Annotated in this window: 58 protein-coding genes and 2 pseudogenes (1 of these 60 only partly in view); 51 read left to right on the top strand and 9 right to left on the bottom strand. The window is 48.2% G+C overall.

Features of this window, described 5'->3' with window-relative positions:
* The first annotated feature begins 70 nt into the window (after positions 1–70).
* Positions 71–1,834, top strand: a complete 1,764-nt coding sequence (locus ACRYI5_RS06080) for a hypothetical protein (protein ID WP_448224627.1) — start codon at positions 71–73, stop codon at positions 1,832–1,834.
* 111 nt (positions 1,835–1,945) lie between these two features.
* Here ACRYI5_RS06080 and ACRYI5_RS06075 read toward each other — a convergent pair whose 3' ends face one another.
* Positions 1,946–3,379, bottom strand: a complete 1,434-nt coding sequence (locus ACRYI5_RS06075; RefSeq protein WP_407878972.1) for a C69 family dipeptidase — start codon at positions 3,377–3,379, stop codon at positions 1,946–1,948.
* A 225-nt stretch (positions 3,380–3,604) separates the two neighbouring features.
* Between ACRYI5_RS06075 and ACRYI5_RS06070 the strand changes: the two genes are divergently transcribed.
* Both ACRYI5_RS06070 and ACRYI5_RS06065 read left to right on the top strand, forming a co-directional pair.
* On the top strand, positions 3,605–5,050 hold the full coding sequence (locus ACRYI5_RS06070) for a catalase (RefSeq protein ID WP_448224626.1): 1,446 nt from the start codon (positions 3,605–3,607) through the stop codon (positions 5,048–5,050).
* A gap of 165 nt (positions 5,051–5,215) precedes the next feature.
* Positions 5,216–5,671, top strand: a complete 456-nt coding sequence (locus ACRYI5_RS06065) for a nucleoside-diphosphate kinase (protein ID WP_407878976.1) — start codon at positions 5,216–5,218, stop codon at positions 5,669–5,671.
* Between the two features lie 97 nt (positions 5,672–5,768).
* Here ACRYI5_RS06065 and ACRYI5_RS06060 read toward each other — a convergent pair whose 3' ends face one another.
* Positions 5,769–6,950 carry a DUF998 domain-containing protein gene (locus ACRYI5_RS06060; protein ID WP_448224625.1) on the bottom strand — a complete coding sequence of 394 codons (1,182 nt, stop codon included), beginning with the start codon at positions 6,948–6,950 and terminating at the stop codon, positions 5,769–5,771.
* 374 nt (positions 6,951–7,324) lie between these two features.
* Between ACRYI5_RS06060 and ACRYI5_RS06055 the strand changes: the two genes are divergently transcribed.
* The 3 genes from ACRYI5_RS06055 (at position 7,325) to ACRYI5_RS06045 (ending at position 9,075) form a co-directional block, all read left to right on the top strand.
* Positions 7,325–7,618 carry a metal-sensitive transcriptional regulator gene (locus tag ACRYI5_RS06055; protein ID WP_407878979.1) on the top strand — a complete coding sequence of 98 codons (294 nt, stop codon included), beginning with the start codon at positions 7,325–7,327 and terminating at the stop codon, positions 7,616–7,618.
* Between the two features lie 154 nt (positions 7,619–7,772).
* Positions 7,773–7,898, top strand: a complete 126-nt coding sequence (locus ACRYI5_RS06050; protein ID WP_448224624.1) for a hypothetical protein — start codon at positions 7,773–7,775, stop codon at positions 7,896–7,898.
* 370 nt (positions 7,899–8,268) lie between these two features.
* Complete coding sequence (locus ACRYI5_RS06045) at positions 8,269–9,075, top strand: DUF1003 domain-containing protein (RefSeq protein WP_448224623.1); 807 nt, start codon at positions 8,269–8,271, stop codon at positions 9,073–9,075.
* Between the two features lie 49 nt (positions 9,076–9,124).
* Here the strand turns inward: ACRYI5_RS06045 and ACRYI5_RS06040 are convergent.
* A pseudogene (locus ACRYI5_RS06040) lies at positions 9,125–9,508 on the bottom strand (hypothetical protein); the annotation flags it as partial.
* 172 nt (positions 9,509–9,680) lie between these two features.
* Here ACRYI5_RS06040 and ACRYI5_RS06035 point away from each other — a divergent pair.
* From ACRYI5_RS06035 to ACRYI5_RS06005, 7 genes and pseudogenes are all read left to right on the top strand, one after another.
* The gene (locus tag ACRYI5_RS06035; RefSeq protein ID WP_407878987.1) at positions 9,681–10,124 is read left to right on the top strand and encodes a MerR family transcriptional regulator; all 444 of its coding nucleotides are present in this window, start codon (positions 9,681–9,683) and stop codon (positions 10,122–10,124) included.
* A 215-nt stretch (positions 10,125–10,339) separates the two neighbouring features.
* Entirely contained in the window at positions 10,340–10,666 is a 327-nt protein-coding gene (locus ACRYI5_RS06030) for a carboxymuconolactone decarboxylase family protein (RefSeq protein WP_448224622.1), read from the top strand.
* A 9-nt stretch (positions 10,667–10,675) separates the two neighbouring features.
* On the top strand, positions 10,676–11,074 hold the full coding sequence (locus tag ACRYI5_RS06025) for a cupin domain-containing protein (RefSeq protein ID WP_448224621.1): 399 nt from the start codon (positions 10,676–10,678) through the stop codon (positions 11,072–11,074).
* A 14-nt stretch (positions 11,075–11,088) separates the two neighbouring features.
* Positions 11,089–11,824, top strand: a pseudogene (locus ACRYI5_RS06020) (SDR family oxidoreductase).
* Positions 11,825–12,223: 399 nt separating this feature from the next.
* Complete coding sequence (locus ACRYI5_RS06015) at positions 12,224–12,556, top strand: toxin-antitoxin system HicB family antitoxin (RefSeq protein ID WP_407878994.1); 333 nt, start codon at positions 12,224–12,226, stop codon at positions 12,554–12,556.
* An 18-nt stretch (positions 12,557–12,574) separates the two neighbouring features.
* Positions 12,575–13,393 (top strand): SPFH domain-containing protein, encoded by an 819-nt coding sequence (locus ACRYI5_RS06010; RefSeq protein WP_407878996.1) that lies wholly within the window; start codon positions 12,575–12,577, stop codon positions 13,391–13,393.
* A 281-nt stretch (positions 13,394–13,674) separates the two neighbouring features.
* On the top strand, positions 13,675–15,447 hold the full coding sequence (locus ACRYI5_RS06005; RefSeq protein ID WP_448224620.1) for an ABC transporter ATP-binding protein: 1,773 nt from the start codon (positions 13,675–13,677) through the stop codon (positions 15,445–15,447).
* 288 nt (positions 15,448–15,735) lie between these two features.
* On the opposite strand, the gene ACRYI5_RS06000 is transcribed toward ACRYI5_RS06005, so the two are convergent.
* Positions 15,736–16,422 (bottom strand): hypothetical protein, encoded by a 687-nt coding sequence (locus ACRYI5_RS06000; protein WP_407879000.1) that lies wholly within the window; start codon positions 16,420–16,422, stop codon positions 15,736–15,738.
* Positions 16,423–16,783: 361 nt separating this feature from the next.
* Between ACRYI5_RS06000 and ACRYI5_RS05995 the strand changes: the two genes are divergently transcribed.
* The 3 genes from ACRYI5_RS05995 to ACRYI5_RS05985 all read left to right on the top strand — a co-directional run bounded on the left by ACRYI5_RS05995 (position 16,784) and on the right by ACRYI5_RS05985 (position 19,460).
* Positions 16,784–17,356: a sugar O-acetyltransferase gene (locus ACRYI5_RS05995; protein ID WP_407879001.1), complete on the top strand. Its 573-nt coding sequence runs from the start codon at positions 16,784–16,786 to the stop codon at positions 17,354–17,356.
* A 43-nt stretch (positions 17,357–17,399) separates the two neighbouring features.
* Positions 17,400–18,983, top strand: a complete 1,584-nt coding sequence (locus tag ACRYI5_RS05990) for a BCCT family transporter (protein ID WP_448224792.1) — start codon at positions 17,400–17,402, stop codon at positions 18,981–18,983.
* 252 nt (positions 18,984–19,235) lie between these two features.
* Positions 19,236–19,460: a hypothetical protein gene (locus ACRYI5_RS05985; RefSeq protein WP_407879003.1), complete on the top strand. Its 225-nt coding sequence runs from the start codon at positions 19,236–19,238 to the stop codon at positions 19,458–19,460.
* Between the two features lie 141 nt (positions 19,461–19,601).
* Here the strand turns inward: ACRYI5_RS05985 and ACRYI5_RS05980 are convergent, their stop codons facing one another.
* The gene (locus tag ACRYI5_RS05980; RefSeq protein WP_407879004.1) at positions 19,602–19,820 is read right to left on the bottom strand and encodes a hypothetical protein; all 219 of its coding nucleotides are present in this window, start codon (positions 19,818–19,820) and stop codon (positions 19,602–19,604) included.
* Positions 19,821–20,051: 231 nt separating this feature from the next.
* Between ACRYI5_RS05980 and ACRYI5_RS05975 the strand changes: the two genes are divergently transcribed.
* The 8 genes from ACRYI5_RS05975 to ACRYI5_RS05940 all read left to right on the top strand — a co-directional run bounded on the left by ACRYI5_RS05975 (position 20,052) and on the right by ACRYI5_RS05940 (position 28,838).
* On the top strand, positions 20,052–20,519 hold the full coding sequence (locus ACRYI5_RS05975; RefSeq protein WP_448224619.1) for a MarR family winged helix-turn-helix transcriptional regulator: 468 nt from the start codon (positions 20,052–20,054) through the stop codon (positions 20,517–20,519).
* Positions 20,519–21,241: a hypothetical protein gene (locus tag ACRYI5_RS05970; protein WP_448224618.1), complete on the top strand. Its 723-nt coding sequence runs from the start codon at positions 20,519–20,521 to the stop codon at positions 21,239–21,241. Before ACRYI5_RS05975 ends, ACRYI5_RS05970 begins: the two co-directional genes overlap by 1 nt.
* On the top strand, positions 21,238–21,732 hold the full coding sequence (locus ACRYI5_RS05965) for a hypothetical protein (protein ID WP_448224617.1): 495 nt from the start codon (positions 21,238–21,240) through the stop codon (positions 21,730–21,732). The genes ACRYI5_RS05970 and ACRYI5_RS05965 overlap by 4 nt, the downstream gene beginning before the upstream one ends.
* Positions 21,733–22,050: 318 nt before the next feature.
* Positions 22,051–23,301, top strand: coding sequence for a tyrosine--tRNA ligase (gene tyrS / locus ACRYI5_RS05960; protein ID WP_448224616.1), 1,251 nt, complete (start codon positions 22,051–22,053; stop codon positions 23,299–23,301).
* A 182-nt stretch (positions 23,302–23,483) separates the two neighbouring features.
* Complete coding sequence (locus ACRYI5_RS05955) at positions 23,484–25,013, top strand: ABC transporter permease/substrate-binding protein (protein ID WP_448224615.1); 1,530 nt, start codon at positions 23,484–23,486, stop codon at positions 25,011–25,013.
* A 1-nt stretch (position 25,014) separates the two neighbouring features.
* Positions 25,015–26,016 (top strand): ABC transporter ATP-binding protein, encoded by a 1,002-nt coding sequence (locus ACRYI5_RS05950; RefSeq protein ID WP_448224614.1) that lies wholly within the window; start codon positions 25,015–25,017, stop codon positions 26,014–26,016.
* A gap of 85 nt (positions 26,017–26,101) precedes the next feature.
* Positions 26,102–27,421 (top strand): dihydrolipoyl dehydrogenase family protein, encoded by a 1,320-nt coding sequence (locus ACRYI5_RS05945; protein WP_407879016.1) that lies wholly within the window; start codon positions 26,102–26,104, stop codon positions 27,419–27,421.
* 250 nt (positions 27,422–27,671) lie between these two features.
* Positions 27,672–28,838, top strand: a complete 1,167-nt coding sequence (locus ACRYI5_RS05940; protein ID WP_448224613.1) for a cation:proton antiporter — start codon at positions 27,672–27,674, stop codon at positions 28,836–28,838.
* A 45-nt stretch (positions 28,839–28,883) separates the two neighbouring features.
* On the opposite strand, the gene ACRYI5_RS05935 is transcribed toward ACRYI5_RS05940, so the two are convergent.
* Positions 28,884–29,354: an Rrf2 family transcriptional regulator gene (locus ACRYI5_RS05935; protein ID WP_448224612.1), complete on the bottom strand. Its 471-nt coding sequence runs from the start codon at positions 29,352–29,354 to the stop codon at positions 28,884–28,886.
* Positions 29,355–29,400: 46 nt separating this feature from the next.
* Positions 29,401–31,710, bottom strand: a complete 2,310-nt coding sequence (helD, locus tag ACRYI5_RS05930; RefSeq protein WP_448224611.1) for an RNA polymerase recycling motor HelD — start codon at positions 31,708–31,710, stop codon at positions 29,401–29,403.
* Positions 31,711–31,734: 24 nt separating this feature from the next.
* On the opposite strand from helD, the gene ACRYI5_RS05925 reads away from it, so the two are divergent.
* From ACRYI5_RS05925 to ispE, 14 genes are all read left to right on the top strand, one after another.
* Positions 31,735–31,920: a hypothetical protein gene (locus tag ACRYI5_RS05925; RefSeq protein ID WP_448224610.1), complete on the top strand. Its 186-nt coding sequence runs from the start codon at positions 31,735–31,737 to the stop codon at positions 31,918–31,920.
* A gap of 330 nt (positions 31,921–32,250) precedes the next feature.
* The gene (trpS, locus tag ACRYI5_RS05920; protein ID WP_448224609.1) at positions 32,251–33,276 is read left to right on the top strand and encodes a tryptophan--tRNA ligase; all 1,026 of its coding nucleotides are present in this window, start codon (positions 32,251–32,253) and stop codon (positions 33,274–33,276) included.
* 57 nt (positions 33,277–33,333) lie between these two features.
* Entirely contained in the window at positions 33,334–34,269 is a 936-nt protein-coding gene (locus ACRYI5_RS05915) for a Ppx/GppA phosphatase family protein (RefSeq protein ID WP_407879026.1), read from the top strand.
* Positions 34,270–34,282: 13 nt separating this feature from the next.
* Complete coding sequence (locus ACRYI5_RS05910; RefSeq protein ID WP_448224608.1) at positions 34,283–35,551, top strand: hydroxymethylglutaryl-CoA reductase, degradative; 1,269 nt, start codon at positions 34,283–34,285, stop codon at positions 35,549–35,551.
* Positions 35,552–35,599: 48 nt separating this feature from the next.
* A complete protein-coding gene (locus ACRYI5_RS05905) occupies positions 35,600–36,565 on the top strand; it encodes an IpaB/EvcA family protein (protein WP_407879030.1) in 966 nt (321 codons plus the stop codon).
* A gap of 21 nt (positions 36,566–36,586) precedes the next feature.
* Positions 36,587–37,306, top strand: a complete 720-nt coding sequence (locus tag ACRYI5_RS05900) for an NAD-dependent protein deacylase (RefSeq protein WP_448224607.1) — start codon at positions 36,587–36,589, stop codon at positions 37,304–37,306.
* Positions 37,307–37,373: 67 nt separating this feature from the next.
* On the top strand, positions 37,374–37,694 hold the full coding sequence (locus tag ACRYI5_RS05895; protein WP_407879034.1) for a hypothetical protein: 321 nt from the start codon (positions 37,374–37,376) through the stop codon (positions 37,692–37,694).
* A 170-nt stretch (positions 37,695–37,864) separates the two neighbouring features.
* Positions 37,865–38,710: a DUF72 domain-containing protein gene (locus ACRYI5_RS05890; protein WP_407879036.1), complete on the top strand. Its 846-nt coding sequence runs from the start codon at positions 37,865–37,867 to the stop codon at positions 38,708–38,710.
* 135 nt (positions 38,711–38,845) lie between these two features.
* Complete coding sequence (gene metG, locus ACRYI5_RS05885) at positions 38,846–40,882, top strand: methionine--tRNA ligase (RefSeq protein ID WP_407879038.1); 2,037 nt, start codon at positions 38,846–38,848, stop codon at positions 40,880–40,882.
* 30 nt (positions 40,883–40,912) lie between these two features.
* Positions 40,913–41,692 (top strand): TatD family hydrolase, encoded by a 780-nt coding sequence (locus ACRYI5_RS05880; protein WP_407879040.1) that lies wholly within the window; start codon positions 40,913–40,915, stop codon positions 41,690–41,692.
* Positions 41,692–42,255 carry a ribonuclease M5 gene (gene rnmV, locus ACRYI5_RS05875; protein WP_448224606.1) on the top strand — a complete coding sequence of 188 codons (564 nt, stop codon included), beginning with the start codon at positions 41,692–41,694 and terminating at the stop codon, positions 42,253–42,255. Before ACRYI5_RS05880 ends, rnmV begins: the two co-directional genes overlap by 1 nt.
* Before the next feature lie 22 nt (positions 42,256–42,277).
* Positions 42,278–43,180: a 16S rRNA (adenine(1518)-N(6)/adenine(1519)-N(6))-dimethyltransferase RsmA gene (rsmA, locus tag ACRYI5_RS05870; protein WP_407879043.1), complete on the top strand. Its 903-nt coding sequence runs from the start codon at positions 42,278–42,280 to the stop codon at positions 43,178–43,180.
* Between the two features lie 90 nt (positions 43,181–43,270).
* On the top strand, positions 43,271–43,510 hold the full coding sequence (locus ACRYI5_RS05865; protein ID WP_407879045.1) for a Veg family protein: 240 nt from the start codon (positions 43,271–43,273) through the stop codon (positions 43,508–43,510).
* Between the two features lie 163 nt (positions 43,511–43,673).
* Positions 43,674–44,582, top strand: a complete 909-nt coding sequence (gene ispE, locus ACRYI5_RS05860; RefSeq protein WP_448224791.1) for a 4-(cytidine 5'-diphospho)-2-C-methyl-D-erythritol kinase — start codon at positions 43,674–43,676, stop codon at positions 44,580–44,582.
* Positions 44,583–44,649: 67 nt separating this feature from the next.
* Here the strand turns inward: ispE and ACRYI5_RS05855 are convergent, their stop codons facing one another.
* Positions 44,650–46,122, bottom strand: a complete 1,473-nt coding sequence (locus tag ACRYI5_RS05855) for an ABC-F family ATP-binding cassette domain-containing protein (protein ID WP_448224605.1) — start codon at positions 46,120–46,122, stop codon at positions 44,650–44,652.
* A gap of 329 nt (positions 46,123–46,451) precedes the next feature.
* Complete coding sequence (locus tag ACRYI5_RS05850) at positions 46,452–46,859, bottom strand: hypothetical protein (protein WP_448224604.1); 408 nt, start codon at positions 46,857–46,859, stop codon at positions 46,452–46,454.
* Between the two features lie 108 nt (positions 46,860–46,967).
* On the opposite strand from ACRYI5_RS05850, the gene ACRYI5_RS05845 reads away from it, so the two are divergent.
* The 13 genes from ACRYI5_RS05845 to ACRYI5_RS05785 form a co-directional block, all read left to right on the top strand.
* Entirely contained in the window at positions 46,968–47,882 is a 915-nt protein-coding gene (locus tag ACRYI5_RS05845; RefSeq protein WP_448224603.1) for a metal ABC transporter solute-binding protein, Zn/Mn family, read from the top strand.
* Positions 47,872–48,582, top strand: a complete 711-nt coding sequence (locus ACRYI5_RS05840) for a metal ABC transporter ATP-binding protein (protein WP_407879053.1) — start codon at positions 47,872–47,874, stop codon at positions 48,580–48,582. The genes ACRYI5_RS05845 and ACRYI5_RS05840 overlap by 11 nt, the downstream gene beginning before the upstream one ends.
* On the top strand, positions 48,575–49,369 hold the full coding sequence (locus ACRYI5_RS05835) for a metal ABC transporter permease (RefSeq protein WP_448224602.1): 795 nt from the start codon (positions 48,575–48,577) through the stop codon (positions 49,367–49,369). Before ACRYI5_RS05840 ends, ACRYI5_RS05835 begins: the two co-directional genes overlap by 8 nt.
* Positions 49,370–49,758: 389 nt before the next feature.
* Positions 49,759–50,595, top strand: a complete 837-nt coding sequence (gene purR, locus ACRYI5_RS05830; RefSeq protein ID WP_407879055.1) for a pur operon repressor — start codon at positions 49,759–49,761, stop codon at positions 50,593–50,595.
* A 6-nt stretch (positions 50,596–50,601) separates the two neighbouring features.
* Complete coding sequence (gene glmU, locus ACRYI5_RS05825) at positions 50,602–51,984, top strand: bifunctional UDP-N-acetylglucosamine diphosphorylase/glucosamine-1-phosphate N-acetyltransferase GlmU (RefSeq protein WP_448224601.1); 1,383 nt, start codon at positions 50,602–50,604, stop codon at positions 51,982–51,984.
* A 93-nt stretch (positions 51,985–52,077) separates the two neighbouring features.
* Positions 52,078–53,064, top strand: coding sequence for a ribose-phosphate diphosphokinase (locus ACRYI5_RS05820; protein WP_407879059.1), 987 nt, complete (start codon positions 52,078–52,080; stop codon positions 53,062–53,064).
* 65 nt (positions 53,065–53,129) lie between these two features.
* Positions 53,130–53,492, top strand: a complete 363-nt coding sequence (locus ACRYI5_RS05815) for a DUF3899 domain-containing protein (protein WP_448224600.1) — start codon at positions 53,130–53,132, stop codon at positions 53,490–53,492.
* 152 nt (positions 53,493–53,644) lie between these two features.
* The gene (locus ACRYI5_RS05810) at positions 53,645–54,028 is read left to right on the top strand and encodes a MarR family winged helix-turn-helix transcriptional regulator (protein WP_448224599.1); all 384 of its coding nucleotides are present in this window, start codon (positions 53,645–53,647) and stop codon (positions 54,026–54,028) included.
* 281 nt (positions 54,029–54,309) lie between these two features.
* Positions 54,310–54,873 carry a WxL domain-containing protein gene (locus tag ACRYI5_RS05805; RefSeq protein ID WP_448224598.1) on the top strand — a complete coding sequence of 188 codons (564 nt, stop codon included), beginning with the start codon at positions 54,310–54,312 and terminating at the stop codon, positions 54,871–54,873.
* 49 nt (positions 54,874–54,922) lie between these two features.
* Positions 54,923–55,567 carry a WxL domain-containing protein gene (locus ACRYI5_RS05800; RefSeq protein ID WP_448224597.1) on the top strand — a complete coding sequence of 215 codons (645 nt, stop codon included), beginning with the start codon at positions 54,923–54,925 and terminating at the stop codon, positions 55,565–55,567.
* A 79-nt stretch (positions 55,568–55,646) separates the two neighbouring features.
* Complete coding sequence (locus ACRYI5_RS05795; protein ID WP_448224596.1) at positions 55,647–56,684, top strand: WxL protein peptidoglycan domain-containing protein; 1,038 nt, start codon at positions 55,647–55,649, stop codon at positions 56,682–56,684.
* Between the two features lie 38 nt (positions 56,685–56,722).
* The gene (locus tag ACRYI5_RS05790) at positions 56,723–57,340 is read left to right on the top strand and encodes a WxL domain-containing protein (RefSeq protein WP_407879069.1); all 618 of its coding nucleotides are present in this window, start codon (positions 56,723–56,725) and stop codon (positions 57,338–57,340) included.
* Positions 57,341–57,358: 18 nt separating this feature from the next.
* On the top strand, positions 57,359–57,671 hold the 5' portion of the coding sequence (locus tag ACRYI5_RS05785; RefSeq protein WP_448224595.1) for a WxL domain-containing protein. Its footprint extends 380 nt past the window's final position; the window shows 313 of its 693 coding nt (coding positions 1–313); the start codon lies at positions 57,359–57,361; the stop codon falls past the right edge of the window.

Genomic DNA, 57,671 nt, shown 5'->3' with positions numbered 1-57,671 from the left:
GATTTTGGCGTTAGAAACATTCATGCTATTATCAATTGAGGATTAATTTTAAAAGAAGGGGTTCACTATTTTGAAATTCTTTCAAATATGTAAACGTTCTGCTGTGATTCAATCACTTCTGGTCATACTGATTATTGCTGCGTTTCTCTATTACGCAGGGGGAAAAACGGGTTATTTATACGCAGGGGCGGATTTAAGATTTCATGTTAATCGGATGTATGAAATCCAAAAGAACTTAGAGACCGGGCATTTATTGCCGACAATTTCAACATTTTCTGCGAATCAGGTTGGGTCTTTTGTTATTCGTTTGTATCCACAAATGCCCGTGTACATTGGTGCGATATTATTAATGGTGTTTCCACCAGTTTTTGCGATGTACCTTTTTATGGGCTTACAAATCTTTCTTGGATTTTTGGTTTGTAAATACGTTGCCCGAAAGTTTTACCTTGATCAACTTAATAGTACCTTTGTAGCAATCACCTATGCATTGTGTATCCCACTGTTAAGCCGGGCCATTCAGCAATGGCTGATGGGAGAAGTTTGGGCCATTAGTTTTATGCCACTGGTTATTCTTGGCTTTGTGGGAATTGTGAGCCATTCGAATGAAACGGATGATGCGCATCAAATCGTGTCAATAACATTACGACAAAGCATTGTGGCATTGGCATTGGGAATGGGCCTCGTACTATTCTGCCATATTTTATCGTTTGTTATTTTATGTTTCTTTTTAGGAATCGGCTTTGTTATTGCGTTATGCTTAGCGAAACAAAAATGGTTATTGACTAAGTCAATGGTTGCCGCAGGAGTTTTAGGTGGCGGTTTCACAGCCTATTTTTGGTTGCCATTATTGTTGGTGTTCCATAATAATCGCATTGCAAATCCGATAATCCTTAAGGATTTACCCACGTGGGCAAGTCCTGATCTCCAACAATTTCTTGGAAACGTGATGGGGCTACACTTTTCAACAGATACAACGGGCTTAATTGTATTAATTGCTTTATTTATTTTTCTCGTAACGTATCATAAACAGACCCGATTGACTAAGTGGTTGGCCGCTACCTGTTTATTAGTTACCGTTAGTGAATCAAAAGAAGTGTGGCAGTATTTGTACTGGCCGCCACTTAGTCAAATTCAGTTTCCTAATCGAATGTTAGGCATTGTTTTCTTTCTTGGTAGTTTGTTGCTGGGGTTAAGCGTGGTTGCCACTTTTTCCAACCGCCGGCAATCACAGCATTACTTTTTATTTGTGGTAGCGCTGTTTGCGATTGGCATTAGTTTTGTTAGTGTGAAAAATGAATGGTTACCGATGATTAACCATGACCGGGTAGCGATTAAAGTGAAACCAAGTAAACATCATTTGGTTGATACGACGACACCTGATTCTTTTAAAGTAAATAATCATGAATTCCATTATTTGATGGGATACTGGACTAATTATGGTGCAACTGATTATTGGCCGAAAGCAACTAATAATGATGTTTCATTAATTGACCATGTTGTGAAACGTGATGGCAAAAAGGGAACAGCAAAATTGCATCCGCGTCCTAATGGAATGCGCTATCAAGGGCATTTTGATGCACATAGTACTGTGGTACTACCATTTGTCATGTACCATGGACGGTATCAAGTTACGGATCAACAGGGTCATCCTTTGCAATATCACGTGGACAAACATGCTCAGCTGGTGGTTAAAACAAAACAGCAAACGTCTGCGATCACTGTTTATCGGCCGGTCGAATTGAGCACATATCTAGCGTTAGCGATGAGTGTTTTGACGGCGATTTGCTTGATTGTTTTAGGCTATCAAAGACCGCGGAAATCGATGAAACATTAACGGATAAGTGAGGATACTCGTTAGTTGTTTAAAATCACTTAAAATAAACAGACCATCGGATAGCAATTGTAAGATTGCTATCCGATGGTCTGTTTTTGATTGCGGTGATTTTTACAAATTTGGATCCATTTTAAACGTCAGCTTGGATAGTTCCGCACCCTTTGTGATCAAACTGAACAGAAAATCACGGGTGGTTTGGTTATAATGAGCAGCGATTTCATGGTTTTGCTCAGTCAGATAAGCAGTCAATGCGTCGCCGCTAAGCGTGGCGGCCGCCTGGTCAACCATGGCAATTTTCCGTCGGGCCCATTCACCGAGGTCCTTTTGGTAATCAAGGTCGTCCTCAATGAAGTCGGTGTAGTGGGCTTCAACGATGGTGGCAAGGGCTTCGTACAACCAGAAGGCGTCGTTTAGGTCCATCTTTTCTGCTACGGTTCTGTAAGATTCATCAGTATCCGTTGCGTTAGTAAAGAATGGCACGTATGGACAGAAGGTTGGGACGCCCATTTCCACCCATTGAATCCCAGCATTACCGAGCCGGTCACTATCTCGCATCTGAAGAATGTGTGATTGCGCCGTTCGCGAAAGGGAAATGGACCGGTAGACTTTGCGTTCTGCTGGTGTGCCATCGCCGAGCGGGTCATACTTTGTTTCGTCAAAGTGGGACTTCAAAATGTACTGAATGTCCTCAACGGAAATTTTACGTTCTGCCTTACGAATGAACGGCATGTCGGGAGATTCAGGTGTCTGGTTTAGCGTCGTGGTTGGGTTTAAAAAGCGTTGTGCAAACCAAACGCGGGGGGTGTTGTAGTGATGGTCTTTCTTTGTGTTGGTTCCGAAAATGTGGCGGAAATCCCACCGGTTTTCGTCAGGGTTGAGGTGGTTATCGGCAACAAATTGCTGAATGCCATCCGCCCACTGATAGTTTTTCGGATCCGTAAAATCAATGTCTTCAATGGCAATTTGGTTGGCGGCAACGGCGTAGCTATCATCCGGAATCCGGACGGCGACCCACATGTGACCGGTGACGATTTCCATGTACCAGACTTCATTATGGTCATTAAACTGAATGCCGTTTCCTTCAGCAGAACCGTACTGTTTGATGAGCTTACCGAGGTATTCGACCCCTTCACGGGCACTGTGAATAAACGGAAGTACTAAGGTGGTTAATGAATCCTCAGCAAAGCCGTTTTTGACGAATGGATCGTAGGCGAGGACTTTTTCATTGGCGTACACGCTTTCTGTCGCGCTTTCACCAACGTTGGCTTCATTAAACCCATCTTCTTCATTCGGGCCATCGGTTGGATCTGCATTAGGAGTCGCGGTGTAGCGAAGTCCGTCAGCTGGCAGTGGCACGGTTAGCTGATTGTACGGTGAGACGTATGTTTCTGAACGACCGGAAACAGCAGGCTGAACGAAGAAGCGTTTGGGATGAATTGCTACCACCCGGTCCTCGTTTCGCGCAATGTAGGTGGCACCATCAAGGGATGCCTTTTTACCGACCATGATTGATGTACAGGCGGATGCTTCAAAACGATCTGTCATGTGGAACCTCCAAAATAATCTGAATTAATGACGCTAAATAACCTTCTAACCGAGTATAACGGTCCTCATGACGGAGTTCAAATGTGGCTCAGATCGGTTAAAAAGTTCAGATGACCTAACGATTAAGTGATTCATTATTTCATCCGGCCGATTGCTAGGGTTCGTGAAAGTTATCGTGGTAACGTGAACATTGCGGTAAAGCTATTTTAAGGAGGAATTGAGACGATGACGGATAAATTAACAACCAGTGCGGGACAACCATGGGCCGATAATGATCACTCACAAACGGCGGGCGAGCGGGGTCCAGTGCTACTTCAGGATTACCAACTTCTAGAGAAGTTGGCCCACTTCAACCGGGAACGCATTCCGGAACGTGTGGTTCATGCAAAAGGCGCCGGTGCAACCGGAACGTTTACGTTAACACGCAGCATGAAGCAGTACACGAAGGCGGCGGTTTTTAATGCTGTTGGGGAGGAAACGCCAATTGCACTGCGTTTTTCACAGGTTGCCGGGGAGTCGGGCTATCCAGATACATTGCGGGACGTCCGCGGTTTTGCCCTCAGGTTTTATACACAAGCAGGGAATTACGACATTGTCGGTAACAATACGCCGGTTTTTTTTGTAAACGATCCACTGAAATTTCCAGATTTCATTCATTCGCAAAAACGGGATCCGCAGACCCACTTGCGGAGTCAGCGGATGCAATGGGACTTTTGGGCCCATTCACCAGAAAGTGTTCATCAGGTGACCTATTTAATGGGTGACCGGGGAAATCCGGCTAGTTATCGAACAATGAACGGCTACGGGAGTCACACATTTAAATGGGTGAACGAGGCGGGCACCGCTTACTGGGTGAAATACCATTTTATTAGCAAGCAGGGCGTCAAGAACATGACAACGGCGGTCGCTGCACAAACGGCCAGCAAGGATCCGGATTATTTACTGCATGATTTATACGATGCAATTGAACAGAAAGATTATCCGAGCTGGGATGTTTGCGTTCAGATTTTGCCAGATGAGGCCGGGCGCGCGTATCCAGCGGATATTTTTGACGTGACAAAGGTGGTGTCGCATAAGGATTATCCACTGCAAAAGATCGGAACGTTTACGTTAACGCATAACCCGATCAACTATTTTGAAGACGTCGAAGAGCTGGCGTTTTCACCAGCAAACCTTGTCCCCGGTATTGAGGCCTCACCAGATAAGCTGCTCCAAGGGCGGCTCTTTGCATACAAGGACGCGGCCCGTTACCGCTTGGGTGCAAATTATGAGCAGCTGAAGGGAAACCGACCACTTTCGCCGGTCCACAATTATGAGCGTGATGGGTTTATGGCCCAGGGACAGGATAATCGCGTGAACTATGCACCAAATAGTGATGACGGTCCGGTTGCTGATCCAACGGCTGCGCCTAGTGCGACGCCGTTGACGGGGGAAACTGGGGCGTTTCTGCCACATGACCAAGATTATTATTCGGCGGCTGGCAAATTGTACCGGTTAATGTCAGCGCCGGAACAAGACCGGTTGATTGAAACGATTGGGCAAACGTTGGGCAGCGTGGCAGATGACGAAATTCAACGGTTAGAGACTTGGCAATTTTACCGTGCAGATCCAGAATATGGGCGGCGCGTTGCTGATGTTCTCGGGTTGACCATTGAGTTTGATCATGAGTAATTGTCATGGCGTGTTAGCAACGGCGCCGTGAACTAAATAAACAATATATGTAACAGTTATTTACTTTAGGAATTGGCCTGTTTAAGTAAGGTCTGTTGATTGGGGTTCACCATTTAAATCGATTATAATTAGATTGCGATAATGCAGATGAAAGGTGGCTTCATGATGACAGAAGAACGAACATTGATTCTCGTTAAACCAGATGGTGTGGAAGGCGGTCACGTCGGCCAGATCATTACCCGATTGGAACAGCACGAGTATGGACTAAGCGCATTAAAGGTCGTGACAAAGGCAACGGATGCACAACTCCGGCAACACTATGCGGATAAGGTTGACGAACCCTACTTTCCTGGCCTGGTTGCGTACATGCAATCTGGCCCAATTGTGGCCATGGTGGTTAGTGGAACAAACATCATCAGCGAATTTCGGCGAATGGCAGGAGCCACTAATCCAGGTGAGGCCGCTATCGGCACGATTCGGGGTGACTTTGGCCGCGAGTGGAATGATGGTGCCATCCGAAACGTGGTTCACAGTTCAGACAGTGAGGCCGCGGCTTCACGAGAGACGGCGATTTGGTTTCCTGAATTAACGGCGTCACCTGAGTCTGAGACAAGCGATTGATAACAATGACTATTGCATAAGCAAAAACGGCGCTCTTTCCAGTTTTGGAAAGGGCGCCGTTTTCGGTTGCTGTTCTTTAGTTAGCATTGAAGAATCGTCACTCAATTTTGATGACAAATATTGTTTCATCAGCCATGACCATGTGCTGTAGCGTTTGAAGTAGTAGTAACAACCAACTGAATGCCATGGTAAAGGCAATCATTTCATACGCGGTCAGCGATAAGTACTGAACCGGGTGGAACAGTAACGATGTCGCAACAAGGAGGCCCCCGATAGTGTATGAAAAGACTTTGAATTCAGTGGTCAGACGTGGCAATAAAAAGCGGATGGTTAGGATGGTGATGATCATAAAGTAGACCATCCAGCGAGCGGCCTCATCGTGCAGAATGTGCATGAGACCGTGACCATTATTAGCAAACAAGCCGACACAACCTAGGCACATGGTCGTTAGGACCAATAAGAGTCGCAGGGCAAGGAGCCGGCGACTGTTTCCAAACTGCTTGCGGAGGTTTGAAAAAATAAAGTCAAGAAGCGCAATCGTAATTAGTGCTGATACGATGAGTGTCAGGTTAAATGACCAGCTGTTAGCGGCACGATCTGTTCCAAGAAAACTGAGGTTGTGTTCCCACCAACGTTTGTTACTGTTTGTGATCATTGAAGAAAAGACACCGCCGACGATCACCGAAATGAGGAGCGTATAAATCATGTTTGCGGACAGGGATACAGCAGAGAGCATCATCAAAAAGTTGATGAGACTGCTAAAGAGAAAGAAAAGAATGGTCGAGGTGAATTGATCAAAGGTGATTCCACGGAACAACAAGCCGGCGAACCAGAAGAATCCCAACATGCACATGGTAAGAATAATGATGAATGAGAGCAAAACCGTTGGGAACGTGCGCCAGTAAAGGCTACCCGTTAGCCATTTTTGAATAATGCGGCGCTGTTGGAAGTAAAAGAAAATAAATGATAGCGACCCACTAACCAAGCCAAACATAATGGTGGTACTGGCGATGGAATTGCTACCGGCAAGTGCAAACTGTGTTTGATGTTGACTGTTGAAGTAAAAGTAAAAGGCGATACTTGAAAGAAGCGTTGGCAGCCAGAACCAACGCAGTGGGAGTGCCATGTGCTCCGAAGGTTGAGCGTGAGCCGCTTGAAGCGTAATGGTGGCATCCGTAGATGCAGGAACGGTCAGTTGAACTTCATCGCCAGCATCGATGTGTAAGTGGTCGACCACTTCAGGCGGGAGGTTCAGATGGAGCGGGTGTTCAGTTGTCATGATGATTGTCCTTATATAAGTCATGGGTCATTAGTAATCTAGTCTGTTTTTCATTTTACAGGATTTGTCAATGATTTGCAGATGATCTTGGCATGGATTGCTGAAAACGGCAGGTAATCGTCGTGAACGAGCGCGCACAGATTAGTTGCCGATACCATTGCGGGTACGGATGAGTAAATGGCATCGAACAAAGTGAAGATAGTTTTTTATAAATGTCTGTAAGACCAGTGTTTTAAAAGAGAATCAGGACCTGTTTTTACACGATATTTATGGGGGGGTTAATGAATAACATGGTTTAAAAAGTGGAAAAATAGCTTCTAAATCCCGCCTGGGGTATAATTGTTTTCATAAATAACGTACAGGGGGACTGACAGATGATTAATGTTTCGGCAAAAAACCAGCCGGTAACCGCTAGTAAACAAATCACTAACCGTCTTAAGCGATCACGCGGGCAGCTTGATGGCGTGTTACGGATGATGGACGAGGGCCGTGAATGTCAAGATGTCCTGGTTCAATTAGCAGCCGTTCGGTCAAGTGTGGATCGGGCCATGAAATTAGTTGTGGCAGAAAATATTCGTCAGACCGCCACACAGATGGGAATTGAAGCCGACAGTGAGGAAGCGTTAGCGTTGCAGGAATCACTCGACTTAATGATGAAGACGCGGTAAAGAAAGAGTAGCCGGATATTGCCCAGCCATTGGGGGAATATCCGGCTTTTCATTAGATAATGAATGTCGATGCGTGGTGAGGCGAAAGTAGTGGGCTTTCTCGGGTCAACATGGTATACTCGTTGAAAATTACTGACAAAGCGAGGGCTTGCAAATGGAAACCTTGTTAGCAATTGTACTGATGGCCGTCACGACGGTTGGTCTTGTTCTGAGCGACGTTAAAATTGCGCGCAGCACATCGACAGAAGAAGTAGAACCTGTTAATAATGATAATGCGTAACTGTGTCAACTGTTTAGGCTGACTCAAAATAAAGAAGTAAGCAGAACCGGCTGCGGTCCCAAACTTAGAAGGATCGCAGCCGGTTTTTGAATTAAATCATTAAAACGAAAAAGTTAATCAAGCCGAAAAAAAGTTTTCTTTTAGTGCAAAAAGCTTGAAAGAAACGCGACGAGCCCGGTATAATGAAGATGTAGAAATACTCAAGGACAACTAGGAAAGGCAGGTGAGTGTTATGTCAGAAGCCGATTATCATATATGTTCCACAAGCGATGACGGTCCCGCGTGTTTGCAAAGCAGATTTGTGACGAACACTCACACTGTTAACTTTGCCGCACGCTAAATTAAGCATTTACTGGAGTGAAGAAAGCTAATGCAGGAATTTAACGGCACGGTTCACTGTCTGGTTGATCAGAAAGCTTATGATCTCGTAGACGGTGTTTTCCTAGAAGATTTGGACGGTCCCTTGCAGGCGTTGATTCGTCGGGACTTTCCGAAGGCAGCAAACCATGACTTTATTTGTAGTGAACATCTGGTGCATTATCGGTTAATGAAAATGGATCAGATGATTGCAAAGGATTATCGACAAAACCGGCGTTTAAACCAAAAATTGACCCGGGTTCTGGAAGATGATAACTACCAGGTTGTCGATGTTCGGGAGCAATTGGAAAAATCACTAACATTTGGTCAACGGGTGGCGGACGCTGTTGCCCATTTCGGGGGAAGCTGGCCCTTTATAATTTCGTTTATTACAGTAATGATTCTGTGGATCATTATTAATGTATTTCATTTGTTCGGTGTCCACTTTGATCCGTACCCATTCATTTTGTTAAACCTCTTTTTGAGCATGGTTGCCGCAATTCAGGCGCCTTTGATCATGATGAGTCAGAATCGGTCGGCTGAGTATGACCGAATGCAGTCAGTTAATGATTATCGGGTTAACCAAAAGTCCGAAGAAGAAATTCGGGTGCTCCATTCAAAAATTGATCACGTGATCCAACAGGATCAGCCCAACATGTTAGAGATTCAAAAAATCCAAACTGAGATGCTTGGATCGATTGAATCGCAAGTCAATGAGCTTCGGCGGTTGCAGGCGTACTTTGATGAACATGCTGTGACAGGAACAACCCCAAAGTCAGCTGATGAGACCACAGATAACCAGCTTAATCAGGACCATTAATGCAACTCTTATGAAAAGGCCATCCTTGTCGGATGGCCTTTTCTCGTGCTTATTTATGTTTATGTTCACGAAGCGGGCGTAACCAGAGCAATGAATTAAAGGCAATGTCAGCCAGCGCGAATGGTGGGAAAAAGATGGTCACTAAAACAGCAATGACGTTGATGCCAAGCGAGGTTAATTCACGGCGGTCGGAATCCTGTGAAATGCCGTCATGGCTGTCATTATCATTGGCATGTTGAACGGCATGATTGAGCCAGATGAAAGAGAGATTAAACGGAATCATCAGTGCGGCATACAAAACACCACTTGGTTGCGCAAAAATGTCTTCACCGAACCACGCTGTGACGGCTGGTAAGAGGGACATCCAAAATAACAGATTGATGTTGGCCCACATGACCGTACCGTCGACCCGTTTAGCGGTTGCAAACATTTGATGGTGATGATAATGGCCATGACCCCGTCGGTAAAGGCTTCAATTCGTGCTTTTGACATCTCAAATCGCTCCTTAAAAGTGGCCGTGATGGGTGGACGACCGCTGATTATTAATGTTAGTGTACCATGAATAATTAATTTAATGGCGAGTGATAAGAAGGTGGATAAGTAACATGACAAACGCAATCCAGAATGGTGAACAACGCTATCGAATCGGCGACTTTGCAGAGCAAACGGGACTATCCAGCCCAACCCTCCGGTATTACGAAAAGGAGGGGTTGATCGAGCCGCACCGGACGGATAACGGACTGCGCTACTATACAGATGCAGACGCGGCGTGGATCAAATTTCTGCTGCACCTTAAGGATACGGGAATGACGATCGAACAGCTGAAGCAGTACGTTCAGTGGCGGGCTGAGGGGGATCAAACGATTGACCAACGACTTCAATTACTGAAGCGGGTGCAACGGCACTTTTTGCAACAACAGGCTGAACTGCAACACAGTTTGACGATTTTAACGGATAAAATTGATTGGTATCAAAACAAGGTGGATGGTCATATCGAGGATAATGAGGACTTTGCAAGTTATTTGAAACGACTGAAACACAAAGAATAGAGCGCGACCGCATGCGGTTAGGCCGCCTCATCTAAGCCAAACGGGCACCATGGACGGTTTATGTTCATGATGCCCGTTTGGCTTAGATGAGAAAGGGTCTGCATGTGGTCGCGCGTTTTTAAAAAAAGTTTGTTTTGGGGCTTTACTTAAAGTGCACTTTAGGTTGTTTAATATGAGTAATCAATGCAAGTTAAACGACGAGGAGGATCACAGTTATGGCAAAACAAACAGCAGGGCGTGACCAACTGGGGGCGTTTGCCCCTCAATTTTCGGCGCTAAACGATGACGTTTTATTCGGTGAGGTGTGGGACGACACGGACAGTTTATCCGCTCATGATCGGTCATTGATCACGATTGCCAGCATTCTATCGGCCGGAAACATGGAACAGTTGGCGACTCACTTGCGGATTGGGAAACAAAACGGGATCACTAAACAAGAAATCACCGCAGAAATAACCCATTTAGCCTTTTATGCAGGCTGGCCCAAGGCATGGTCGGCGTTTAATCGAGCAAAAGAAATCTGGACAGACGAAGAAAAGTAGGTAAGCGAGATGACAGAAAAAGAACCCGTATTCGGTAAGGGTGCGTTGAATACAGCGTACGCTCAGTATTTTATTGGTAATAGTTATTTGAAATCTCTAGTGGCCGACGACGCCATTAATGTGAACGTGGGCAACGTGACGTTTGAACCAGGGTGTCGCAATGATTGGCACATTCACCATGACGGCTATCAATTGTTGTTAGTTACGGATGGTGAAGGCTGGTACCAGGAAGAAGGGCAAACACCACGGCACCTAACCAGTGGCGATGTTGTCGTGATCCATGATGGCGTTAAACACTGGCACGGAGCCACCAAGGACCACTGGTTTACGCACCTTGCAATCACAACGGGAACGGCAGAATGGCTGGAACCAGTCACGGACGAAGCTTACGCTTCACTGCCAGAATAAAAGGAGCTTAATAAATGAGTATCGACGGTAAAGTTGTTGTTATCACGGGTGCTTCATCAGGAATTGGTGCGGCAACGGCTCGATTATTAGCGAGTCATGGTGCAAAAGTCGTCCTGGGTGCGCGTCGCGCTGACCGGTTGGCGACGCTGGCGGATGAGATTACGGTGGCCGGTGGAAGTGCTGTTTACCAAACGGTTGATGTGCGTGACGCGACGCAGGTTGCCGCGTTGGTAACGTTAGCAAAAACGACGTATGGTCAGGTGGATGTCATCTTTAATAATGCTGGGATCATGCCAAGTTCGGCTGTTGCACACGGATGAATGGAACGACATGATCGACATTAACATTAAAGGGGTTCTGAACGGAATTGCGGCTGTGATGCCGGACTTTGTGCGTCAACAACATGGTCACATCATTACAACGTCCTCTGTTGCTGGATTGAAAAGTTTTCCGGGGGCAGGTGTTTACGGTGCAACAAAGTTTGCCGTAAAGAACCTCATGGAAGTGATTCGGATGGAAAGTGCAACGGAAGGAACAAACATCCGAACAACAACATTGTATCCGGCGGCCATCAATACGGAATTATTAAACACGATTACGGATGAAGGTACCCGAGCTGGCATGGACCAACTGTATGATGCGGTGGGCATCTCACCGGACGCCATTGCACGGGTCGTGAACTTTGCGATTGAGCAACCGGATGATGTCAATGTTAATGAGTTTACGATCTACCCAACTAAACAAGCTTAGAGAGCGAAATAAGGGGCGATTAGGCACCCTCAGGTAACACAAATGGCCACTTATGAACGTTTTTTGTTCATGGGTGGCTATTTGTGTTAGATGAGTCGAGGCCTGCCCCCTATTTCGCGTTTTCGGGAGTCAGAATCAAAAGGATTGCGACGGGAACTTTGTCCATGAACCGCCGCTTTACGTTAGATGAGACGAGGCCTGCGCCTTATTTCGCGTTTTCGGCAGTCAGAGCCAGAAGGACTGCGACGGGGCCATCGGCAGATTTTTTGATAACTCGCTTAAAAGCGCATATTATGAGGATCCCAAGAGCAGAAAAACATTGTAAAAGTGCCTCGATAAAATTACAATATCAGTGTGATATCATTTCGATATTAAAAGTATCAATTAAGGAGGCTGACAATGGCCGACAATTCACAGGAAAAGCGGTTCTTACTGCGATTAGATCAGTCGCTGTATGACAAAATCGCTTCGGCAGCGCAACGCGAAAATCGGAGTGTCAACGCCCACATTGTGACACTACTTGCGGCGAGCGTTGACCAATCGACGTTTGAAGGCCGGCAAATTATTGGTCAAACAATTAGTGGTACAGCATTAAATGCTCAAAACGGGTTGGTGGCACTATCCGGAATCTATTATCGGTATTTGATTGATAATAATGATCCAATCGATGCGACGGCCCGATACATGGTTTTGGAAAATCAGGGTAATATTTTGACGTTAAAACGTCTTTAAATTAAGGGGGAGCTCATTATGTTTGGATTTAAGGTTGTTCCACAGAATAATCAGGGGTTGGTGGAAACGTTGGGTCGCTACCGGCAAACGGTGGAGTCGGGGTTTCATATGTATATTCCGATCGTGCAGAAAATTCGTAAAGTGAGTTTGGCCATGGAACCGTTGGCATTACCAAACTACTCCATTATCACCAAGGATAATGCAGATGTGTCTGCCAGTTTAACGCTGAATTTTCACGTTACGGATGCGGTGAAGTACCAGTATGAAAATACAGATTCAGTTGAATCAATGGCACAGCTTGTTCGGGGCCACTTGCGGGACATCATTGGGCGGATGGATTTAAATGAGGCACTAGGATCCACAGCCAAAATTAACCAAGAATTGACTTTGGCTATTGGTGATTTGACGAATACGTACGGAATTAATGTGGACCGAATTAACATTGATGAACTGACGCCATCCAAGGCAATTCAAGCGGCCATGGATAAACAATTAACGGCGGACCGGGAAAAGGTTGCGGCCATTGCGCAAGCTGAAGGGGAGGCCCGGTCCATTCAGTTAACAAATAAAGCTAAAAATGACGCGTTGATGGCAACGGCCACTGCCGAAGCCACGGCAACACGAACCCGTGCGGATGCTGAACGCTACCGAATCGATACGGTGCAAACGGGGTTAACCAACGCCGATGATAAATATTTTGAAAACCAATCGATCAATGCCTTTTCACAACTAGCAAGTTCAGAAACGAATCTTGTGGTGGTTCCAAGTGATGGGGCGGCCGACTTCGGTAAGCTACCCGTCGTTGGGAAGCTGTTACAACAAGGCGCTGATAAGTAAGGGGTAACAGAAAAACGGTGATAATGGTCTACGTGATCTAGGAATAATTAACAGACGTGACGCCTTTCCAATCATGGGGAAGGCGTCATTTTTGTGTGATGAGGTTTTTAGGAGATGATAAGTGACACGGAGCGGGCGCACCAATAAAAAAATAGTTAGGCAGCGAAATATTTTCTCCGAACGTGTTGACTTCCAGAAGCAAGGTGATTATAGTAATGGTCATTCAATTAGGTGCCTAATTTTTATGAATCTAACAAATTAAACGATCGAGGCAAGTAGACATGATGCGTAGTTTACCAACGGGGGGCCAACGAAACGGCCGGACCGCAACAGAAAGCTTTAGTTGGGGTGAATTTTTTAAGATTTTAAAGCAGGCGCGACCAAATATGGCGATGCTGATCATTGGGTTCCTAATTAGTCTAGTGGGGACGGGAATCGGGTTGGTCATCCCCCTGTTTACAAAAGGATTGGTGGATCACTTTTCACTGGCACACCTGAGTTACACACTGGTGGCCGCCCTGGTTGGGGCGTTTATTCTGCAAGCCATCGCAAGTTGTGTTTCTAACTACATGATGGGTTACATGGGTGAACAGGTGGTCATGAAGCTACGAAAACTGGTGTGGGAAAAGCTGCTTCATTTAAGCGTTCCATACTATGACGACCACACAACGGGCGAACTTGCGAGTCACCTCGTGAATGATACAACCGTGTGGAAATCACTGATTGTGGACCAACTACCATCGTTTGTCAGTGGAATTGTGTCGATGGTCGGTGCCGTCGTTATTCTGCTGGTGATGGACTGGCGGATGACGATCATTATTTTACTGGCGGTGCCGGTTGTCGGATTGATTATCGCCCCAATTGGGAACATGATGCGGCGGTTATCCATTCAATTACAAACACAAACGGCTGATTTTAACGGGATCGCAACCCAGACGCTCAGCGAGATTCGACTTGTGAAGTCCTCAAACGGGGAAGCAAACGAAACAAAGCGCGGCAACGCAGGCATTGAGCACTTGTTTAAGACAGGTGTTAGTGAGGCCAAAACGATGTCTGTCATCAGCCCATTAATGCTCTTAGCCATGATGGGCATGATGGTGGCGGTCATCGGTTACGGCGGTGTTCGGGTCAGTGAAGGGTCGTTATCTATCGGAACAATGGTTGCCTTTTTACTGTATCTGTTTCAAGTGATTGCACCCGCAACGCAATTTGCTCAGTTCTTTAGTCAATTGCAGAAGACGAAGGGCGCAACGGTTCGGATTGCCGGAATTTTGGATGCAGAACCAGAACAAGCCGATCAACAAAAAGAAGTTGATGTGAGCGGGCAAACGTTAAGCATGGACCACGTCACGTTTGGTTATGAAAAGGACCAACCAATCCTGCACGACATGAGTTTTACGGCTCATCCAAACCGAACGATTGCGTTTGTCGGTCCAAGTGGGGCTGGGAAATCAACGATCTTTGCGTTATTGGAACGGTTCTATCAACCCACGAGTGGAAAAGTTAAACTGGGAAACCGTGATGTGGCGGATATTTCGCTGGCTTCATGGCGCAGTCAAATTGGGTATGTGGCTCAGGATAGTGCCATTTTGGCCGGAACCATCCGGGATAACCTGACGTATGGATTAGACCACCCGGTCAGTGATGATGAGTTGTGGCACGTGCTTGAATTGGCCTTCGCAAAGCAGTTTGTTGCCGAAATGCCGGCACAATTACTGACGGAGGTTGGCGAACGAGGTGTGAAGTTATCCGGTGGTCAAAAGCAACGGTTGGCGATCGCGCGGGCGTTCTTACGCGATCCAAAGATTTTGATGTTGGATGAAGCAACCGCCAGCTTGGATAGCGAATCAGAGGAAATGGTGCACCGGGCCTTGAATAACCTGATGAAGAACCGGACGACGTTAATCATTGCCCACCGGTTATCGACGGTGGTCGATGCTGATAACATTATCTTTGTGGAACACGGCACGATCACGGGCCAGGGAACGCATAAGGAATTGTTGGCAAGCCATGATCTGTACCGGGAATACGTAAAGGAACAGTTTAAAAATTAAAGAGCGAAACAAAGCGCGTTTAGGCTTGCTCAGGTAACGCAAATAGCCCCCATGGACGGGGTTGATGTCCATGGGGGCTATTTGCGTTAGATGAGACGAAGGCTGCGCTTTGTTTCGCGTTTATGGCAGCTAGAACAAGAGTTGCATGGACGGGGTTGATGTCCATGGGGGCTATTTATGTTAGATGAGACGAAGGCTGCGCTTTGTTTCGCCAGAAAAAATGAAGGTTACACAAAAATAACAGCCACTGCCATAATTACGGCGGTGGCTGTTATTTTAAGATAATGATTACTTTGTTTCAGCTGCCTTAAGGAGATCGTCACGGTGACCCATTGTGGCTAACTCGCTTAATGCGTTAGAAGGCGTGTGGTCAAAGGCCTTTTCACCCTTTGCTTGTGTGCCCCAAACACCAGATGAGAATGGTGTCTTGTAGTCATCCTTTGACTTGTTTTGGATGGTAACAACGTACTTGCCGTTAGATTCCTTGACCGTTGCCTTTAAGAACATTGAAGTCTTTTCGTACTTCAACGTGCCATCATCAGCGGTGACTGATTTAACGGTTGAAGCGTCGGGTGCTGCAAACAACCCGATTTCGTTAGTAATGTCTTTAGTGGCACCATTCTTGAAATCAGCTTTGGTTAGCTTGATCCCATCTTCGGAAGTGGGTGCAAAGTACCAGCCCTTAGCTGCGGAAGCGGCGTGCATAAATGCAAAGTGTAAATAGGTTGAATCGCCCTTAGCCATTGTGGCTTTAAACGTGACCTTTTTACCAGGCTGAGTTGCGCCGACAACCTTTTTGTCCTTGCTGTTATATGAACCAACAATGGCACCTGTCATTTTGGTCGACGTTTTGTCGGCAACTTTAAACGTGGTTGCATGAGTTGAATCAGCGCTAACACTTGCTGTTCCAACTGTTGCTAGTGTCAATGGCAATACCGTTAAAACTAACCCTGTAACAATTTTACTCTTCATCATAATAATCGCTCCTTTTCTCTGCCTCAGTGACGTTATGCTGACGTCAATAATGGCGAAAACAAAAATAATTTACGTAAAAACGAATGAAGGCTTCCCCAAAAAACTGAATGAGTTTTGTCTTACTTGCATCGGTTTTGCTAGATTCAATTTGAATCTGCATAAAAGATACTCGAAAATTTGGACGAACACAAAGAATTGTACTTACTTTTTTTAAGTCGATTTATGCATGGTAGAATCGGGGCTTGACCGGGAAAATTAAATTAGTCAAAATGGCGACGGCTGGTGCGGCGCTAGTAATGAGCGGACATCGCATCCAAAACCAATTTTGCATGAAAATGAAAACAGTGCTAGCGTTAAATCTATGAAAACTTTGAAAACGGCCCGGGCGTTAATGACGGCGGGGGAATCCTATAACCAATTTGATCCGGAATTAATTGCACGACGGAAATTGATTCGGCGGGTGTTGCCGCCAATCAACGCAGAGGCAGATGATGGTAAACGAAATCATGGCCTTCAAGAACTGTTAGCAGATAGTGGTCCGGATTTTTTTGTAGAGAGCGACTTTAAGTTTGATTATGGTTGGAATATTCACATTGGGGACCATTTCTATGCAAACTACGACAACACGTTCTTGGACACGTGTCCGATTACGATTGGCGCCCACTGTTATTTTGGCCCGGACGTTGGTCTGTATACGCCAATTCATCCATTGGATCCGCACGCTCGAAATGCGGACGTTGAATTAGGCGCACCAATTACCATCGGTGACAGCGCGTGGTTAGGTGGGCACGTCACGATTCTACCTGGTGTAACGCTAGGCGATAACGTGGTCGTTGGTGCCGGTTCGGTGGTGACGAAAAGTTTCGGCGATAACGTGGTGTTAGCTGGCAATCCGGCCCGGATCATTAAAACGATTCCGGTGGCTGATAATTAATAAACCACATTGGTAAAACTAAGCAATTTCTAGGAGGGTAATTATTTTAAAGCGTCAAAATGTCGATCGAACTGTCTTTGTACCAACCATGGTCCTTTTCGGACTGGTTTCGTTGGTGTTGATCATTGGCGGTTCAGCCGTTCAGCAAGCCATGAACGCGGTTTTGAATTTCCTCACCAGTCGGTTGGAGTGGCTGTATCTTCTCGTGTACATCGCTAATTTTATTTTCTTTATGGGGTTGGCCTGGTCGAAATATGGGAAGATAACGCTTGGTAAACCGGGGCAAAAAGCCGATTACAGTGGTTTTCAGTGGGGAAGCATGGTCTTTGCGACGGGAATTGACGCTAGTATCCTGATGCTGAGTGCAACAGATCCGCTGCAATACCTCCAGCACCCGGCATTTGGTGCGAAACCCATGTCATCAGCGGCTTACGTATACGCAAGCGTGTGTGGCCAGTTTAACTGGGGCCCCATGGCGTGGATGATCTTTGCGACAGCGACCATTGCCATCGCGTACGCCATGCATGTCAAGCAACTTCACGTTCAGCGATTAAGTGCTGCAATTCCAGCATTACAGGGCGCAAACGTTGGGAAGAAAACGTTACGGCAGGTGATTGATTTTCTGGTGATTTTTGGAATCATGGGCGGAATTGGTTCTTCCATCGGGATGGAAATTCCGGTGATTGCAAAGGTGTTGAGCGTGATCACTGGCATTCCAGACAACATGGGGTTGAAGCTAGCCCTGTTTGGTGTTTTGTTCATCCTCTTTGCGTTAACCGTGTATGCTGGGCTGAATAAAGGAATCAAAAAGTTATCAGCTTGGCACATTTACCTCGCCATTGGCTTTTTGATCATTGTATTGTTAGTTGGCCCCACTATGCGTTTACTGGGCGGTGAAGTTCAAACATTGACGTTGATGGGCCAGCACTTTATTGCCATGTCGTTTAACCGGGCCAGTACTGGTGGTAACACGTTTGCTCAGCACCAGACCATGTTTTACTGGGGCTGGTGGCTATCGTACATGCCGGTAATGGGATTATTTATTGCCCGAATTTCGCGAGGAAAGACGATCCGCCAGGTCATTGTTGGCATGCTGACGTATGGTGTCGGTGGTTGTTTGAGTTTTTACGCAGTGTTGGGTGGCTACGCGTTGTGGTTACAACAAACTGGTGCAGTTGATCTCGTCCACATTTTGAACGGCCAGGGGCAGGCAGCGGTGCTTGCCGCCATCATTCAGACGTTACCGTTAAAACTTCTGATGTTGATTCTGTTTTGTTTATCATGTTTCGTCTTTTTGGCCACCACAATTTCGTCATCCGCATTTATCGTGTCCTCGTTTACCAGTTTGGAATTGACTGGTAAACAGCAACCGACAAGGTGGAACCGGATGGCGTGGGTTGTGATTTTTATCCTCTTTTCACTGGGGATCGTGTTGGTGGGCGGCTTTGAAACGGTCCAAGCGATTTGTACCGTGGCCGGTTTTCCACTGATTTTTGTGGCCGGGCTCCTTCTACACGCGATTTATCAATATGTGACCACAGATCCATCGGTCAAACGTGCCAGTCGGTTGGCGCCAGCCAATGCGCTTCGTGAGCAACTACGAAACACACTGTCTGAAAGTAAATAGGTTGTAAACGAAAAGAGTCCCACCGTTTTTGAACTAATTGTTCAGTGACGGTGAGGCTCTTTGTGATTAAATGTGGTGCGGCCGAACCGAATCAGCTTATTGGAAAATAACTATAAAGGTGAGAACGGCAATAGATTAAGGATTGAGTGGGGAAATGATTAACGGTAGTCAATTAAATTTAATGAAAGCGTTCACATTTTAAGTAAGATTTGCTAAACTGATTTTGTAAATAAGTGATTGGGGATGAGAAGAATGAAGATTACAAATGCTGAAGAATTTTTACCACAACTAAAAGGTGTTTTACGAGGCTCGTTTAGTGATGACCGTGAACTTGTGGGTGGCGTTATCACACGGCTACAAGATTCGGATACGGTCCACTACGGGGTTACGCGGTGGCGAGCCAAGGATACAACAGACCATGAGTTTACGTTTAGAAAAAATGAAGACGGGACGTACACCTATTTATACAAACACTAAACACGTTAAGACGACGTTTAGCCAGAATCATCTTTATTAAGAACTTGCAATTATTCTATTTTAAAAACACATTCAAGTACGACAAACGACGACCTTTCCGAAAAATTTCCGGAAAGGTCGTCGTTTTGATTTGGTGGTCAATTAATCTTTACGTAACTCCCACAACGCGGTTTTGTAGGTTAAGGGCCGACTTCGCCGCCGGGTAATGATGACCGCCGTTGCAGACTGCTGTTGCCGGGCATTGGGAACGTAATATTGGGGGGCATGTGGTTGGTGGTCTAGGTCCACGAGGGCGATGGCTTCGCAGTCAGGAATTTCGTGGCGTTGATTGGTTTCACGATTGACTAGGACAACGTGCATGACGGTCACCTCGACTTTCAATAAATTGTTGGTGCTGGAACCCTTTTAGTCAGTGTAGCACGCAATTTTTTCGGGCTTCAACTTAACCGCCTAGGAGCGATGGCAAAAAAAAGAAGTCCGTTGATAATCAGTAAAAAAGGCCGGACTGGCAGGAATGAAAAGAAAACGTTAAGCGAGGCTTATGTTATTCGTGCGACAATGCTAAGATAAGCCTACGAGGTAATGGTAATCATGACAAAAGAAGGATTGGTAAAGGAAATTTCGGGGCAGTTGCTGACCCTCGCCTCCGAAACAGATCAACCGGATCGAGAACATCAGTGGATGATGGCGCACATTGATGACGAAACACTTGTGCCGTTGATTCCGCAACTATCAATGTTAGCCCTCCATTTTTTGGCGGCATTACAGGATGGTCCTCAAAACGGGCGGCCATTAGCGGATCAGCTGGCTGTCACGCGTGGCGGAATATCGCGGGTTGCAAAACGCCTAGCAAACCTAGGGGTGATCGTCATGCGGAAACGGCCGGAGAACCAGAAGGAAGTTTTCTATGAGTTAACGGCAACGGGGATGACGATTGCGACCTGTCACGCGGCCATGCACGCGGAGATTGATCGTGAAAACGCCGAGCGAATGGCCCAGTTTTCGGAGGCGGAGCTAACGGTGATTAACCGGTTCTTGAAGACCATGGCAGACGCATAATGGCAGTTACTGAGGCAGTAACGCGGCTGGCGCTGATTCGCCGTGATTATGAACAGCACCGCCCAACAACGTTTATTGGTGACTTCGACTTACCGGCTGACACAAAGACGGGACTATTAACCAACCACCTTGCACTCCTGTGTGGGGTGATTGCTGATCAGTCAATGGCAGCGAGCAAGGCGTGGCAGTTACCCGCCCAATTATGTCAGCGAACGGGCCAAGCTGAATTGACGGCGGCATGGTTGGCAACGCATGAAACCACCATGCTGGCTGCAATTCAGCAACGGCCGGCGCTTCACCGGTTTCCAACAACGATGGCACACTATTTAAGTGAACTGGGCCGTCGACTGGTAATGGCGCATGACGGTGATGCAGACGCGTTGTTAGCCGTGACGGACTATCAAACATTGTTAGACCGGTTACGGCCATTCTTGGGCGTTGGGTTAAAAAAGGTGAACGCATTATTACTCATTTTGGTACTGGATGAGCACCGGCACTTAACGGGGTTAGAAAACTCGCAAGCGTTGTATGACGGGCACCTTCAGCACATTTTGGGCGACGAGCTGAATCAACGAATCACCCAAAAAACGGCAACGGCATGGTGTCAAAAAATTGATCCAACCTTTCCGGCACAGGTTTCGCCGTATTTATGGCGACTTGACCGAGCGCACGAAACGTTACAAGATGTAGTTGAACGGCAAACTAAGGAGGCACCCATATGAAGGTGACACACCGTAATTTAATTTCTGAACCAGAACGTCAATTATTTGGTTTACCCTACAGTAAGCAGGAAAATGGGTCATATAACTATGCATGGCTTGACTGGGAAATGACCGATAAGTTTAAAAAACTGGAAACCATTAACAAACCGTTGGACCCAGCAAGAATTGGCTTGCTTGTGTTTGATGGGGATGAACCGACATACTGGATCGGAAAATGGTTCCGAAAGGGTCAGCAGGTGCCAGAAGGCTTTGAAGCCATCACGGTCCCAGCAAGTTCAGCAGCCGTTGCGTGGGTAAACGGGAATCCTGATACTGGCGACATTTTTGGTCAACGGGCGATGGAAATGGCTAAGAAAGAGTTGATTCTCCGCCACCTGATGACGGATGCAGACTGGGACAATTTGGCCTACGCGTACGAACGGTATGACCCAGCCCGGTTCCAACCAGAAGAAAACCCCACCACACTGGACTACGTTTTCTACGTCAACTAGAGCGTGCGCTGGTTGACAAGCGTTTTAGGGGTTAGTACAATAAATACCAATATAAATAGTGAAAACGTGATTGGCCGTGTGCTAATCAAGTAGGATCGTTAATCCCTGTAAAGAGAGCTAGTGGACTGTGGAAACTAGTCACATTAACGGTGTGAAATACAGCGTTTGCGCTCACTATAACGGTGCATCGCGGTTATCGATGCGTTGAGTGGTCACCAAACTGGTGATAACTTGGGTGGTACCGCGGAAAATTTTCGTCCCTTGCAGTGATTGCAGGGGACTTTTTTTGTACCGCGAATTAATAAGGAGGAAGTATAAATGAACATTATTGACGAACTAAAATGGCGTGGTGCCATTAACCAAACCAGTGACGAAGACGGGCTCCGTGAGCTAACAACGAAAAAGTCGATCGGTCTGTACTGTGGGATCGATCCAACCGGGGACTCCATGCACATCGGTCATTTGATTCCGTTCATGATCTTGAAACGGTTCCAACTGATGGGTCACAAACCAGTGATTGTTATTGGTGGTGCAACAGGGTCCATCGGGGATCCATCAGGGAAAAAGGCTGAACGGGTGCTGCAAACGATGGACCAGGTTCAGCATAACCAGGAGGCCTTGAAGGGCCAAATGGTTCGGTTATTTGGTGAAGACCAGTTCCGGTTGGTCAATAACTACGACTGGCTCTCAAAATTATCACTATTAGACTTTTTGCGTGACTACGGGAAACTGTTTAACGTGAAGACCATGATGAACAAGGAAATCGTGGCTTCACGGTTGGAAGTGGGGATTTCGTTTACAGAGTTCACGTACCAAATTTTGCAGTCCATTGATTTCTTGACGTTGTACCGCGAACATGATGTTCAACTTCAAATCGGTGGTGGTGACCAGTGGGGAAACATCACGGCTGGCCTGGACTTGATTCGCCGGGTCGAAGGATCAGAGGCCGAGGTCTTTGCGCTGACCATTCCGCTGTTATTAAAGGCTGATGGAACAAAGTTTGGGAAGTCCGAAGGGGGCAACATTTGGTTGGACCCTGAAAAGACAACACCGTACGAATTTTACCAATTCTGGTTGAACCAAGAAGATAATGACGTCGTGAAGTTCTTACGCTACTTTACGTTCTTAGATGAAGCTGAGATCAATGAACTGGCTGACCAAGTAAAGGCAGAACCGTGGAAGCGGACGGCCCAACGGCGGTTAGCTGAAGAAGTGACCCGGTTTGTTCATGGTGAGGATGCGTTAGCGCAGGCGCAAAAGATTACGGATGCCTTGTTCTCAGGGAATGTGAAGGAACTGACGGCTGACGAAATCGAACAAGGATTTAAAGCCTTCCCAAGTGTTGAAACAACATCAGCCCCCAAAAATGTGGTGGACTTTTTGACAGAAAGTGGCATTGAAAAGTCACGCCGCCAAGCGCGTGAAGATGTGACAAACGGGGCCATTACCATCAATGGTGACAAGCAAACGGACCTTGAAGCCGTGGTCGATCCCAACGCAATGTTTGACGGGAAGTTTGTGATCGTTCGCCGGGGAAAGAAGAAGTACTTCCTTGCCCGGATTCAGTAAGAGCGTCTTGTTGGTGATTGAAAAAAGGTAAGTTTATAATACACACCGAACATGGTGTGTATTTTTTTGTGGCCTGAACATTGGCCCTCGTTTGACAAACGTATGTTCGGGCTGTATTCTTGTCATCACCACATGATCAAATCAGTGAATTTCATTGTTAGAAACCGAGGTATAGATTAGCTATGGATGCTTTTATTCAGACATTAGTGGATCGGCGGGGCGCGCTATTAACGGCACTAGGTCAGCATGTTGAAATTTCAATTATTTCGCTGTTAATTGCCATGGCCATTGCAATTCCACTGGCCATCTGGGCCACGCACCACCGGCGGTTTGCTTCCGTGATGCTTCAAATTGCGGGTGTTTTGCAAACCATTCCGTCACTTGCACTGCTGGGATTATTGATTCCCCTAGTTGGGATCGGAACGATTCCAGCAGTTATTGCGCTTGTGATTTATGCGCTGTTACCAATTTTTCAAAATACATACATCGGGATCGATGAAATTGACCCGTCCATCGAAGAAGCGGCAACGGCATTTGGAATGAGCCAAATGCGGAAATTGTTTAAGGTGGAACTCCCAATGGCGGCTCCTGTGATCATTTCTGGTGTTCGGCAAGCCTTGGTAATGATTATTGGAACTGCAACCCTGGCAGCCTTGATTGGGGCCGGCGGATTAGGGACTTTCATCTTACTAGGGATTGATCGTAACGATACAATGCTGACCTTAATCGGAGCATTGAGTTCGGCATTATTAGCCATTGTTTTAAGCTGGTTGATCAACCGGTTAGAGCACGTTCGGCCGCGGTATTTGATTGCGGGGCTCGCTGTGTTACTGGTGGGGTTCGGTGGTTTTGAAGGCTATCGCGTTGCCCAGCAGCCAAAGGATAACATCGTGATTGCCGGGAAGATGGGCTCTGAACCAGATATTTTGATCAATATGTATAAGGACTTAATCGAACAGGATAATAAGCGGGTACACGTCACGTTAAAACCAAACTTTGGGAAAACCAGTTTCTTATTTAACGCGTTAAACCACAATCAGATTGACATTTATCCTGAATTTTCAGGCACCGTCTTGGAGAGTTTGGTTAAGAATCCGCAAAGTGATAAGGGCTTAACGGCGACCGAAACTTACACGGACGCTAAGAAGGATCTAAGTCAGCAATTTGACCTGGATTACCTGAAACCAATGGCTTACAACAATACGTTTGCCCTCGCCATTCGAAAGAGTGACGCTGATAAGTGGGACGTCCACAACATTAGCGATTTGAAGGCGGTCGAGAGTCAGTTGAAGCCTGGGATGACCCTGGAATTTATTGATCGAAGTGATGGTCTGCCAGGTATTAATAAGACCTATGGGCTTAATTTGACGGCTAAATCTATGGAACCCAAGCTTCGGTACGAGGCGATTCATAACGGCGACATTAACGTTGTGGATGCTTATTCCACGGATAGCGAGTTGCGGCAGTACGACTTGACGGTCTTGAAGGATAACAAGCATTTCTTCCCAGCCTATCAAGGGGCGCCCCTGATGAAAGCGGCCCTCGCGAAAAAATATCCGGGCATTGTGAAGAGCTTGAACCAACTTTTCGGTAAAATTTCAGAACAAGATATGCAAGAAATGAACTATGAAGTGAACGTTCAGAAGAAATCTGCAAAGAGTGTGGCCCACCACTACCTTGTGACGCATCACCTATTGAAGGAGGGCCGTTAAGATGACAGAAACAGTGAATCATTCAGAACCGTACATCCGGTTTGAACACGTCCAGCAAACGTTTAACGGGAACCTTGTTATTCCTGATTTAAACCTCACCATAAATCAGGGTGAACTGTTTGTGTTGGTTGGGACCTCTGGGAGTGGGAAGACAACGACCCTAAAGATGGTTAACCAATTACAACCACAAAGCGGCGGAAAGATTTTTATTAAGGATCAAAATATTGCCGAAACAAACCTGCAAGAATTACGGTGGGACATTGGGTATGTTCTTCAACAAATCGCACTGTTTCCGACCATGACGGTTGCACAAAACATCGCGGTGATCCCGGAAATGAAGGGGGTCAAACGTGAGGAAATTGATGCCACGGTCGATCGATTGTTGACGCAGGTGGGGTTAGATCCGGCAACCTATCGTGACCGGATGCCAAGCGAACTGTCCGGTGGTGAACAGCAGCGAATCGGGATCTGTCGGGCCATTGCCTCCGAGCCACCGGTGGTGCTCATGGACGAACCGTTTTCTGCGTTAGACCCGATTTCGCGGACCCAGTTGCAAGACCTCGTCCTTCACTTACACCAAGTTCGGCATGACACGATGATCTTTGTGACCCACGATATGGATGAGGCCCTTAAACTTGGAGATCGGATTGCCGTCATGAACGATGGTGAGATTCTGCAAGTGGATACACCAGAAAACATCGCCCAGAAACCGGCAAATGATTTTGTGGAACGGTTCTTCTCACAAAGTGTGGCCAAAAATGTTGACGATGTGTACGTGGGTAAATTGGTGATGATGGGTTATGCCATGACCACATTGCCGGCCGGAAAGACAGCGCCGACGGACATTAGTTCAGACCAAACACTTAGTGATGTTTTTGATGATTTAAATCACAGTGAGTACTTGAGGGTCATGGATGGCGAGCGTCAGGTGGGATACATCAACGCCGCTAACGTTGTGGCGTATCTTAGTGCCCGCCACAACGAAACGAGTTCCCCAGCGTAAAACAGAATGTTTGGGGGAACGTGCGTGATTCGTTACACTTAAAAGTAATGATGGTTTGGAGAAGATAACAGAAAGGATGATGGGAATGACTTCATTTGATCAGTTAGTAATTGGCGGTGGCCCAGGTGGGCTTGCGTTAGCTGAGGGGCTCGCCTCAGCGGGCCAGCAAGTGGCGATTGTTGAGGAAAATCTGTGGGGAGGAACGTGTCCAAACAGAGGCTGTGATCCAAAGAAAATCTTGTTAGCCGCTGTGGAAGCTAAACGTGCCGCAGAACAGATGGCGGGCCACGGTTTAACCGGTGTGCCCACCATCAACTGGACTGATTTAATGGCCAAAAAGACGGCTTACACTTCAACTGTTCCCACGGGAACCCTTGCAGGTCTTCAGCAAAGCGGTGCGACGACCCTGAACGGGCACGCACAGTTCAATGCAGATGGCACTGTCCAGGTGGGGACCGAAACGGTGAGCGCCAAGACGATTACCTTAGCAACCGGTCAACGACCAGCCCGGCTCACAATTCCCGGTGCAGACCACATCCAGACCAGTACGGACTTTTTAAACTGGCAGACGCTGCCAAACCGAGTGACGTTTATCGGCGGCGGGTACATTGCCTTTGAACTCGCTGACATCGCTAATGCGGCCGGGGCAGATGTTCACGTCGTTTTGCATAATGATCGGCCGTTAAGGGCCTTTGATGCAGATCTTGCGGATGATTTAGTGGCGCAGTTGACGGCGGCAGGCGTTCACTTTGACATGAACATTGCTGTTGAAGCTGTTACCGCGACAGATGATGGGCTGACACTGACCGCGGCGGACGGGTTTGAATTAACTACGGATGCCATTGTTGGGGCTACGGGCCGGATTCCTAATGTGGACACGTTGAACCTTGACGCTGTGGGTGTTGAAGCAAATCGGCATGGGGTGGTTGTTAACGACCATTTACAGACAACTAATCCACAGATTTATGCACTGGGAGATGTTGTGGCAAAGCGTGACGAGCCCAAACTAACGCCGGTTGCCGGATTTGACGCCCGCTATTTAGTCGGTGAGTTAACGGGTGCCACCACGGCACCAATTTCATATCCAGCAATTCCAACCGTAGTCTTTGGGGCACCCAAGCTTGCGGCAGTGGGTGTAGCCATTCCGACTGCACAGGCCGACGATACATTACGGGTCACAACGCTTGATATGACGCACTGGTACACGTATCAGCGAATTGAGGAGGCCACGGCACAGGCCAAAGTGGTTACGAATGCCCAGGGGCAAATTGTTGGGGCAACGGTCCTTAGCAATTTAGCGGACGAGATGATCAATTACCTAACGTTAGTGGTTAACAAACACCTAACGCTCGACGATGTCATCATGGCGTACCCAACACCGGCGTCAGATCTAGTGTATTTATAGTTGTTAACAAGTAAGCCTGATTACAAATGGCCTTTTACAAGGGCGTTTGTAATCAGGCTTTTTTGTGGCGCTGAGGGTCGCTGTGAAAGCAAATTCTTTGCATTTACCGGTTGGTGATGGGTTCCTTAAAGGTGACTGGTGGAGTAGATCCGTATTATAATGGAATGCAAGTTAGGGTCCGTTTTAATGACGAGTTGAACTTGGAACCGGGTGATGTGGCAGACATCCGAATAAAGGAGTCGTAAAGTTAATGGCGTTTATTGGCACACTGATTTTAATTCTGGTAGCGACGACACTTGCAGGGCACTTGTCGGCGCGGATCGGGATTCCAGCGGTCATTGGTGAACTATTGATTGGGATTGTGGTTGGCCCGGGGGTTCTCGGGTGGGTTCATGAATCACTTGTCTTAACCCAGTTTGCAAACATTGGTGTTATTTTACTGATGTTTATGGCGGGACTTGAAAGTGATTTAGGTCGGCTTCGAAAGTATCTGCGGCCTGCATTGGCGGTCGCGGTGTGCGGGGTCATCTTGCCAGTTGCCTTAATGGGGGCGACGAGCTTCCTGTTTGGGTATGGTTGGACGGAGGCTCTCTTCATTGGCGTCGTCTTCTCCGCAACTTCGGTCAGTATTTCCGTGGTGGTCCTGCGTGAATTTAACGCGTTGGATTCACGTGAAGGGGCAACCATTTTGGGTGCAGCCGTTGCCGATGACATCTTAGGTGTGCTGTTACTAAGTTTGATGGTGTCACTGATTGGTGGGGCAACACATGGGGCCTCAAACAGCCTGGGCGTTCAGTTGGTCTTTCAGGCGGCGTTTTTTGTGGGTGCGTATTTGCTAGTTCGGTGGATTGCACCGCTGCTAATGCGTCTGAGTGAACGATTACTGATCCCGACAGCCCGGACAGTCACAGCCGTGGTCATTTGTTTAGGAATGGCGGCGTTAGCCGAACTCGTGGGGCTGTCTGGGGCGATTGGCGCCTTCTTTGCTGGAATTGCAGTGGCCCAAACACCGGTTAAACAAGCGATTGATGATCACATTGAGCCAATCAGTAACGCCTTTTTTGTCCCCGTATTTTTCGTTAGCATTGGCCTAAACGTTTCGTTTACGCACTTTGTTGATTCATTACCATTCATCTTATTAATGACCATTTTGGCCGTTTTGACAAAATGGTTGGGTGGGGAAATCGGTGCCCGCCTGACTGGTTTTGACCGGCCAAGTAGTCAGGTTGTGGGAACCGGGATGATTGCCCGCGGCGAAATGGCCTTGATTACCGCACAAATTGGGTTCAACGCCCACTTGTTGGCGCGTGGCCTGTATGTAGACATGATTTTCGTCATCGTGTTGGCAACGTTGGTGGCGCCACTGCTCCTTCGGTGGACGCTGGCGCGCCAACATGCGGCAGTTAAAAACAATTAAAAATCGTGCTCACTTTAGTGAGCACGATTTTTGTTTATTAGCACGTTATTTATCTTCAGTCAGCCGCGTAAAGTGGCCGTGGTTGGTCATGTCTTCTTTAAGATCGGTCATGGTAAACCGGTGGTAGAACTTACGGTAGTCTGCGTCGGCTAAGGTAAAAAGGTCGGTCAGGGTCTCACTAATATTCGCTGAGATGTCGTTAGTATCAGGCGTGGCCTTGGCTAAGCCCTTTGAATCGCCGGTAATAAAGCGCGCATAACTGATGGTTGGTGGAATCGTTAGGTCGTAAAGATCACCAACGTTCATGCTGGAAAGGGCTTGATGAAGCAGATAGCCACCGTTTTTGCCCACTGATCCCTCAATGTAGCCCTGTTTATGAAGAACGGACAGAATGTTGCGAATCATGACGGGATTCAAGTGTAATGATTTGGCCAGTTCAGCGCTCGTAACCTTGCGGGGACTGTGTTCATCCAGGTAAAGCAAACTGTGGACAGCGACGGAAAAATCTAGTTTCATAAGGGCCTCTTTCTAATTTACGGTGACTTTTGCACCGTAAATGTGGTTATGACAATTCGTGCTCGATGGATAATAATTCAGGGGTCACCCCCGTGATCAGTGGACTGGCTTCACCGACACTAATTAACACCAGATGGTGCATGGCCCGGGAGGCAATGGTGTATAACGCGCCGATGGATGATTCATCTGGGTAAGTATCATGAGAAACATCGTAAGCAATGACCGCGTCAAACTCCAATCCCTTCGCAAGGTACACGGGAAGGACAACCACGCCTTGTGGAAGTGTTCGATCCGCATCATTGAGCAGGGTCACAGGCACATGTCCGTGGAGTGATTGATAAACGTTACGTGCATCCGCAAAATCCTTCGTTAAAACGGCGACGGTGCCAAATTCAGCCAGCTCGGCCTCGGCAGAACTTAATGTGGCCTCTAGGGCGTCGACTTCATTATACCGCAATAAAATTCGGGGCAAATCGCCCGGACGGTTAAAGGCCTGAATTTGATCACCATCCGGGAGAAGGTCCTTAGCAAAATTGGTGATGGGCAGCGTCGACCGGTAACTACGGTTCAATGAAATGAGGTTTGGTCGTTTCGCGTTAAAGGCTTCAGCCAACCGGTCCATTAATACGTGTGGTTCTTGAAGCGGATTAAAGAGGGCCTGCTCACTGTCCCCAAGTAACGTAAACTTAGCCCGTGGAAAGGCATGGTGCAGGTAGCACATTTGTGCCAAAGAATAGTCCTGCATTTCGTCGACAAAGATGTAGGCGATGCCGCGATTTTGACCACCACCGGTAATGAAGTCCCGTAAAAAGAGGAGTGGTGCTGCGTCACTTAGCCCTAACTGGTGGTACTCAACGGCCATTGCCACGTCCTGACGGTGCTTTGCCCAGTTGGCCGTTGTGACAGTCGTTGGGGTCACCGTTTCTAAGAAGTGGTCGTACTGACGGTAAATATCCAGAAAGTAGTTATTGTAAAGGGCGTCGTAGATGGTGCGGTACCGGCGGCGAACAATTTCGCGACTGGCGTAGGCAATTTCTGCATCAAGCGTTTTAAACTTTCCGTCGTGGTTAATGAGGAGATCGTGATAGTGTTCCTCATCAAGGGTGTCCAGCTCAGTGCGCACCCAATCTTCCTTGGCATCGGTCCGAATCCGCGCCTTTAACTGTTTGATCAGCACGTTTTTAGTGGCTAAGAACCGGTCAGCGGTCGCCGCGTTTTCGGGCTGGTCAGCGTAAATGGCCGCAATTGCTTCCTTTGTGAAGAAGAGACGCCCGTCTAATAAGATGTCTGCAAACTTTAAGTTGCCAGTGCCGATCCGGTGACTGTAAGCCGTCACGTCATCGACTAATTGTGTGCTTTCAAGATAGTCACGCACGTCAGGTGTAACGGGATTGATGTGTTGTGCGTCGGCCTCGTAGCGTTCGAACAAACTTTGGACGGTGATGCCCTGCAATCGGTGACTAAGGAATTCGGCCAGGGTGACCTGCCGCATGTTGCGTTCACCAAGACTAGGAAGCACCTCTGAAATGTAGTGACTGAACAGGCGGTTGGGCGAAAAGAGCACCATTTGATCGGCTTGCAGTTCGCTGCCGCCGCCGTTACGACTGTGGTAAAGCAGAAACGCAATTCGTTGCAAAATGGCGGACGTTTTCCCAGAACCAGCCACGCCCTGAACGACAAGTAAGTCGGACCGTGTATCACGGATGATATCGTTTTGTTCCTTTTGGATCGTTGCAACAATGTTTTGCATCACGGCGTCGTTTTGCTGACCAAGAACCGCCTGAAGCATTTCGTCGCCCACCGTCTCGTTGGTATCAAACATGTTTTTGATCTGACCATTTTGAATGGTGAACTGGCGTTTTTTGTTCAACGTGGTGTGTTGGGGACCGGCTGGCGTTGTGTAAGTCACATCGCCCAACGTACCGTTGTAGTAGATACTGGCAATGGGGGCCCGCCAATCGTAAACGAGGAAATTTTGTTCAGGGTCAGTGAGCGAGAAGGTACCGATGTAGAGTGATTCGTCGCTTGTGTCACCAGCATCGCGAATGTCGATTCGGCCAAAGTAAGGTGAGGCGTGAAGCTCCTGAAGGTTTCCGAGTTGCTGTCTGATCGTGGTTTCATTTGTGACGGCAAGGTATACTAACTGCCGCTGTTGTTGCAGCTGTGCGTTCGTTTCCATGGCGTCATCGATTTCAAACGTATTGACCGACGCATTATCCGCGTAGTTTTTTTGAATGGCGCTTGTTTCATCATGCGCGCGGGTCAACTGCTTTTCACTTTCTGTGAGTTGTCGGTCAATTTCAGCCATGACGTGATCAACACGTTGTTGTTCTTGCTGACGATCTTTGTTTTCCATTCCATGGCCCTCCTGAAGGTGTGAGTGACGACAATGGGACGTGAAAAGCACCACCAGGACAGCTATGCGTCACCGGTGGTGGTTAAACGTACCGTGGTGTGGGGATCAGACCCACAAGCTTCAACAATTTTAGGCGCCAAAGCGGTGCCTGTCAATGATGTTGCATTACAGTTCGATGACGCGGCACGATGGGTTTTGACAGGCTTTTAAAAAGCCGTTATACTTAATTTATCGGTTACTTTACCTGAAGGTGGCAACGTATAGTAGGACCAACAACAGCAAGGTTGTGGTGTTGAGAGACAACCAGTGGTCGCGAAGTGGGCGTTTGTGTGCCGTAACTGATGAAGTTAAATCATGCTAATAATGAAGGGGATCGTTGTTGGACCGGGGATTGTCTTGGAAATCAACAGTGATCAATTTAGGTGGCACCGCGGGTAACCGTCCTATGCAATGAACCGTTTATTAATGTAAACGGGGTTCATTCATTGGGCGGTTTTTTCGTGGTTTGTGTTTGTAAATTTTTGAGGAGGATGCTAAAAGATGACAGCAAAAAAAATTATTTTAACGGGTGACCGGCCAACCGGTAAGTTACATATTGGGCATTACGTGGGGTCGTTGAGAAACCGGGTGGCTCTTCAAAATTCTGGGGACTACGAGACGTTTGTTATGATCGCGGACATGCAGGCCCTAACGGACAACGCGCGCGATCCTGAAAAGATTCGGAAGAGTTTGACGGAAGTGACGTTAGACTACCTTGCCGTGGGAATTGACCCGAAAAAATCAACGATCCTTGTCCAGTCACAGATTCCGGCTCTAAACGAGCTGACGATGATTTACATGAATTTGGTGACGTTAGCACGGTTGGAACGGAACCCAACGGTTAAAACAGAAATTGCTCAAAAAGGGTTTGGTCAAAGCATTCCGGCCGGTTTTTTAACGTATCCCGTGAGCCAAACAGCTGACATCACGGCGTTTAAGGCCACAACGGTTCCTGTTGGTGACGACCAGGAGCCAATGCTGGAACAGGCCCGTGAACTGGTGCGTTCGTTTAACAATGCGTACAACAAGGACATCTTAGTTGAACCACAAGGCGTCTTTCCACCAAAGGGTGAAGGCCGGATCCCTGGTCTTGACGGGAACGCCAAGATGAGTAAATCACTTGGAAACGCCATCTATCTATCAGATGATGCGGATACGGTGACGAAAAAAGTTATGTCCATGTACACAGATCCTGAGCACATTAAGGTCAGTGATCCCGGCCACGTTGAGGGCAACACGGTGTTCACCTACCTAGACATCTTCGATCCTGATAAGGCCCATGTTGCTGATTTAAAGGCCGAATATCAAGCTGGCGGTCTGGGTGATGTGAAGATCAAACGGTACTTAAACGAAGTATTGGAAGCAACACTCGCACCCATCCGCACACGCCGCGCAGAATTTGCGGCCAACATGGATTACGTTTACCAGGTCCTTGAAGAAGGGTCCGCTCACGCAAACGAAGTGGCCAACGCCACACTGACAGAAGTTCGTGACGCAATGGGGATCAACTACTTTACACAACGCTAACCACGAGGAACTGGCTAATAGACAGACTGTGGACGAAATGAGCGAGGCAAAGCAGACATGGAAAATTTAGCAATTGTGGATCTGGGTTCCAATTCGGTGCGAATGGGAATCACCCAAATCGAAAGTGATGGCAGTTTTAAAGAGGTCAAGCGAGTCAAAGAAGACACGCGGATTTCGGAGGGCATGGGCCCAGAAAAAAAGTTAACAAAGGTGGCCATGGACCGAACCATTAAGGCAATGAATAGCTTTAAGGGGCTCTACGCTGGGTTGCCGAATTTGACCGTTCGGGCGATCACAACGGCGGCGGTTCGGCAGGCGGTCAATCAGGCCGATTTTTTGGCCCGGGTCAAACATGAAGCAGGCATTAACCTACAAGTCCTGTCAGGTGATGACGAGGCGTACTATGATTTTTTAGGGGCTGTTAACGCGCTCCCACTGGATGATTGCGTGATTTTAGACACGGGTGGGGCCAGTTGCGAGTTGATCCACGTGGTCAACCGAAAGGCAAAAAATCTCATCAGCGTTCCGTTTGGTGCGGTCAACTTATCTGAGCAATTCCATTTTGGCGATGTGATTACGGCCGGAAACTTGTTTTCTGGTCAGGTCTTTGTTCGGAAACGGCTCCAAGACATCTGGTGGCTGAGCGCAGCGATGCATTTACCGATTGTGTTGTTGGGCGGGGCTAACCGGACATTGGCACGAATCAACCGAAAGGCGCAGAAAATGGTTCGGGTCGAAGACATTCACGGCTACCGGTTAAAAACGGAAACGGTGTTTGACACGTTTGATGAATTGATTTCAAAAAATAACAAGCAACGTCAAGGAATTGACGGGCTTGAGTACGACCGGGCAGACATTATCGTTGGTGGCATGCTGCCACTGGTTGAATTACTGCAATTACTTGATTCGGACCGGGTGATTTTCTCGGAAAGTGGTGTGCGTGAAGGACTGGTCTCAGAGTACGTCAGTCAACGCCCACAGTATCAACAGTAAGGAGGAGGCCCTTGTGGATAAACGGTTTGCAAACGTTCGCAACCTAACATGGCAGGAACGGGTCGATCTAGCCACCGAGGTTGGGACGCTCACAGCAATGCAGCGGCAAGAAGTGGCAGACAGTGCGAGCGAAAGAGAAGCACTGCTAATTGAAAACTATCTAACAAGTTACCGGTTGCCAACGGGGTTGGCAGCCGGTATTCGGCTTAATGGCCGTGACTACATGGTTCCCATGGTGACGGAGGAACCGTCCGTTGTGGCGGCTGCAAGTTATGGTGGTAAAATGACCAGTACAGGTCAGGGGATGCACGGACAGCAAGTGACGAACCTGCTGATGGGCCAAGTTGTGTTTCAAACGGTGACGGTCGCTGAGATTGAGCGGGTGGTTACGGCAACGACGCCGGCATTATTGGCCTTAGCGGATGCCGCCCATCCATCGATCAAGCGTCATGGTGGTGGTGCGAAACGGTTAGCAGTTCGTGGATTAGGCGAGGGGTTCGTTAGCGTTGACCTTTTCGTTGATACCGGGGCGGCCATGGGGGCTAACGTGATGAACAGTATGTTAGAAGCCCTTGGCCACCATTTACAGGACGTGCTGAAACACCATCCGGTCATGGCAATTTTGGCAAATGACGGGCAGGCCAACGTTGTGACCATGACGGCAACGGTGCCGGTTGCTGACCTTGCCAAAGGGAACGCAACGGATGGTTTAGCTGTGGCCCAACGCATCGAGGCGGCCAGCCGCATTGCCCAATTAGACGTTAGCCGGGCAACGACCCATAATAAGGGGCTGATGAACGGCGTGGACGCAGTGGTCATGGCAACCGGAAACGATTGGCGTGCTGTTGAGGCCAGTGCCCATGCGTACGCGGCCCGTGATGGTCAGTACCGTGGGTTAAGCCAGTGGCAGGTGGTTGGCAATGAATTACATGGTCGGGTGACCATGCCCATGCACCTCGGCCTAGTTGGCGGGGCAACCGCATCGTTGCCGTTAGCAACGGTCAATCGCCAGGTGGTTGACGTAACGACCGTCTCTGAACTGAATCAGGTGGCCGTTGCGGTCGGGCTTGCACAAAATTTGGCCGCGTTACGGGCGTTAGTGAGCGAGGGGATTCAGCAAGGACACATGCGCCTTCAGTACCGCAATTTAGCGGTGGCGGCGGGCGCAACGGTTGCCCAAGTGCCACTCGTTGTTACGGAATTACAGGAACATGAGCATCCGTCAGCGGCGTTGGCAACAGCCATCGTGGCAAGGTTAAATAAGACGGAATCGTCTGATTAGTCAAGGAGAAGTCATTACGACTGAATGAACATTAAAAAGGAGCTTTTTATGGCAGACATTAAACTAACACCAGCGGTCCAGGCATTGCTGGATCAAGTTAACGACCTGTTTCCCGGAACCGTGATGGTTCAATTTGGGGATCATCATGCCGGTTACGTGCGCGATGATCAGGTTCAACAACATGTGTTGAAGGATCGCCTGTTGATTTGGGTGGACGACATCACCGCACCACAGTACTCAGCGGCGCATGAATTAACCCATCTACTGCTGTTGCTTCAGGGTTTTCCACAGGTGTACTTTAATCTGACGCTGGGCGATGAGGCACTGGATACACAGCTGATGGCATTAACCACCCAGCTGTACAACATTGCAAATCACATGGTGATTTTCCCAGCCTTGGCGGGGCATGATTTGATTGATGATACCGTTAAGAGTCAGTATTACGACGGAATCTTTGCGACGGTTGAACCAGAAACTGGGAAGCGTGATGACGATCAGAATGCGCTGCGGTTACTGGTGATGTTAGACGCGCTTGTGTTCTTTGGTGACGCCATTAGCGACCATGAAGATGAGTTACAAACAAACTTCCCACTAACATTTGCGGCTGCCCAAAAGTTATTTGCCACCATCACGGAAAAACCAGTAACTAGTCCATTTGGCATGCGGCGGGCATTGGTTAAACTGTTCAAAGCGTTTGATGATCAGCTGACGGATTGGGGTCTACCAGCGTTGAACAGTACGGCCTTCACCTCCGTGACAAGTGTTCTGAGTGACCGGCAGTTACGTCTAGAGGTTCGGCAATTATTTGAGGTCTTCCATTCCGACCTGCAAAACAAGGCCACGGGTGAACGCGCCTATGTGGGGTTAAATCGTTCTGATCGCCAAAATGCGTTTGTCTTAACACCACCTGCGCAAGCAGACGATGAAGGGGCAAGCTACTTTAAAGGCATTTATGACATGACGGTCAAAGACTTTTTGGAACAGCAGCACATTGCATACAGTGTTCGTGATTAATTGATAAAAGGGGGCACATTCATGGCAGCGGAAATGAGTGAGGCGCTTCGCCAGTTATTTGACGAAGCAAACCACATTACGTTTATGACGGGGGCCGGAGTGTCAACGGCCTCAGGGATTCCGGATTATCGGTCTAAAACCGGCCTGTACGCGGATAAATTTCACGGCTTACCGCCTGAGTATTTGCTGAGCCATGATTGTTTGGTGAACCAACCTGAGCTTCTGTACGCCTTTGTAAAGGATAATATGTACTTTCCAGAGGCCCAGCCAAACGTGATCCATGAAGTGATCGCAGATTTATGCAATCAGGGGCGGGCGTCATTGATCACCCAGAACGTGGATAATTTGGATCGCCGCGCCAAAAATGAGCAGGTGGTTGAATTTCATGGCAACCTGTACCGTTGTTTCTGCACGGTTGATCAGGCGCCAATTGCCTGGCAGGATTACTTAACGTCCATGATTCATGAACCTGATCATGGGGTGATTCGCCCGGACATCGTGTTGTACGGCGAAGGCATTGCCGATGACGTCTTACGGCGCTCCGTTCAGGCCGTTGAAGCAGCGGATCTATTGGTTATCGTGGGCACGTCATTTCGGGTGTATCCGTTTGCAGGGTTGATCAACTACCGCCAACCGACTGCTAAGTTAGTTGTTGTGAACAATGAACCCATTACAGCGGGTGATGTAACTGCTCAGTACCAAGGTGACGCCACCGACTTTTTCCAAGCGCTCCGAGGCTAAATCAATTGCGTTTTTAAGTTAGGTTTCTTACAATTAATGTAATTAAGATGAAAGGTGGGTGACAGAAATGACACGAGAAGATGTGTTTGCCCGTTTGGGGAACCTACTTGCACAAATGCGGTGGATGAACCGATTTCAGTTGCTGTTTGATTTCCTAATGTTTTACGGTGCGTGGCAGGTGTTCTTCGGTGCACAACAAGCAATGCTGTTTGGTGTTGCAATGTCACGGACAAATGCTGGTGTTGTCACAATGCTGTTTGCGGTGATTAGCTGGTCATTTTCTGGCATCCGCGGCAACTACCGGCGACAAGGACTAGCCTTGATCAGTACTCTTCAGGGGCATCAGCTTTCCGAAGAGGAATCAAGCGTTGTCCGGCAGTTTAAATAAGCTTGTTAGGGCAGTCGAATGCACGAAGAGGGGTTGCGACGCAGGGGGATCGTTAATAACCTGCGCCAACGGCCACGGCATTCCGCTTAAATCAAAGCAATCAACTTCCCAAGTTTCGGGAGATTGATTGCTTTTCTTTAACACTCATTTTTAGTCGAGGGGGAAGCAAAATGATTACAATTGGTTTATCAACGTGGACGCGTCATCCGCACTTGATCCATGATGAAGATCGCCCAGTTCGGTTTGATGAATACGTGGGTGTGTTTCCGTTGGTTGAACTGGATACACCGTTTTACGGGGTTCCTAGCGTGAGTACGGTAACTAAGTGGGCCCACCAAGCACCAGACGGATTTCAGTACATCTTAAAAGCGCACCAGGTGATGACACACCATGATGATCGAAATGAACCGGTGAGCGACAGTGAACGCTGGCAAACATTTACTCAGTTTCGCCAGGCCGTTGCCCCCTTGGTTAAGGCGGGGAAACTAGCCACGGTGCTATTTCAGTTTCCGCCGTTCTTCACGCGGACGGTCGACCACATTCGCTATCTGCGTGAGGTTCGTGAACGAATGGGAACGTTACCGGTTGCCGTTGAATTTCGTGATCCAAGTTGGTATGCTAGCGGACTTAGCCAGGATGTGCTTGATTATTTGACCAGTTTGAACCTCACGTATGTCATCGCGGATGAACCGTTTGATGGCAATCAGGGCGTCCCGTTTACCCCTGCGGTCACAACACCCAGTGCGGCCTACTTTCGCCTTCATGGGCAAAATCGGCGGGGCTGGTTGAACCGTGAGGGTGGCTGGCAAACGGAGCGAACGAATTATCACTACTCTGACGACGAACTCGCTGCACTGGCAAAATCAATTAATGCAGTAAACGAACGGGTGGATAATACTTACGTTATTTTCAATAATAACGGGCACCGTGATGCGGCCGGAAATGCCGAAACGTTGCGCGATCAGTTAGGGTTGTCCTTTACTGGACTGGGCCCGACACAGATGGACTTATTTTAGCCATTTACGGCCAAGAAAGTTGCGAAGCGACATAAAGTGCTATGGTATACTTATTCAGACTAATAAGAAGTGTCATGGTGCCAGGTGAACCACTGAGCGGCCCAGCACTTACGGATCAAAGGAGAAGATTGTTTCATGGCAGAAAAAAAGCCGACTTATTACATTACAACGCCAATTTATTACCCTTCAGGGAAGCTGCACATTGGGAACTCATACACAACGATTGCGGTGGACGCAGAGGCACGGTACCGTCGCTTAATGGGCAATGACGTCTTCTTCTTGACCGGGACGGACGAACACGGCCAAAAAATTGAAGAAAAAGCGGCTTCCTTAGGCAAACAGCCAAAGGAATACGTTGACGGCATGGCTGACCAGATCAAGGACTTATGGAAATTACTGGAGATCAGTAACGATAAGTTCATTCGGACAACGGATGCGGATCATGAAGCCGCCGTTCAAGAAATTTTTGACCGGTTATTAAAGCAGGGTGATATCTATAAAGGCCGTTATGAAGGCTGGTACTCCGTGGATGATGAAGAATTTTTCACGGAATCACAGCTGGCTGAAGTTGAACATGATGCAGACGGTAACGTTACGGGTGGGAAAGCGCCATCTGGTCACGACGTTGTGTGGACGGATGAAGAGTCTTACTTCTTCAAGATGAGTAAATACTCTGACTGGTTGATGACCTACTACAAGGAACATCCCGATTTCATCATTCCAAGTACGCGGATGAACGAAATGGTGAAAAACTTCTTGGAACCTGGTTTGGAAGACCTCTCTGTTTCCCGGACCAGTTATTCGTGGGGTGTGCCCGTTCGGACCGACCCTAAGCACGTGATCTACGTGTGGATCGACGCCCTCTCTAATTACATTACGGCGTTGGGTTACGCAGGCAAGGACGAGACAAACTTTGACAAGTTCTGGCCAGCAAACGTGCAAATGGTTGGTAAAGAAATCGTCCGATTCCACACGATCTACTGGCCAATCATGTTACATGCACTGGGCCTTCCGTTACCACAACACGTGGTCGGTCATGGCTGGCTGTTAATGAAAGACAGCAAAATGAGTAAGTCTAAGGGGAACGTCATCTATCCAGAAACACTGGTTGAACGGTACGGTTTGGATGCCTTGCGTTACTACCTGCTTAAGGCCATGCCGTTTGGAAACGACGGGAACTTTACGCCGGAAGACTTTGTCGATAAGGTCAACTACGATCTGGCAAACGACCTGGGGAACCTGTTGAACCGGACGGTCGCCATGGTCAACAAGTACTATGATGGTGCGGTGCCAACGTTTGCGGCGGGCGTTAACGGCCCTGATGCTGACTTAGAGGAAACGGCAGCGACGGTCATCGCTGAGTACCATGAATTGATGGAAAGTTTGCACTACGCTGACGCCCTGTCCGCCATTTGGAAACTGGTTGCGCGGACCAATAAATACATTGATGAAACGGAACCATGGACGTTAGCAAAGGGTGAAAAGGCTGGTGATGCAGACCGACTAGCATCAGCCATGAGCCATTTGGTTGCTAGCTTGCGCGTGATCGCGTTGCTGTTACAACCAGTGATGACCCACGCACCGAAGGAAATCTTGGGTCAATTGGGCTTGTCAACGGAACCAGAAGACATGCAGATCATGGGGTTAACCTTCGGTGACTTGCCAAGCAGTACGGTGATCGCCAAGGGAACACCGATCTTCCCCCGCCTAGATGCCGCGGCTGAGACGGACTTCATTCAAGCACAAATGACTAAGTCTGATAAGAAGAAGGGCCGGGCCGCCATGGCTGCCGATGCCGATGCCAAGTGGGAACCAGAAAACGTCACATTATCCTTAACGAAACCAGAGATTAAGTTTGAGGACTTTGACCAAACAGAAATCAAGGTTGCAGAAGTGATCGACGTGAAGCCCGTTGAGGGTGCTGACAAGCTGTTACAATTCCGGCTTGATGCGGGTGACCAACAAAACCGGCAGATCCTTTCAGGGATTCACGAATGGTACCCTGACTACGAAACGTTGATCGGGAAAAAGGTGTTGGCCGTGACGAATTTGAAGCCACGGAAAATGCGTGGTCAAATCAGTCAGGGAATGCTGTTATCAACGGAACATGACGGTCAGGTCACGTTAGTTGAAGTACCAGCAGGATTGAATAACGGGGACGTGCTGGGCTAGCCAGTCGTTACCTGAGTGGAGACAAAGCAAATGGAAATTTTTGATTCGCACACACATTTAAATGATGATTCGTTTTATGAAAACGTGGCGGTGTTTGATCAACATGCGCGCGCATCTCATGTCACCCGAATCATGAACGTTGGCTCGGACGCAGTATTGAATGAACGCGGAATCGAGCTGGCACACCGGCACGCTAACATGTGGGCGGCGGTGGGCTGGCATCCAGAGGAAGTGGCTCATTATAACGATGCTGTGGAAGAAACAATGATTGGTCAGTTGCAAGATGACCGCGTGATGGCACTGGGTGAAATCGGGTTGGACTATCACGTTGATAATTTAGACGCAGTGGTGGCGGATCAAAAACGGATTTTTGAACGGCAACTTAACCTTGCCAAGGACTTGCACAAGCCAGTCATCATTCATGATCGCGACGCCTTTGAAGACGTGTACAAGATTTTAAAGGCTGTCGACATTCGTGATGTTGGCGGGGTAATGCACAGTTTTAACGGTGATCCTGAATGGCTGAAGCGGTTCCTTGATCTCGGGATGATCGTGTCGTACTCGGGTGTTGCGAGTTTTAAAAATGCACACGAGGTTCACGATTCAGTTCGGGCAACACCGTTAGACGCCATGATGGTGGAAACAGATGCCCCATACCTGACGCCAGAACCGCACCGTGGTGAACAAAATGAACCGGCAAACGTGATTTTTACGGTGCAGGCCATCGCAAAACTTCGTGATGAGGATCCATTAACCATTGCGGATCACACGTATGCCAATGCTAATCGGTTCTTTGGGATTGAGGATTAATGACGAAAATTAAAGAAGTTCTGGTCGTTGAGGGCAAGGACGATACCAAACGGATCCTGCAAGCGGTGGACGCTGACACGTTTGAAACGAATGGCTCAGCGCTAAATAAAGCGATGTTAGCACAGATTAAGCAGTTGCAAGCAACCCGGGGCGTTATTGTGATGACGGACCCTGATTTCAACGGTGAGCGCCTGCGAAAACTGATTACTGCGGCGGTGCCCGAGGCAAAGCACGCGTTTATCACCAAAAAGCAGGGGGTACCAGAAAATGCTGGTGGAAGTCTGGGCGTTGAACACGCAACCCCGGATGTGATTAAGGACGCACTGGCCCATTTATCAACGGGGTCGAGTACGTTTACACCAGTGATCAACCAAACGGATCTATTGGCAGCTGGGTTGATTGGTCAACCAGATTCACGGAAACGGCGGGAACAATTGGGTGAACAACTCAATTTAGGCTACGTCAACGGAAAGCAGTTGTTAAAACGATTGCAGTTGTTTCAAGTGTCACGGCAAGACTTTACCGCGGCCGTTGCCAGTCTGCCACCGTTAACGCATTCATAACAGGAACATTCAAGGAGCACACATGACTGACAAGAACCACGCAACCCGTCCGGACATTGCAAACCCTGTCCGAACACGCGCCATCATGAATACTTACGGCATCGCCGTGAAAAAGAGTCTCGGGCAAAACTTCTTGTCTGACATCAACATTTTGCACAACATCGTGGAAGCAGCTAACATTACACCGGCAGACGATGTGATCGAAGTGGGCCCCGGGATCGGGGCATTAACGGAGCAACTGGCGAAAAACGCCAATCGTGTGCTGGCATTTGAAATTGACCGGCAGCTATTGCCGGTGTTGGCTGACACGCTGTCACCATACGACAACGTTGAAATTGTGAACGCGGACATCCTTAAAGTGGATCTGCCCGCTGCAATTAGCGAACACTTGCCGGATGCGCACACGGTCAAGGTGGTGGCTAACCTACCGTATTACATCACAACCCCAATCTTGATGGGACTCGTCAGTGCACCAATTGATTTTGATGCCATCGTGGTGATGATGCAAAAGGAAGTGGCGGAACGGTTGAGTGCCAAGCCTGGAACGAAGGCTTACGGTGCATTGACGTTAGCAGTGCAGTATAAAATGCAGGCTAAATTGGCCTTCACGGTGCCTCGCACCGCGTTCATTCCTCAACCCAATGTAGATTCAGCCATCGTTGCGTTAACGCCACGTGAACCATTGGCAGTGTTGCCATTTAGTGAAAGCGCGCTGTTTCACCTGATTCGCGGGTGTTTTGCACACCGGCGGAAGAGTCTGTGGAACAATTTGCAAAGCATTTTTGGCAAAGCAGATGAAACAAAATTAGCAATGGCAGAAACATTAACTGAATTAAATATTGAACAGTCAATTCGGGCTGAACGCCTGTCACTAGACGAGTTCATCGCGTTGGCAAACGGTTTACACACGCACGATGTCTTTTAGTTAAGCGATGGATGTCCGGAGTTTCTACTACGGAACAATTGTTTTTAAGGGTTGACCGTGCTATACTGTTATGCATGTGAGGTGAATTGCATGCCAGCAACATTACAAAGTATCAAGACCAAACTGGATGCCAAATTAGGGCAAAAGTTAATGGTTGTCGCTCAGGCCGGTCGCAAGAAAGTGACAAAGCGCCGTGGCACACTGCGGGAAACGTATCCGGCTGTTTTTGTGGTTGACCTCGACCAAGAGGAGAATTCATTTGAACGAGTCTCTTACAGTTACACAGATGTGTTAACAAAAAATATTGAAATTGCCTTTGATGAAGAATAATCTGTTCATCCGGTGAAATCGCAAAAAAGCGCCCTCAATAAATGGGGCGCTTTTTTTGTGGAATTAACCGATGTGATGTTCCGGTATAGACGTTAAGCTAGCGTCTGTAATATACTAACGGTAGTTATTTTCTTGCGAACAGACTGGGGGTGACACCACGGAGATTCTTGAAAAGGCGCCTGCCAAACTCAACCTGAATTTGGACACGCCGTTTAACCATAAAGATGGTGACGAAGAGTGGGATATGGTGATGACGTCCGTTGATTTAGCCGATTATGTAGCCATTAAGACGCTGGGGCGAAACGGCCGCATTAAGGTGAGCACGGATAGTGGTTTTTTACCCAATGATCATCGAAATTTAGCCTATCAGGCTGCCCATTTACTGGCGGTCACGTTTAATCGTCATGAGGCCATCAACATTCACATCGAAAAACACATTCCGGTGGCGGCCGGGATGGGTGGCGGATCCTCGGATGCCGCTGCGGTCCTTCGGGGACTAAACGATCTGTGGCAACTCGGTTTGACCCGGACAGAATTATGTCATTTTGGGTTAAAGATCGACGCAGACGTGCCGTATTGCGTGTGGAGCCAAACGGCGCACGTGACGGGACGTGGTGAGCAGATCGAACTGCTGCCAAAGCTCCCACCGCTGTGGATCGTGATTGCCAAGCCAAAGGTGAGTGTGTCGACACCGTCCATCTTACGGCAGATCGACTACCAGGCCTTGCAACACGCGACGCCCGACGCTTTGATCGCGGCCATTGAGGCGGGCGATTATGAGGGGATCTGTCAGAACGTGACCAATGTGTTAACACCGATTACGGCTAGGCACCACCAAACGATCAATCATCTGAAGGAACAGATGTTGCGATTTGGTGCGGATGCTGCTGAAATGAGCGGAACAGGGCCAACGGTCTACGGATTGTGTAAAAAGCAATCGCGGGCACAACACGTTGCAAATAGCTTGGCGGGTTTCTGCCGAGAAGTGTACGTGGTGCGCCCCATTAACTTTGCCGACAATCGCGCGCAACGTGTCGCGCTAAGTGACCGATACGCGGATACCAATGGTTAACGAAAAGCCCACCTGTGGACAACTTGTCCACAGGTGGGCTTTTCTATTGGCGACGTTATGTGTGATCTTAATCCAACTGCCGAAATGAAGCCAACAGAGCGTCGTTTTCGGCCTGACGAGTTGCAGATGACCGTGGCTTTTGTCGCGCCACCGCATGGGTTGGATCAACTAATCCATGGGACGTTAGGTCATAGGTGTTCGTGGCAATCGATTGAACAAAGTGCTGATCATGGGAAACAAATAAAACGGTCCCGGGGTACTCACTAAGAAACGTCGTGAGTGCTTGAAGCGTGGGTAAGTCTAAATAGTTGGTGGGTTCGTCCAACACCAAAACGTTGGCCTCGCTAGTCAAAACGGCAACGAGACTGAGTTTGACGCGTTGCCCGTCGCTAAGAGATGCGGTTGGCTGATCAAGCGTGCCAGCAGAAAACCCAAATTCAGCCAGAATCGTTCGCAGGGTTGCATCGGGTTGGCTACTGCGCGCACGAACGGTGGTCCAAACACTGTCCGTTGGGATCAAAGTGCTGATGTCCTGGGCAAAGTACCCAAATGAAACAGCGTCGTTAACGTGAATGGCCGGTTGTTCATGGGCCATGATGGCACGCAGTAAGGTTGTTTTTCCACAACCATTTGGACCGGTAATGGCAACCCGCTGGCCGGGGCGAACGGTCAGTGAAAGGGAGTCACTGAGTGTGGTTGACCCGATCGTCAGGCGGAGCTTTTCAATGCGGACGGGAACGTGCCGCCCCAATGTGGCAAACTGAGTTGCACGGAGGGTGGTGTGGGCAGCGGTCTTTGGTTTAGCCACGGGGGCAAGATCATCGCCGCGTTGGCTGAGCACCCGTGCCGTTTTGGCCATTTTGCCCTGATTGTTGCGAAGGGCACTCTTAATGTCCTGGAGCTCGTTAGCGCTGTGGTTATGCGGATTTGGCTTGGTGATTTTGGCAGCGCGTTCTTCACGTTTTCGGGCCGCAACGGCTAATTTATGCTGGCGTTTTCGGTACGTTTTATAGGCTGCCGCCTGGTGATCACGTTGAGCTGCCTGCATGGTTTGCATGGCTGAAAGGTTTCCAGCAAACGGGGTGAGCGTTTCGTCAGCTAATTGCCAGGTACTGGTGGTGACGGCGTCCAGCAGGTGCTGATCGTGGGAAATGAGAAGTAACGTGCCAGAAAAACGTTGCAGTTGCTGGATCAACCATGTTTGGTTATTGACATCGAGGTTGGCGCTGGGTTCATCTAAAATCAACCACTGGGGGTGCTGATGAAGGGCCGTTAAAATAGCCATTTTCGTCTGCTCACCGCCACTCTTTGTGTCATCGTGGTGTAGTTGTGGCACAACAACGGGATCAATTCGCCGGTCGATGGTCCCTGTGGTGGGGCTAACGGTGCCGGTAAGTAAGCTGATGAGCGTTGTTTTCCCGGCGCCGTTTGCACCGACGAGCCCAATGCGGTCGCCGGGGTTAATGATCAGCTGAGGAATGGTAAATAAAACGTGCTGTTGCCGTGTGATCGATAAATTGGTTGCTTGTAAACTAAACATAAGGGGGTACCTCCTTGTTATAAATGCGTTGTGGTTCAACAAGAAGTTAGTTCTTCATGGTCGGATGCCTCCGTTAACTGGTGACCAGTGTGTAACCATGACCAAAAACGGCACAAAAAAGGACTCCACCCCTGCGTTGTACCTAAGCCATGGTCAACCAATTAATCAGCATGAAAACACACGCCAAACACGACCCATCAAGGGTGTGAATGATGATTTACAGGCTGTTTAATTGGTGATCCAACAAGGCTTAGTTACGCATTGGCTGAAGTCCTCCGAATGAATTGAATTTAGTGACACTATAACTGCTTGTAGGGTAACCTGTCAAGCTAACGCCGATTTTCAGGGTAAAGAATGCTGTTATGAAACGGACCGTCACCCCAAATTTCTGCTTCGGAAAGGGTGGTTTCGATCAACTCAATGGGAACCTGCTTTAACATGATCATTGCACATTCGTAACCGGCAAAGGGTTGGTAAAGGGGCATGACGATATCTTGATCAACCAGTGCTGCGCGGATGTCAGCAACCTTAAAGGCAACATGCGTCTGGGTTTGAATGATTGGATCAAGTGGGCAGTCAGGGCCAAACGCGTGAAGTTCAATGGGAATTCCCAGTTCATTTAGTTGGTCCAGCGAGTACATATCATAAATTTTGGCGTATTTAACGGCCGGTGCGTCTTTAATATCGGCGAGCGGAACGGGTTTGCCGATGTGGTGAAACGTTAGCGGTTGCCGCATTGTTATTAACCTCGAAATAATTTGTGGATTGCATTCATGGATGAGATTCTGTAAACTGTTAAACAGTAATCATTACGTTTTAGAATAATTACCTGAAAGGAACCGGTCATGAAGCAATTGCGAATTGGATTCATTATAACATTACTGACCGCTGGCCTGATGGGTGGGTTGATGATGGGGCACGTTCAATCAGCGCACGCGCGGTCACGATCCATTACCGTCGTGAGCTCACTAGACGTGTACGCGGAGGCCGCACAGGCAGTGCTTGGGCACGCTGGAACAGCAACCGCCATCATTAACAGTCCGTCGATTGACGCAGAGGACTACGAGCCCACAACGGCCACCGCAAAACAGGTGGCTAAAGCAGACGTTGTTATTGCCAACGGGGTTGGCTATGACGACTGGTTAACACGCGTTGCAACGGCGAACAATAAGCAACGGCAAACAATTACGGTGGGTGACCAGCTGCTTTCCCGGAAAGCAGGGGACAATCCCCACGTGTGGTATCACGAAAAGACAATGCCGTTGGTGGTTAAGCAACTGGTCAGCCGGTTTAGTCGGTTGCAGCCACAGCGAAAACGCCAATTTCAGCAAAATGCGACGCGCTACTTAGCCACGTTAACACCGTGGCACCAGCTGACACAGCAGATCCGGAAAACGAGTCAAAACCAACGGGTCGCGGTGAGTGAACCGGTGGCAAATGACATGCTGACGGCGGCTGGTCTGAAGGTAACAAACGACCATTTTGCCCGGTCGGTGGAAGAAGGAACGGACCCATCACCGGCAGACATTGCAAAATTGACCGCAGATTTTAAACATCATCGGGTTGCCATGTGGGTGGAGAACACGCAAAATTCACAGACAATCGTGGATAACATGACGAAAACAGCCCGGCGCTACCATGTACCGGTTGTTAAGGTAACGGAAACACTGCCACGGGGAAAAACGTACGCTCAGTGGATGACGGCAGAATTGACGCAGGTTCAGGCGGCTTTAAAGGAGGCAAAAGCAGATGACAGATAAAGGTGCGGGGGCAACACCACTCGTTAGCGTTGAGCAGTTAACGATGCGTTTCCCCAATAAGACGGTCTTCACTGACCTCTCCTTTCAGGTGCGTCCAGGAGAATTTTTAAGCATTTTGGGTGAAAATGGCGTGGGAAAGACGACACTGATTCGACTCTTACTCGGTCAGCTACGACCAACCACGGGGCAAGTGACCTACTTGCCAGAACGGCGGGCAGTCAACGTGGGGTATGTTCCCCAGTTCCGAAATGTTGATGCAGAGTATCCGCTGACGGTTCGCGACTTTGTTGGGTTGGCATTGCCAACACGGCTAGTTCCATGGTGGTCAGCTGGCGAACGCGCACAAATTGAGCATGCACTGGTTCAAACGGATCTCACGAAAATTGCCCAAACGCCGCTTGGTAAGGTGTCGGGCGGTGAATTACAAAAAGCATACTTAGCACAGGCCCTCATTCGGGAACCGCAATTATTGATCCTGGATGAATCAACGGCAAGTTTAGATAACAATATGAAGTATGAGTTGTTGGATCTTGTGCAGCAATATCAGCTGAGAACGCAAGCAGCGGTCGTTTTCGTCACGCATGATTTACCACTAACACAACAATATTCGACAAACTTTTTACTGATGGAACCGGGCCGATATCGCCAGGGGGACATTCACGATTTGAAAGAAACGGTACTGGAGGCGGCTCATGCTTAGTTATCCATTTATGCAAAACGCGTTTGCCGCGGGGACGTTGATTGCGATCGTTAGCGGTTTGGTTGGCGTGTTTGTTGTTGCGCGAAACATGTCCTTCTTGACCCACACACTGTCCGAAATCGGGTTTGCTGGGGCGGCATTTGGTTTGTTCATTGGGTGGACACCATTAGCAGGAATGCTGGTGTTCACCACGGTCAGTTCGGTTGCGGTGGGACAGTTAAGCACGAAGGCCTCACGGCGAGAAGCGGCGATTACATCAATTTCGGCGTTGGCAATTGGTTTGGGAATTTTATTTCTCTCACTTTCCAACCAAAACGCCAGTTCAGCCACCAACATCTTGTTTGGGTCGGTCATCGGGATCAGCCGCCAGTCGGTGGCACAGGTCACTTTGCTGGCAGCCGCAGTGGTTATCGTTATTATGGGTGTGTACCGCGCACTCAAATTTGATTCATTTGACGCGGTTGGCGCTCGGGTGGCCGGTTTGCACCAGACGTTGTTATCAATTATTTTCTTAGTGGCCTTGGCCTTTTCCGTGAGCGTCGCGGCGCAAATCGTTGGTTCTTTACTAATTTTCATCTTGCTAACGTTACCGGCGGCTGCGGCAAAGTATTTTGCCCACGGGGTCGGAAAAATGATTTTTGTGGCAATCGCGTTTGCACTGGTGGGCGTGTGGCTAGGATTGGCGCTAAGTTACTGGACCAATTGGCCGGTGTCCTTTTTCATCGCGGTGATCGAGGTGTTCTTTTACTTTGGTGGTTTGGTAATGAATTGGTGGACAACGAAATAAAGATGAGAGCGAAACAAAGTGCGTTAAGGCCCTTTCATCTAACAGAAAAGCCCACTTATGGACGGTTTTAGTCCATGAGTGGGCTTTTCTGTTAGATGAATCGAGACCTGCACTTTGTTTCGCGTTTATGATAGTAATGAATGACAAAAAAAGGTTTTAGTCCATGAGTGGGCTTTTCTGTTAGATGAATCGCGGTCTGCACTTTGTTTTTCGGTAATGATTATCATCCAGATAACGTTTGGCGATTAAAATGACAGAAAGTTGTCCGAATATCGCAAACTCTTTTCAATTGAATTGCCTGAATTCACGAACGTTGTGCTAAAATAAAGCAAGCAAAGAACGTTTTTTCCGTTCAATCAAAATAATTCATGAGGATGAGGTAGCTAAAGGTGAAAGTTAGACGATCAGATCGCTTAATTGACATGACCCGCTTTTTATTAGAGCGGCCGCGGACACTAGTATCACTTTCTTTTTTCGCGGAACGATATGAATCTGCGAAATCCTCCATTAGTGAGGATCTAACGATTTTAAAACGAACGTTCCAGGAACGCGGAACTGGTTTATTAGAGACATTACCTGGTGCCGCTGGTGGGGCCAGGTTCATTCCGTACATCTTGAAAGAAGATGCTGAGGATTACATTGCCGAACTGTGCCAACAAGTTTCTGACTCTCACCGGGTGATGCCTGGTGGTTATGTCTACCTATCTGACTTACTGGGGCAACCCAGCGTGTTACGCCAAATTGGTCGCTTAATTGCTACCCAGTACATGAACCAAACCATCGATGTTGTTTTAACGGTGTCTGTAAAGGGAATTCCGATTGCGCAGGCGGTGGCAGAACAACTCAACGTCCCGTTTGTCATTGCACGTCAGGATGGCGCGATTACAGATGGCGCAACGGTCAGCGTGAACTATGTTTCTGGTTCATCGACCGCCATTGAAAAAATGCAAATTTCGAAACGGGCGCTCCCAGCTGGCTCACGGGTCTTGATCGTTGATGACTTTGTGAAGGGTGGCGGAACAATTTCTGGATTAGCAAGTCTTGTTCGCGAATTGGATTGTGATGTCGCCGGGGTCACTGTTTTTGGTGAGGGTCGGTTTAACGGTGAACGCCAATCCGAGACGTTTACGTCATTACTGCACATTGAGACACTCCAAAGCGAAGCTGAACCGATTAAAGCAACCCCAGGAAACTACTTGGATCGGGTCTTTGGTAACGAAAGGTAGAGAAAAATGAGTTCACGGAATACGATTATTCTGGCGGCGGGTAAAGGTACCCGGATGAGATCAAAGCTGTACAAGGTGCTGCACCAGGTATGTGGCAAGACCATGGTTGACCACGTGTTAACACAGGTGGAACAAACAAACATGGACCACATTGTGACCGTTGTCGGTTTTGGCGCTGATGATGTCCGCAAACAGTTGGGCGACCGAACCCAATATGTGATGCAAGAACAACAGTTGGGCACGGGTCACGCAGTGCTTCAAACGGAACCTTTGTTGGGTGACGCTGATGGTGTAACGTTGATCATGAGTGGTGACACACCGCTGTTTAAGGCAGAAACGCTCCAACGGCTGTTTGATTACCACGAAGCAAAGGGCGACGTTGCGACCGTTTTAACGTCAATTGCCCCAGATCCAACCGGTTACGGCCGTATTATCCGAAATGACATTGGCCTGGTTGAAAAGATCGTTGAACAAAAGGACGCCACGGTGGAAGAAGCTGCCGTCAACGAAATTAACACGGGTGTTTACGTGTTTGATAACAAAGCCCTGTTTAACGCACTTCACCAGGTTAAAAATGATAATGCGCAGGGGGAATACTACCTCACTGACGTGGCCCAGATCTTGAAGCACGCTGGCCAACGGGTTGGTGCTTACCGGATGAGTGATTTTAGTGAATCCATGGGGGTCAACGATCGGATGGCGCTTGCCACAGCCACGAAGGTGATGCGTAAACGGATCAACGACGCGCACATGAAAAACGGGGTGACGTTTATTGATCCCGAACACACCTACATTGATAGTGATGTGGTGATCGGTGCGGATACCATTGTTGAACCAAACGTTCAGCTGAAGGGCCACACCGTCATTGGTGAGGACTGTGTCATCGGTGCGAACTCCGAAATTCGCAACGGCATCATTCACGATGGTGTGACCGTGACGTCATCAATGATTGAAGATAGCGAAATGGAAACAGGCTCAAACATTGGCCCAATGAGTCATTTACGTCCTGGTGCTCATATTGGTGCCGACGCCCACTTAGGTAACTTTGTGGAAGTTAAGAAGGCTGACATTGGCGCGCGGACCAAGGTGGGCCATTTGACCTATGTTGGTGACGCAACGTTAGGAACGGACATTAACGTTGGTTGTGGTGTGGTCTTCATTAATTATGACGGGGTTAAAAAGCACCACACCGTCGTTGGTGATCACAGCTTTATCGGAAGTAATTCCAACCTTGTCGCACCACTGACTGTGGCTGACCATTCGTTTATCGCGGCTGGTTCAACCATCACGAAGGATGTGGCACGTCATGAAATGGCCATCGCCCGTGAACGCCAGACGAATAAGCCAGACTACTGGACTAAATTACCACACAAATCAGAAGATAAATAAATTGTTCTTAGTTGCGCCAACATTCGTTAATGAGTACCATTAAGCTAGGTTAAACACTGGCTTGAAGACTTAAATCATCCTTGTGGAGGGAACATGTCAACTCAATATTTTGACCCTAAATTGAAGATTTTTGCCCTAAATTCGAACCGTCCGTTGGCTGAAAAAATTGCCAAGGAAGTGGGCGTGGAACTGGGGAAGACCTCGGTTGACCGCTTTAGTGACGGGGAAATCCGGATCAACATCGAAGAAAGTGTTCGGGGGGATAACGTTTACTTGATTCAGTCGACGTCAGCCCCGGTCAACGACAACCTGATGGAGTTGTTGATTATGATTGACGCGTTACGGCGTGCCAGCGCAAACACAATTAACTTGGTGGTTCCTTACTATGGGTATGCGCGTCAAGACAGAAAGGCGCGGTCACGCGAACCCATTACGGCGAAACTGGTCGCCGACATGTTTGAAAAGGCAGGGGCAACCCGGTTATTGGCATTAGATCTCCATGCCGCCCAGATCCAGGGATTCTTCGATATTCCGGTTGACCACATGATGGCAGCCCCATTATTAGCGGACTACTTTATCACTAATCACGTGGCTGAAAACGCGGTTGTTGTTTCACCAGACCATGGTGGTGTGACGCGGGCGCGAGCCTTAGCAGAATTTCTGAAAGCACCCATTGCCATCATCGACAAGCGGCGCCCCCGGGCCAATGTTGCTGAGATCATGAACATCATTGGTGACGTTAAGGGTAAAAAATGTATCATGATCGATGACATGATCGACACGGCCGGAACCATTACATTAGGGGCGAAAGCCTTGATGGAAGCAGGCGCAGAGGAAGTGTACGCATGCTGTTCTCACGCGGTTCTATCAGGCCCTGCCGTTGATCGGTTGAAGGAATCAGCGTTTAAGCAGGTTGTGGTCACTGACTCCATTAACCTGCCAGAAGATAAGCATTTTGATAAGTTGGTGCAGGTCTCCATCGCACCACTTGTCGGGGATGCCATCAAACGAATCAATGAAAACAAAGCGGTTAGTCCTTTATTTAAGACACGTTTCCGTCGGGATGGCCGGACCAATTAAGAATCAACTGTTAATGTCGCAATTTGTTGCGGCATTTTTAGTTTAAAGAAATGGGGGTGTGAAAAATGAATCAGAAAACAAAGCCCATGTGGTGGCTTGGTGGACTACTGGTCTTAATGTTGCTCGGTGGGGGTGTTGCGATTGCCTGCCATGTGACAATCGTGACGGTGTCGAACGTTTTCTTCATGAGTGGGCTCTTTTTGATTGCCATTGGGGCCGTGATGCAGCTGAGTCATGCAAACCTGTTTGCGGGCTTTCGTCGACGGAAGCACCTTAAGGGTCAGGCAGCTGATGAGGATGACCAACCGATGAACATGAATGACATTGCGATCAAAAAGAATCAACCGCTGCGATTATCAAACTGGAATCGCTGGTTTCTAGTGACAGGCGGCGTACTTATCGTGGTGGCAATCGTCATCACACTATAATGAATAACAGGCTGGTTAGCGGGGGAGGTCCTTATTGCTCTGATTAATTGTGAGTTTAACGATATTTTTGAGAATTAACCATCAACGTTGTCAACTATACTGAGAGGGCATTGATGATTAAGTGAGTGTTTGAAAATGGGGGTAAACTGGCGATGAACGATAAACTGAGCAGTGAGTTAAACACCATCTCGGCGTTTATGAACACGTATCGACAGGTGTCAGAGGTCATTAAAGGTGCCCATCTGCCCGTGTCCTTATTGGCAATTCAGGTACTGCACATGCTAAACACAAATGGGCCCCAGCCCGTTTATGTTTGTGCGGCTAATTTGGATGTCACCCGTTCTGCAGTCTCAACGGAAGTAAAGCGGCTCCTTAAGAGTGATTTTATTAAACTAAAAAATGATGTCCATGATCGCCGGATAACAATTATGTCCATTACGACGACTGGATTACTCTTTTTGCAGAGTACCAATGAATTAATTGATAATATCTACGACATTGTTGATGTCGAAGAAGTTGCTGAGCTTGCTGAGTAATCGGAAAAAATGACTGGTTAATTAAAATGGTCAACCCAAAACATGGGTTGGCCATTTTTTTGTAATTGAATTTAGTGTTGCTCCATCAGGAAAGACGCGTTGTTTTAATTGATTGGGTTAGTGAGTAAATCATTTATCGGATCAATTAAGAAGGTCAATTTTACAAAATTAAGTTTGCAAACATGAGCCGATGACCAATAAAAATCCTTGTATAGTATAGGCATCGTAAAGGGAAAGGAGGCAAGTGACGCGCTCAACCCGGTTGGACGGAGGTGTGAACGTTGGTAAGAAAATTGGCGCACGGATGGCTGCACGGGTGGTTGATTGCCGGACTGATTCTAATGTGGCTGGTCATGCCAGCACAAGCAGAATCGACAAAGGCTGACATCACTTTAACGCCAGGAACATTAAGTATTGCTGGGGCACCCCAGATTCAGTTTGGAACCAAGAGTAGTACCGGAAGCAATCAGGTGTACAGTTCCGCTACTGTTAGCCCCGGGCTTCAGATTGAAGATAGCGGTAGTAGTTCAGGGGCGTGGCGGGTCATGATCACGGCAAGCCCGTTTGCAACTACGGACGGTACCTTATTAAAAGGAGTTACCCTGGCCTTTGATCAAGTTGGTGTTACTGGTAACGCAACCACAACCAATAAAGTAACCACAAATGCAGTCAGTTTATCGGCGAACAACGAAGCCGCAACGATTATGCAGGCAAGCGAAAACTTACCGGCAAATACGTGGGCGGCGGCTTATCAGCCGGCTGACGTTTCACTTACCGTCCCGGGTGGGAACGTAAACGGACAGTACACTGCCACCTTAACCTGGACGGTTATCAACGGGGAATAAATTAAGTTTTAAAATTGTTGACGCTACGAATCCTTAGGAGGAAATCACAATGCAACCAACCAAAAAATTAGCTGCATTAGCAACAACTGCTTTACTCGCATTCACTTTGGCACCAGCAGTAACGTCATTTGCGGACGCTTCTAGTGATCAGCAGAGTACGACTGCTAGCATTGCCTTCAATAAAGAAGAAACGAATCCGGGTGAAGAGGGAGACTTACAACTAAAGAGCGTACCAACACTGGACTTTGGGTCGGTTGATCGGAATAAGACTTCTGACCAAGCGTACACGTTAACGGGGGCGGATCCTCAAGTTGACTTAGTCGATGGTCGTGGAACGGCGGCAGGTTGGAGTTTATCTGCTAAGTTAGGCGCCATTAAGGGAACCAATGACGCAGGGACATCAGGAACGTTGACGGCCGCACAGCTGTACTTCAACAACGGTGATGTTGCAACCACTGGGGTTGGGACGGCGCCATCTGGAGTCAGCACCAGTAACATGCTGACTGCCGGTGGTGATGAAGTGGCTCTGATGACTGCTGCCACGGGTGAAGGAACCGGTGAATGGGTTCAATCATGGGGGGCAGATGATGTTTCCCTGAACGTTCGTCAAGGAACGGCGATGGCGAACGCGAGTTATTCAGGGACAATCGATTGGAAACTGTCGAACAGTGTGACAGATTCATCAACCTTTTAATTGATCGACTGAACGACAACCTGTGCATCGAAAGGTGCACATCTACATAAACGCATAATAACTGTTAAGGAGGCGATGGATGATGAAACAATGGGGAAAAGTGACGACCGGATTGATGGCGCTGATCATTGGCTTAATGATGATTGGCGGGAGCCAAGTTAAGGCAGAAACAAACGGTGATTCACCAGCAACCGTCGTCCTCCCGCAGCAGCCAAGCAATCAGCATTTAAAAAATGTGGGTTACTTCAACTTACGAATGAAGCCGGGCCAGACACAGACCCTGTCGATGACGGTGATCAATAACAGCAACACCGCAACCACATATAAAGTTTCACCAAATGATGCGTTAACAAACGGAAATGGTGTCATCACCTACGACAAGTACAAGCCAAAGACAGGCAGTACGGGCGGACCGACGTTTCAAGACGTGAACCAAACAAAACCGTTTAAAGTCACGGTGCCAGCAAACGGGAAAAAGGTCGTTCAAACAAAGATCAAAATGCCGAAAAAATCGTACGACGGCATCATCCTTGGTGGGATCACCCTCCAGCAGGTTGGCGACTTAAACACCAAGAAAACAACGAAACAGGGCTTAACGCTGAACAATCGTTTTACTTACCAGATGGGCGTGGTTCTAAACGAAAAGGACACTAAGGTTGACCCAACGGTGACGATGGGCACACCGGAACTTATCACTGATGATCGTCAGGCGTATGTGGAAGTCCCACTGAATAACAAAACGAAAAACGTGCTTAGTGATGTGACGGTCAAGGCGACCGTTAAGCGGGGAAGCAAGGTTCAACAAGAACTAACAACCACCCGTGAACACATGATGATGGCGCCACAGACCACGATGAAAATGAAGCTGGACGCGGCAACCAAAACACTACGGCCTGGTAATTACACGGTGAAAGTGGCAGTCACGGCTGAAAACGGGAAGTACAAAAAGACGTTTGAAGAACGGCTTCACGTGAACACGATGGACGCAATCAAGAATGCGTACGAAAATGATTCACGGCGGACAACATGGATCATTGTGCTCAGTATCTTCTGCTTACTTCTCCTCGGTGTTATTGGTTGGCTGATCTACCACATTAAGGTTGGAAGGAGAAAATAATGCGACTGTGGAGAACGCTTTTAATGATGATGTGCAGCATGGCAGTGATGGGCATGAGCGCCCATGCCGATGACGCTGAGCTTGCCGCAACCCATGCCACGACGCCCCAAGTGACGATTAATAGCGCCTCAAAACAGTTAAGTTTGGTCAGTGTCCCAAGCTTCGCGTTTGGTAAGCAAAACAGTAGTGACGTGAGTAGTGCCGCAAAGACGTACACTGCTAAAACAGTTGTTAGTCAGCTGGAAGTCGCAGACACGCGGGGGCTTGGGAATGGGTGGAGCGTTAGCGTAAAGGCCAGCAAGTTTTCTAAAACAAAGTTTACCTGGTTCCCACTACCGTCCAACAAAACGTACACCCTGGATGGCGCCGTGCTGACGTTCGGCGATCCAGATAGTGGTGTTACCGGTCAGACGATCACCCGGGCGGATTCGGGAACGACTGGGGGCGCCCCCACGGCAAGTACCGGTTCCATCACGGCCAGCGGTAAATCAGCTGATTCAGTGAAGTTATTGTCAGCAACCAACGGCAACGGGATCGGGGTGTGGGATGACCACTTTAACAATAATTTGATTACGTTGACCGTGCCAAAGGGCGCTGTGAAAAAGGATCTGTCTTACACCAGCACGTTGACGTGGACCATAACGGCAGCAGAGTAAAGGCGAGGTGACAACAACATGAAGTTAAATCGAGCAAAGTGGCTTTGTGCAAGTTGCGTGGCGTTGCTGAGCCTAGGATTAGCCTCAACGGCACTGGCAGCGCCGTACAGCAGTAACACGACCGGGACAGCGAACATTGACTTCAGTGGTGCCCATACGGCCGCTAACGAGGTGTATGACCCCAATTATCCAAATCAGCAAAAGGCGGATGACCATACGGGTGACGGTGTTGTCACCGGTGCGATCGGGGACCTTGTGATCGACTACTTACCAAACTTTAGTTTCAAAACGGACGCTGTCTCGGCTGGAACCAAAACGTACGCGCTGAACA

The organism is Furfurilactobacillus sp. WILCCON 0119 (genome assembly GCF_053471565.1).
The sequence above is the reverse complement of the archived record's forward strand: the minus strand, read 5'-3'. Positions and strand labels throughout refer to the sequence as shown.

Bases quoted from the DNA above. Each gene is read 5' to 3' on its own strand.
- ACRYI5_RS06075 (WP_407878972.1), bottom strand. From the start codon at position 3,379: ATGACAGATCGTTTTGAAGCATCCGCCTGTACATCAATCATGGTCGGT.
- ACRYI5_RS06070 (WP_448224626.1), top strand. From the start codon at position 3,605: ATGACGGATAAATTAACAACCAGTGCGGGACAACCATGGGCCGATAAT.
- ACRYI5_RS06065 (WP_407878976.1), top strand. From the start codon at position 5,216: ATGACAGAAGAACGAACATTGATTCTCGTTAAACCAGATGGTGTGGAA.
- ACRYI5_RS06060 (WP_448224625.1), bottom strand. From the start codon at position 6,950: ATGACAACTGAACACCCGCTCCATCTGAACCTCCCGCCTGAAGTGGTC.
- ACRYI5_RS06055 (WP_407878979.1), top strand. From the start codon at position 7,325: ATGATTAATGTTTCGGCAAAAAACCAGCCGGTAACCGCTAGTAAACAA.
- ACRYI5_RS06050 (WP_448224624.1), top strand. From the start codon at position 7,773: ATGGAAACCTTGTTAGCAATTGTACTGATGGCCGTCACGACGGTTGGT.
- ACRYI5_RS06045 (WP_448224623.1), top strand. From the start codon at position 8,269: ATGCAGGAATTTAACGGCACGGTTCACTGTCTGGTTGATCAGAAAGCT.
- ACRYI5_RS06035 (WP_407878987.1), top strand. From the start codon at position 9,681: ATGACAAACGCAATCCAGAATGGTGAACAACGCTATCGAATCGGCGAC.
- ACRYI5_RS06030 (WP_448224622.1), top strand. From the start codon at position 10,340: ATGGCAAAACAAACAGCAGGGCGTGACCAACTGGGGGCGTTTGCCCCT.
- ACRYI5_RS06025 (WP_448224621.1), top strand. From the start codon at position 10,676: ATGACAGAAAAAGAACCCGTATTCGGTAAGGGTGCGTTGAATACAGCG.
- ACRYI5_RS06015 (WP_407878994.1), top strand. From the start codon at position 12,224: ATGGCCGACAATTCACAGGAAAAGCGGTTCTTACTGCGATTAGATCAG.
- ACRYI5_RS06010 (WP_407878996.1), top strand. From the start codon at position 12,575: ATGTTTGGATTTAAGGTTGTTCCACAGAATAATCAGGGGTTGGTGGAA.
- ACRYI5_RS06005 (WP_448224620.1), top strand. From the start codon at position 13,675: ATGATGCGTAGTTTACCAACGGGGGGCCAACGAAACGGCCGGACCGCA.
- ACRYI5_RS06000 (WP_407879000.1), bottom strand. From the start codon at position 16,422: ATGATGAAGAGTAAAATTGTTACAGGGTTAGTTTTAACGGTATTGCCA.
- ACRYI5_RS05995 (WP_407879001.1), top strand. From the start codon at position 16,784: ATGAAAACTTTGAAAACGGCCCGGGCGTTAATGACGGCGGGGGAATCC.
- ACRYI5_RS05985 (WP_407879003.1), top strand. From the start codon at position 19,236: ATGAAGATTACAAATGCTGAAGAATTTTTACCACAACTAAAAGGTGTT.
- ACRYI5_RS05980 (WP_407879004.1), bottom strand. From the start codon at position 19,820: ATGCACGTTGTCCTAGTCAATCGTGAAACCAATCAACGCCACGAAATT.
- ACRYI5_RS05975 (WP_448224619.1), top strand. From the start codon at position 20,052: ATGACAAAAGAAGGATTGGTAAAGGAAATTTCGGGGCAGTTGCTGACC.
- ACRYI5_RS05970 (WP_448224618.1), top strand. From the start codon at position 20,519: ATGGCAGTTACTGAGGCAGTAACGCGGCTGGCGCTGATTCGCCGTGAT.
- ACRYI5_RS05965 (WP_448224617.1), top strand. From the start codon at position 21,238: ATGAAGGTGACACACCGTAATTTAATTTCTGAACCAGAACGTCAATTA.
- tyrS (WP_448224616.1), top strand. From the start codon at position 22,051: ATGAACATTATTGACGAACTAAAATGGCGTGGTGCCATTAACCAAACC.
- ACRYI5_RS05955 (WP_448224615.1), top strand. From the start codon at position 23,484: ATGGATGCTTTTATTCAGACATTAGTGGATCGGCGGGGCGCGCTATTA.
- ACRYI5_RS05950 (WP_448224614.1), top strand. From the start codon at position 25,015: ATGACAGAAACAGTGAATCATTCAGAACCGTACATCCGGTTTGAACAC.
- ACRYI5_RS05945 (WP_407879016.1), top strand. From the start codon at position 26,102: ATGACTTCATTTGATCAGTTAGTAATTGGCGGTGGCCCAGGTGGGCTT.
- ACRYI5_RS05940 (WP_448224613.1), top strand. From the start codon at position 27,672: ATGGCGTTTATTGGCACACTGATTTTAATTCTGGTAGCGACGACACTT.
- ACRYI5_RS05935 (WP_448224612.1), bottom strand. From the start codon at position 29,354: ATGAAACTAGATTTTTCCGTCGCTGTCCACAGTTTGCTTTACCTGGAT.
- helD (WP_448224611.1), bottom strand. From the start codon at position 31,710: ATGGAAAACAAAGATCGTCAGCAAGAACAACAACGTGTTGATCACGTC.
- trpS (WP_448224609.1), top strand. From the start codon at position 32,251: ATGACAGCAAAAAAAATTATTTTAACGGGTGACCGGCCAACCGGTAAG.
- ACRYI5_RS05915 (WP_407879026.1), top strand. From the start codon at position 33,334: ATGGAAAATTTAGCAATTGTGGATCTGGGTTCCAATTCGGTGCGAATG.
- ACRYI5_RS05905 (WP_407879030.1), top strand. From the start codon at position 35,600: ATGGCAGACATTAAACTAACACCAGCGGTCCAGGCATTGCTGGATCAA.
- ACRYI5_RS05900 (WP_448224607.1), top strand. From the start codon at position 36,587: ATGGCAGCGGAAATGAGTGAGGCGCTTCGCCAGTTATTTGACGAAGCA.
- ACRYI5_RS05895 (WP_407879034.1), top strand. From the start codon at position 37,374: ATGACACGAGAAGATGTGTTTGCCCGTTTGGGGAACCTACTTGCACAA.
- ACRYI5_RS05890 (WP_407879036.1), top strand. From the start codon at position 37,865: ATGATTACAATTGGTTTATCAACGTGGACGCGTCATCCGCACTTGATC.
- metG (WP_407879038.1), top strand. From the start codon at position 38,846: ATGGCAGAAAAAAAGCCGACTTATTACATTACAACGCCAATTTATTAC.
- ACRYI5_RS05880 (WP_407879040.1), top strand. From the start codon at position 40,913: ATGGAAATTTTTGATTCGCACACACATTTAAATGATGATTCGTTTTAT.
- rnmV (WP_448224606.1), top strand. From the start codon at position 41,692: ATGACGAAAATTAAAGAAGTTCTGGTCGTTGAGGGCAAGGACGATACC.
- rsmA (WP_407879043.1), top strand. From the start codon at position 42,278: ATGACTGACAAGAACCACGCAACCCGTCCGGACATTGCAAACCCTGTC.
- ACRYI5_RS05865 (WP_407879045.1), top strand. From the start codon at position 43,271: ATGCCAGCAACATTACAAAGTATCAAGACCAAACTGGATGCCAAATTA.
- ACRYI5_RS05855 (WP_448224605.1), bottom strand. From the start codon at position 46,122: ATGTTTAGTTTACAAGCAACCAATTTATCGATCACACGGCAACAGCAC.
- ACRYI5_RS05850 (WP_448224604.1), bottom strand. From the start codon at position 46,859: ATGCGGCAACCGCTAACGTTTCACCACATCGGCAAACCCGTTCCGCTC.
- ACRYI5_RS05845 (WP_448224603.1), top strand. From the start codon at position 46,968: ATGAAGCAATTGCGAATTGGATTCATTATAACATTACTGACCGCTGGC.
- ACRYI5_RS05840 (WP_407879053.1), top strand. From the start codon at position 47,872: ATGACAGATAAAGGTGCGGGGGCAACACCACTCGTTAGCGTTGAGCAG.
- ACRYI5_RS05835 (WP_448224602.1), top strand. From the start codon at position 48,575: ATGCTTAGTTATCCATTTATGCAAAACGCGTTTGCCGCGGGGACGTTG.
- glmU (WP_448224601.1), top strand. From the start codon at position 50,602: ATGAGTTCACGGAATACGATTATTCTGGCGGCGGGTAAAGGTACCCGG.
- ACRYI5_RS05820 (WP_407879059.1), top strand. From the start codon at position 52,078: ATGTCAACTCAATATTTTGACCCTAAATTGAAGATTTTTGCCCTAAAT.
- ACRYI5_RS05815 (WP_448224600.1), top strand. From the start codon at position 53,130: ATGAATCAGAAAACAAAGCCCATGTGGTGGCTTGGTGGACTACTGGTC.
- ACRYI5_RS05810 (WP_448224599.1), top strand. From the start codon at position 53,645: ATGAACGATAAACTGAGCAGTGAGTTAAACACCATCTCGGCGTTTATG.
- ACRYI5_RS05800 (WP_448224597.1), top strand. From the start codon at position 54,923: ATGCAACCAACCAAAAAATTAGCTGCATTAGCAACAACTGCTTTACTC.
- ACRYI5_RS05795 (WP_448224596.1), top strand. From the start codon at position 55,647: ATGATGAAACAATGGGGAAAAGTGACGACCGGATTGATGGCGCTGATC.
- ACRYI5_RS05790 (WP_407879069.1), top strand. From the start codon at position 56,723: ATGGCAGTGATGGGCATGAGCGCCCATGCCGATGACGCTGAGCTTGCC.